Raw genomic sequence first — 57,671 nt, forward strand, 5'->3', positions numbered from 1 at the left:
CCCATCACGCATGACTTCGCGCGGTTTGCGCCCGATGACACTTTTGCCGTCAAACAGGATCTGACCGCTAGATGGTTTCAAATAGCCCGTCACCATGTTAATGAAGGTGGTTTTACCCGCACCGTTTGACCCGATCACACCAACAATTTCGCCCGCATTGATCTGTACATTGATATCCGCCGCAGCCGTCACCGCGCCAAAGTTTTTCGCCAGATCACGGGTTTCCAGAAGAGCTGTCATCAGTTGGCTCCTTTCTTGAATTTATCTGTCAGCGACCACAGGCCGTTCGGCAGGAAGATGATGATCGACAACAAGGCGATCCCCAAAATCATCTGCCATGTATAAGGCGATAGCTGGAACGCAAAGGTGCGCATCAATTCAAAGATCACAGCACCGATCAAAGGTGCCGCCACATGACCTGTCCCTGCCATCAGGGCGATAAAGACAAACTCGCCAGACGTGGTCCAATAGGCCATCTCCGGGTCAATATGCCCCACGGTCATCGCCGTGATAGACCCACCGACAGACGCCAGAACAGCCGCGATGATATATTTGATATAAATGATCTTTTGAACAGAAACGCCGAGATATTCCACACGGATTTCGTTTTCGCGGATGGCTTCCCCCGTCATTCCCATAGGGGAGCGCATATAGCGCCAGATGATCGCACCAGCAACGCACGCCAGAATGATCGCAACCCAATAGCTCAATAGGTTGGTGCCGTTAAATTCTGCTGCCCAGCCAAACAAGCTCGGTTTCGTGACGTTAAACCCGTCTGAACTGCCAAGGGCGGCACTTTTCACCAGCACCCCGTAGAGGATCATGGAAAACGCCATTGAGAACATGGCAAAAAAGATATCGCGATAGCGTGACAGCAGCAGCCCGACAATGGACGAGATCACCAGACCACAAACGATCGCCACCAACACCAGCAACAACACGTTATCTGTCTGGAAATAGTCACTGAACGCCCCGACCGCATAAGCGCCCGCGCAATAGTAAAGACCCTGCCCAAAAGACACCAGACCCGCGCGCATCAGGATCACCAGACCCAAAACGACCAGACCTTTTGCCAAGGCAACCGTGACAAGGAAGCTGAACCAGTACGGCATCACCAGACCCGCAAGGATCATGAGCGCCGCCGCAGCAACAACAAAAATTTGATTTTTAGACAGCATTTAAATTTTCCTCGCACCAGCAATGGCAAACAGACCTTGTGGACGGAACGCCAGGACAAGCCCCATCACCCCATAGATCACGAACAGTTCCCCATCAGGATAAAGGTGAACGGACAAGGCCCGCGACAAACCAACGATCAAGGCCCCGACAAACGCACCGCCGACACTGCCCAGACCACCGATCACGACAACCGCGAAGGCAAGGATAATCACTTCAATCCCGATGCCCGGCACAACCGAGATCCCGGGAGCCGTCAACGCACCGGCAAACGCCCCAAGGAAGGCACCGATCACAAACGTAATGGTGAAGATTTTTGTAACGTTTACACCCAATGCGCCCGCCATTTCTCGGTCGTGAATAACAGACTGCAGGATCTTGCCGGAGCGCGTCCGGTTGAGCGACCACCACAGGACCAGCGCCACAAGCGCGGTCACACAAATCAGCATAAAGTCATAATTCGCAAAGGACAGGCCACCGATTTTGGTGCGTCCCAACAAGGTATAGGGCTGATAGGCAAAATAAGGGTCCACCCCCCACAACAGTTTGATCGCATCTTCAAGGATCAACAAAATGCCGTAGGTGACAAGGATCATGACCACTTCGTCACGACCGTACATGAAACGCAGAAAGCCGCGTTCAATCAACAGACCGACAATAAGCCCCGCAACAAGCGCTGCGCCGACCAACAACAGATAACTGGCCCAAGGCGGGTTGCCGCCTGCAAAATAGACACCGATCAGGGATGCACCGGAATAAGCACCAATGGCATAAAAGCTGCCGTGTGCCATGTTAAGAATTTTCATCACCCCGTAAATCAGTGTCAATCCAGCCGCGATCAAAAACAACCACGAGGAATAGACAACACCGTCCACGAGAACCGCAAGAGCCAAGTTCATCGAATAACCCCAATATCATATTCTAAGTAAGTCAAAGGTGGGGTGGCCTTAAAGCGGCCACCCCGGTCTTGAACATCCGTTCAACAGATTAGTTACAAACAGCGCCTTCGAAGCCGCTTGCAATCCAGTCTGCGGCTTTCACACCGTTCGGCGGGTTCACGCAAGACGGCGCGTAACGTACAACGTCTTTCATGACAACTTCGCCATTTTCTTTGGAAACCTGACCGAAGACCATTTCCTGTACAGCTTGGTGACCATTGCCATTCGTCATCGCAATTTTACCAGCCGGGCTGTCAAATTCCAGATACTCAAACGCACCTGCAACGGCTTCGTCTGTCGGGATTTCACCCGCATTTGCGGCTGCTTTTTCTGTTGCCAGTTTCAGACCCATGATGGCCTGAACCATGTGGTATACAGGGTACGTCGGTTTTGTGCCGTAACGGGCTTCATATTCTTTCACAAACCAGTCGTTCAGCTCGCTTTTCGGTGCGAAGACACCGTTCGGACCACGGGCACCAACAATCGCGCCTTCCGGGAAGTTGTCCGCAAATTTGTAAAGCGCGCTTTCACCACACGTCAGCAAAACTTTCTGGTCTTCAAACAGACCACGGGCCGCCCCTTGCAGCAAGAAAGCTTCCATATCGCCACCCCAGAAAGAAGAATGAACAACTTCAGCCGGGTTTACCATCAGGGCAGAAACTTCTGCGCCATACTGACCCGCATAAATTTTCGGGAATTGTTTTGTAGAAACATCAACGCCTTTTTTGATTTGCTCAAGGGACGTTGTGAAATCGTTCCAGCTATCATGACCGAAAGAGTAGTTCTGGTTGATACCGGACACAGAAGCCAGGCCGCCTACTTTTTCTGCGATGTAACGGGCTGCGCCGACGTTATCCATCGTTGCTGTTGCCGCTGTACGGAACACAAATTTATAATCAGCTTCTTCAAAGACGCGCGGTGTACCGCAATCAAACAGAACAGTAACTTTCTTCATTTCTTCCGCAACACCCGGCACAGCCAAGCAATCACCTGAAGAAATGTAACCTACAACAGCGTTTACGCCTTGGCGCTCAACGAGGTTGCGATATTCAGACACCTGTTTGGTGGCCCCGCCTGCTTCGTCCACATAAACCGGATTGATCTTAACACCGTTGATCCCGACTTTGTTGTACGGTGCAGGGACTGTACCTGCGTTCAGCGCGTCAACCAAAAGGTCTGCGCCGTTTTTAGCCGGTACACCAAACGGACCAGCTGCCCCGCCGGACAAGAAAGTTACAAGACCGAGTTTATACTCGTCAGCCGCCTGAGCTGTCGCTGTCAATGCGCCAAACGCAACAGCACCATACACAGCCATTTTGGAAATTGTCTTAAGCATTCAGTTATGCCTCCAAACATCAATTGAGAAATGGAGACAGAGAGCGTTTGTCATCATCATTCTAAATTCTCCCTGTCCTTATTTTTGTGAGACACCTTTTTCGCTGGTGCCTTCACGCCTCTAAGAGCAGGGAGCGTGCCAGAATGTGAAAAACCTAATAATACACTGAATTAAAACAATAAATTAAATTTAAGCCTTTTTAGAATACTGCCCTTGATCGCCTTGCGCTCCGCTTTATCGGACAAGCCGCGCGCTTTGCGCTCATTTACGTTCCATCAAGGGCGCGTAGTCTTTCCAATGTCCCAGCAGACGTGTCGCAGGGGGAAAGCGATGATCCTTAACGGTCCGTCCAATAGAGATCACTTGCTGAATTTGATGGGTCTTCGGGTCCATATAAGAAGAAAAGCCCTTGGGGTCTTCCGGCAATTTAAAACGCAGCGTGCTGAGTGTTTGTCTAATCTGCTCGATATCGCGCGGCGGCTGTGTGTGCATATGAGCATAGGCAATCGCCAAAATCCCTGAATAGGCGCCTTGCGCCACATAGGACGGATAATGCCCGGCGCGTTTATAAAACCGTTCCACAAACCTTTTATTTTCGACCGTTAAGGGCCAGTTAACGTGATGACGCGCGGACAAGATCAAGCCCAGCGGCATTTCATTGCCCAACTCTTTCAGGACATCATAATCGCCACCAGACCCGAAGTTTGCCAGTTCCGAATGGCTCAATAAGTCCGTATCCTGCACTTGGCGCAAGAAGGTGATAAAATCATCGCCCCATTGTTCATTGACGATCAAATCCGGTTTTGCCTGTTGAAGCGAGCGGATATAGGGGCTGAAGTCCACTTCAAACAAATTGGGCCACAAGGCCGCAACCGTTGTGTAAGGGACATTCTGTTCGTTCATGGCGCGGCGAAAATCACGCCAGTTTTGATAACCGTAATCATAATCCGGCCCGATGAAGGCCACGCGCAACGGGCGTTTGTCCAAAATGGTTTTGAAACTGTCTTTAATATATTGTGCCGCCGCATCCATGGTTTGGGCGGTATTGTTGGTCATACGAAAATAGTTGCGTTGCAAAGCTGCCCCGGTCAGACGCGAAGACGCATTGTCGGTGCCGATAAAGATGACGCCCAGTTCCTCAATCACCTTTGTGACTTCCAGCGCAATGCCGGAACTGACAATCCCGCACACATATTTGACATCATCTTTATGGACAAAATCACGCACCAAGCGGATGGAGCGTGATGTTTTAAGTTTGGTATCGTCAACGAGAACGCGGATTTTAGGCGGATTGCCATAAGCCGTTTTCAAATCCTCCAACGCCAGCTCAATGCCCACAACACTATCCTGCCCAAAATCCACCCCATACCCGCTGAGGGGATAAAGACAGCCGACGTTTAGGTCCGCTTCCTCTTTACTTGCACCAAATTCCTGTCGCGCCAAGGCGGGGGCAGACCAAACAAGCGCCGCCAGTAGGATCCCAGTTAAAAAAACGTTCATGATGCCCCCTTTGGTCCGCTGGTCATTTTCAGACGTTGCATGCGACGTTTCAGCGCATGACGGCTAATGCCCAAAGCTTCGGCAGCCAGTCCTTTACGCCCGTTATGTTCCAGCAGAACTTTTTCAATCACATCGCGCTCATAGGCTTCGACGCTATCCACCAGCTCTGATCCGGTGTCAAAAGGCGCTTCACTTTGGCTGATTTCGTGCGGTAAATAGTTGAGTTGGATATCTTGCCCCGGATACAGGATCGTTAAACGCTCCATCAGGTTTTTAAGTTCGCGCACATTGCCGGGCCAGTCATAGGCGTTCAGGCGGTTGCGGATCTCCTTGGAGAGATGAACCGGCTTCTGCCCCTCCTGCTCACAATAAAAATCTATAAAATAGTCCAGCAGCAAATCCACATCGCCGGCACGATCTTTCAAGGCCGGCACCAAAATCGGCAAGACGTTCAAGCGATAGAACAAATCCCGCCTAAAGTTGCCATTTTCCACTTCTTGCAACAGGTCACGGTTGGTGGCTGCAATCACAAACACACTGGCCTGACGTTCCCGCGCAGACCCGACCGAACGAAAGGTGCCGCTTTCCAGCAAGGTCAAAAGCTTGGCTTGCAAGGCTGGCGACATCTCCCCTATCTCGTCTAAAAACAAGGTGCCGCCTTCCGCCAGTTCCACCAAGCCAATGCGCTTTTCAACCGCCCCGGTGTAAGCCCCTTTTTCTGCGCCAAACAGTTCTGCTTCCATCAAATGTTCCGGCAGGGCAGCGCAGTTGACTTCAACGAAAGACGCACCGCCATTGCGCACGCTATGCAGTCCGCGCGCAACCAAGGCCTTGCCCGTCCCGGACGGTCCGGTAATCAAGACTTTTTGCGTCCCGCTTTTGCCAATCTGTTCGATTTGCATACACAAATCCTTAATCGGTTGGCTTTGCCCGACAATGCCGTTGGTTACGGTTTCTTTCTGACGGCGAAAGACGACTTCGCGCTCCAGTTTGGACCGTTCCACATTACGGTTGATCAACAGGACCAGCTCATCCAGCTCAAACGGTTTGGTCAGATAATCAACCGCCCCCAGCTTGACCGCCTGCACCGCTGCGCGCGTATCGCCATGGGCGGAAATCATGATGACCGGAATGCCGAGATTTTCCTTTTGCAGCCGTTCCAGCACTTCCATGCCTGTGATGTCCGGCAGCTTTAAATCCAGAAAGATGATATCCGGGTTCTCTTTCTTCGCCAGAAAGATGCCTTCCTCGCCGTTATAGCCGGCGACGACTTCCATCCCCTCTGCTTTCAGGGAAAATTTGATGCTGTGAACGAGGTTGATTTCATCATCAATCACAAGAACTTTAATTTTACTCACGACGCAATTTTTCCTTCTGATTTTCCTGATAGGTCCAGCGCAAGATCGGCATACGCAAGGTGACGGTCGTGCCGACATTCGGATCACTTTTAAACGTCATGGTGCCTTGGTTGCGTTCCACCAGACTGGCGCAGATGGACAGACCCAGACCGGTGCCATAGGACTTGGTGGTAAAGAACGGTTCCAGCACCCGGACCAACGCATGTTCGGGGATGCCGCAGCCTTGATCGGTAATGTCAATCAGGCAATGTTCGCCTTCGCGCTTGGCGGTGATGTTCAGCACCCCTTTATTTTTCCCCTCCATCGCCTGAAGGCCATTGAGGACAAGGTTCAGCAACACCTGCTTTAAATGCACCGTATCACCAAACAGGGTCAGCATGTTTTCCGCATCTTCCTCGATAAACAGCTCAATGGAACTATGGTATTTTTTAGCGACCACATCCGCCAGCACCTTGGTATGTTCAAACAAGGCGCGAACAGCGATCATGCTCGGTTCCGGGTCACGCGGGCGGGCGTAGTCCAGCAAGCCCTTGATCACCGTATTGGTGCGCGAAATCTCATCGCCCATAATTTCCAGCAGCTCTTGCTTTTCCGGCTCTTTTTCCTGCTTTGCCAGCGCTTGTACAGCCGTATTCAGGGTCGTCAACGGGTTGCGTACCTCATGGGCGATCCCGGCGGCCATTTGACCGAGGCTTGCTTGGCGTTCCATCTCCAGATTGGTGCGGATAAATTTTTGCAGCTGATAACGCATACTTTCAATGGCGACACTCAGTTGATGAATTTCCCAGTTGCCATCCACTTTCAGCGGGGTGTTGATATCGCCTTGGGCCACACGCTCCACGCGCTTGACCAGTTTGCGCACCTGCTCGTTCAAGCGATAACCGATGCTATAATGCACAAACAGGATCACACAAACGGTAAACAGGGTGGTCAACAACAGCATATAGCGCACTTGCTCACTGGGCGGGGTGACCTTAGCGGACTCGTCGCGCACAAACATGTTCCAACCCGGCAACAGTTCGCTGACATTTTCCAGCATGCCGTCCGGTCGTTTCTCCATCATCAGGCCGGAGGCGTCGAAAAAGCGCCCGTCGCCCACCTGCAAATAAGCTTGACGGAACCCATGTAAACTAAAGTCATCCATAAAGCGGGTCAGCGATGAGAAGCGGATCACAAGACCAATCCCGCGCTGACTTTCCGCCTTATCAAAATAGTCCTTCATCACGATCCAGCTTGGCAGGCCAATATCGGACTGTGACGGGCCTAGAATCTCCATTCCTTCATGGGTGGTGGCACTCAAGGTCTGTTCATAGGGCGCAAGCGGGCTGTTGCTGGGGAAGGTATGGACCACCTGCCCATCATCTCCATAAAACAGGATGGCATAAATATATTTGGTATCAGACAAGACCCGCAGCAGAGCTTCCAGTTCCGGCACCAGATCAAATTTGCCGTCCAAATCATAAAAACGCGGCGAGTCAAATTGGTCTTTTAAATCCCCCAGCTCAATCTCGCGTTCTTTAAAAAAGTGCCGGACCGTATTTTCATAGGCCACGATCTGGGCAGAGTTTTGCTTGTCTGTCACCTTGTCAATCAGGCCGACAAAATAGTTATCATAAAGGGCCGACAACACCACGATCGGCAACAACGCGGCCGTCAGGGAAAAGATAATATACCGTGAGGCCACACTGCGATAGGGCGCAAACCAGCTAAATCCCCGTCCCTTGATACGCATAACTAACCCTTCACTTACTTTATTTTTCTCATCTGCTTGCGGGTCAACCATTTGCAATATCTCTGCCAGTCAATAAATCGCGCTTTTAAAGCCATACCTTCTAAATATTTTACAGGAATGAGCGATTATCGCCCATTTAGATATAAAAAAATGAGCGAAAAGCGATCTTTCACACTCAAGAACTTCTTTAAAATGTTGAAAGTCAATTAAAGACACTTAAAAGGAAACATTCTTCTCTCTCGCAAAATAAATACACCGAAGAATCGCCACACAGAAAGGGCAATTAAACTATGTTATTTCGCCGCCAACTTTTTCAGATATGATGGACCAAAATAAAGGCGCTAAAAACTCATAAAATAAGCTGATAGATATGCAAAAACTTCTCTCTCCTTTCTTTGCCTTGCTGGTGAGCCTGTGGCTCATTAATCTGGGGGGCGGCCTGCAAGGGACACTCCTTGGGATGCGGGCGGACCTAGAAGATTTCGACCTGTATGCGACCGGGCTGATCCTGTCCTCTTATTTTTTGGGGTACATGATCAGCATCTTTATTATCCCGCCATTCATTAACAGTGTCGGGCATATCCGGTCGTTTGCGGCCTTTGCTTCGCTTTCTTCCGCCGCCACCCTCTTGCACGCGGTCTTTATTGATCCGTCCGTGTGGTTTGTGTTGCGGACCATCACGGGCATGTGCTTTGGCGGCTTGATCCTTGTGGGGGAAAGCTGGCTCAATGCCTCCACCAGTAACGAAAATCGCGGTGCTGTCTTTTCGGTTTATATGGTCGTGATCCTAAGTGCCTCTGCCCTCAGTCAAATCCTTGTCAATTTGACGCCTGTCACCAGTTATGATCTGTTTATTCTGGTTTCCGTGGCCCTTTCTGTCTCTCTTGTACCTTTGACGCTGGGACGCAGAATTGCTGCCCCGGAAATCCAGTCCAATGAACGCATGTCCTATCGGGCGCTGATTACAACTCACCCGCTTGGCTGTCTTGGCATTTTAACATCCGGTTTAGTCAATGGCGTGCTTTGGACCATGATGGCGGTTTATTGTGTGCGGATCGGGTTAGATACTGCGGACACATCCGCCGTTATGTTTGCCCTGATGCTTGGTGGCATGTTGTCCCTGTGGCCTGCGGGGAAATTATCCGATGTCATTGATCGACGTAAAATCATCCTCTGCACCTCCTGCTCCACGTTGATTGTCTCTCTTATTTTCATCATTGATTTTGAAGGGAGCGCCGCCTTTATGCCTTATCTTGCTGGCGCCTTAGGTCTCTCGGCCTTTCCGCTTTATGCGCTTGCCTCCAGCCATATCAACGACTATTTAAAACAAGACGAATTTGTTCCCGCCTGCGGCAGCATGGTGCTGCTCTACGGTTTAGGGGCGTTGATTGCGCCAATTGCCTCGGCCTTTTTCATGAGTTTACTCGGCCCAAACGGCATGTTTGTCTTTATCTCTTCCATGTCCGTGCCACTCATCTCTCTGGCCGCCTACCGTATCAGCCAAAAAGAGGCCCTACCGAGCGAAGAACGCAGCGACTTCGTCTTCGACATGCCGAAGGTAACGCCAAGCGTCAGCCCGCTTGATCCACGTAACCAGGAAGCCGAAGAACTATCCGAAGAAGTCATGAGCGAAATGGATGACGAGGAAAAAGAAGCCTTGCCGCTTTAACCCCACCACACACAAAAAGCCCGCCGTTCAGAAGAAGGCGGGCTTTTTGTTACATCTCTTTTAAAGCCGGATCAGGCAGCCGCAACAGCTTGCTGTGTTTCGCCTTCCACCAGCGTTTCATGCAGCACATGGACGCTTTGAGCAAAATCCTTTTCATGCAAGACAAATTGCATATCCACATTCCGGCTAACCGCATTGCAGAACAGAATTTCAATATCGTTTTGGTGCAAGGCATCCACTGCTTTGGGGAAATAGGTTTTACAGCCCAGGTTCGCCCCGATAACAGACACGATCGACACTTTCTGTGTCTTGACCGTTGCATCCTTCGGCAACATTTTTTCAAGGGCCGCAACACAGCGTTTGACCTGCTTTAACGGCGCGCTCACATAATGTGTCACGGTGTTGGCATTCAAGCTCTTGGTCACGGTACGTACCTTGAAGCGGCGGAAAATCTCCAGAACCGGTTCTTCTGCACCAAAGGTCCCCACCATTTCCTGATTGAAAATTTCCACTTCATAGGCTTGGGAAATGCCCGTAATAATCTCCGCACGCGGGGTGTCAGGGTGGAAGTTATCGCGGATCAAAGTGCCGGGATGGCTTGGTTCAAACGTATTGGCGATCCGCAACGGGATCCCCATTTCGCGCAATCCTTTTGCCGCGCGCGGATGGATCGCTTCCATCCCCAAGTTTGACAATTGATCAGCCACGTCATAGTTGGTTTCCCCGATCACCTGCACCTGATCCGCCCCGACCATGTTCGGGTCCGCACTGCTCAGGTGGAATTCTTTATGGATGATGGCTTCCTTGGCCGCCGTCAGGGATGCGATCCGCGAAAAGGTCACTTCGCTATAACCGCGCCCATAATGCTTCATCAGCCCATCTGCTGTTTGGGCATAGCCGGTCACGATGGGAAGCTGGGTTGCAAAATCAATGCCGTCAAAAGCCATCTCAATACGTTGGTTCAGATCACAATTTTCTGTGCCCCGCCAACCGGACAGATCGACAAACACCGCGTTTACACCACGACGATTGAGCAACAGGGCGGTGTTGTACGCACTATGGACTTCACCCAGCGCGCTCAGCATCTCACGCACAGTCGCCAGATGTTCTTCCAACTGAAAATGCCCGTAAGAACACAGACGTTGCAAATCGGTCAAACAGGATCGCGTGCCTTCAATACGGTCCACAATAAACTGGTTGGCCATTTGACGATCGGCTGACTCGGCGAAAATCTCTTGGTTGATGGCGCGCATCTGGGCTGCAACATCGCTCAAGGCGTCGCCCCACGACCACTCACTTTCACTTTCTGAATAAAGTGCATAAACGCCGGGTTTCTGTGATTTTTTATGTTCCAATAAACTGTCTGTCATCCCGCCATAGGCAGAGACAACAAAAATACGATTATAAAGGTCTTTCGATGTGCGATCACCGATCAGGATATTGTCAAAAACCGTCTGGACTCTTGACATAGAGGTGCCGCCGATCTTTTCGACCGTATGTTGATTTAGGGAATGAAGTGTCATTCTGGATATCTCTTTTTTCTGTTTTAACGCACCCGGGGACGAAAATTACCGTCCCGTCTTATGATGGGGAGAACAGATTTTTATAAACGGCGTGAGGAGAAGCCGGGGCGTCAATGCACCCGATGGCTTCTTCCTCTGGCCGTATGTCAGGTCAACCGCGTGAGACCCGACCCGTGTTTACTCTTCCATCAAAGCGTAAACACCATCAGCGTCATGATCTTCCTTACCTGTCAAAGGCGGTGTAAACACACAGATCATGCGCAGATCACTCTTGGCGCGTAGGTAATGTTTTTCATGACCATTCAGGGCATACATGATGCCGTCACGGATCTGATGCGTTTCACCGTTGGTCAGGTCTTCAATCTCGCCTTCGCCGCCTACGCAGTAAACGGCTTCAAGGTGGTTTTTATACCAGATCAGGGTTTCCGTGCCGGCGTGAATGATGGTTTCATGGAAAGAAAACCCCATCCCATCACTACGCAGCAACATCCGGCGACTGGTCCATGTGCCTGTATCGGCTTTTACTTCGCGTTCTGTACCTTTAATGTCTTCGATGTCACGGACAATCATGATGCCTCCTGATAGATAATAGTGTGGTTTTGTTCTTTAAATTCGCGCACGCACTGCTTGATGATCTCCAGACCTTCCGCCAGAAGATCAGGATCAATAATCAGCGGCGGCAACAGTTTCAGAATGCTGGAATCTGCACCTGCTGTTTCGATGATCATGTTTTTACCAAAGGCGATCTCAGAGATTTTGCTGCCCATTTCCGGCACTTTAAAGTCAAGACCCCAGGCCATGCCGCGGCCGCGGACTTCAAGATCCATCTCTGGATGTTCTTCGACAATCTCGTTCAATGCTTTTTCGATGATGTCGCCATACTCACGGACCTGCTGGCCCAAACGATCATCTTCCCACAGGCTAAGGGCTTTTTCTGCCGCAACGAATGCAAGGTTGTTACCACGGAAGGTGCCTGTATGTTCGCCCGGCTGCCACTGGTCCAACTCTGGACGCATCAGCAAAATCGAGAACGGCAGACCACCGCCCAACGACTTGGACAAAGTGATCATGTCGGGACGGATACCCGCTTCTTCAAAGCTGAAGAAACGACCTGTGCGCCCGTTGCCCATCTGGATGTCATCAATAATCAACAGAATATCAAAATCACGGCACAATTTTTCCAGACTTTGCAGCCACTCGACACTGGCGACATTGATGCCGCCTTCCCCTTGGATCGTCTCAACGATCACCGCTGCCGGCAAGTCAATCCCGCTGGATTGATCGGACAGGACTTTGCGCAGATATTCAATGGTATCAAAGTCATCGCCCATATAGCCATCAAACGGCATAAAGTCGGTATTGGCACGCACGCCATAAGACTCGTCGCGATAGAAGCTGTTGCCCGTTACGGACAATGAGCCCATGGTCAGGCCATGATAGCCGTTGGTAAAAGCAATAATGTTGGAACGCTGCTTGACCAGACGCGCCAGTTTCATGGCTGTCTCAACCGCGTTTGTCCCTGTCGGGCCGGTAAACTGGATTTTATATTCCATGTTGCGCGGCTCAAGGATCGTGTTGACGAAGGTTTGCAAAAAGTCACGTTTTGCAGATGTCGCCTTATCCAGACCGTGCACGATGCGGCTGTCTTTCAAATACTCGATCAGCGCTTCAGTGATCAGCGGGTGGTTGTGACCGTAGTTAAGCGTCCCTGCGCCTGCAAAAAAATCGAGGTAGCGGTTGCCATGCTCATCAAATAACAAGGCCCCTTCTGCTTTGTCGAAAATTGCGGGGAACGAACGGACATACCCACGAACCTGAGATTCAACTTGTTCAAAAATGCGCATAACTTGTTACTCCTTATCATTCAGTGATGATGGCAACGGCGTTAAAAAAATCTTGATGAGTTTTTCTGCTTCATGGGCTTGTTCACCTGTTCCAAAATCATCTTCGGACAGATACTCTTCCACTTTCGTCAACGCCCGACGATTTTCAGCGAACTTTGTGAAAAACTTGAATGACGCCTTGTTCGATGGCGTGTAGGTGGCTTCGATTGCTTGAATGGAGACAGGGTTTTGGACCTGTAACATTTCCTGTAGCATCATCGCGGGGATGCCTCTTCCGCGATAGTTTTCATCAACCGCAATTTGCCACACGAAAAGGGTTTCCGGCTCGGTTGGTTTTCGATATCCGCCGACAAAACCGATAATTTTATCATCGTTAGATGTATCGCGGCAGATGATGCTGGAACTGGCGAAATGATCGCACAGCAGAAAATAAGCGTATTTGGAATTAACATCCAAAGGGGGACATGATTTGATCAAATCATAGACGAAACGACCATCCCGCTTCTGCGGAATTTCGAAACTAAAAATTGTTGCCTCCTGCAATCTGTTAAAGACGGGAGGAACCATAACCATCCAGCAAAGCCGAACATTAACTCATGTTAATGGCGTTAACATAGGTTAAGTACTTTTAGAAAATATTATTTAAATTCAATAAGATAAAATTCTACAAATCCGCAAGCTCTGGATGAAGCTCACCTTCAAGATGTTCTGAATCGAAAGAACACAACTTCCTAAGCCGTCTTGGGTCATGCAAAATAACATACCCATTGCGATACTCTAACAACTTATCCTTGCGCATCACCTGCAGTGTACGATTGACATGGACGATGCTCAGTCCCAGGCAGTCCGCAATAATTTCTTGCGTAATAGGCAACTCATACGCCATGCGCTCCGCCACACCGACGGCGGCCAAGCGGGAATGAATTTCTAAAAACAGATGCGCGATCCGTTCCTTGGCATTTCGTCGGCCCAGACTAACCACCCGTTCGGTCAGCATCGCCTCTTCGCGGGCGGACCCCCATGTAATGGCTGCGGCTAAACGCGGTTGTTCAATAAACAGGTTGGCAATTTCCGACCCATTGATGCGCGCGATCTGACAATCCGTCAACGCTTCGGTTTCATAATCAGAGACACCAAACAAGCAGGCACGCACACCAGATAAATCACCCGGCAACACGAAACTGGTAATCTGGCGTCGCCCATCCGACAGGATTTTGTAGCGACAGGCCCAGCCTTCCAGCAATAAAATTACGGTATCGCTGTCATCATCATGCGGGGTCAGAGATTGCCCCTTCTGCAAAAAACCACTTTCCTGACAGAAATTATTGAGAAGTTCGACCTCTGCATCTTCGAGATCTACAAGCAAGCTCAACTTACCTACCAGTGCATTCGCTTTCATAAGCGTCCTTATTTAATGATTTTCATTAGTCAGGGCGTGTTCGCGCCCCACGATCATAGTGCGTAATAAAAGATTATCCATCAAAAAGATTAACATAGATTAATATTGCTGCTAAAAACCCCAAAATTTTTTTGTATTAAAGGAAACCTCCATGTCCAGCTGTCAATTATGTGAAAGCACAAACAACGTCTCCACTCTACAAATCGCCGGTGCAGAAGACTGTAGCGTGCAAGCCTGCGCCACCTGTCAGGAACAAATCAACTCCGATCAAGCCTTGGACGTTCATCACTGGCGCTGCCTGAACGACAGCATGTGGACACCGGAAGAAGGCATTCAGATCATGGCATGGCGCCTGCTGACCCGCTTGTCCGCCCAAGGCGAAAACTGGGCGCAAGATGCCTTGGAGAGCCTTTATCTGGAAGATGACGTGCTTGCAAAAGCCCAATCTGAAGCAACGGCCTCAAGTGCAGAAGATGACCTTGCCCTGAAACATGTCGATAGCAACGGGGCTGTTCTGGAAGCTGGCGACACCGTTGTCCTGATCAAAGACCTAAACGTCAAAGGCGCAGGCTTTACAGCAAAGCGCGGCACAGCCGTGCGTAATATTTCGCTGGATCCGACAAATGAAGAACATATTGAAGGTCGCGTCAATGGACAGCAAATTGTAATCCTGACTAAATTTGTCAAAAAATCCTGACATCTTCATTATACTTTAGATTTAAAAAGAGGCTTCGGCCTCTTTTTTTATACGTATTTTCCTTGAATTGCTCTGTGCAGATTTTCATCTAATATAAACTTACATGTTTATTACTGGATGATTTTTTCATGTCTGATATCTACAAAATTCCGGGTAAAGAAAAAACCTTTTCCGTCGACGATATTATTGTCAGCAAAACTGATAAAAAAGGCATCATTACCTATGCCAACGATATTTTTCTTCAAATTGCCGACTACAAAGAACATGAAGTCATTGGCAAACCCCATAACGTCATTCGCCATTCTCACATGCCGCGATGCATCTTTAAGCTCTTATGGGACACCGTAAGTAGCGGCGAAGAACTCTTCGCCTATGTTCTCAATCGAACAAAATACGATGATTACTATTGGGTTCTTGCGCACGTCACCCCCACGTTCGATTCAAACCGCGAGATTATCGGTTACCACTCAAACCGTCGCGTTCCCAACCCGGAAGCCATCAAAATTATCGCGCCGCTATACCGCCACCTCAAACGGATGGAGGACAGCCAGGCAACGACAAAACAGGGACTGGTCGAATCTTTCAACATCCTGACCCGCCTCATGAAAGAGCAGGAAATGCGCTACGACATGTTTATGTACAAGTTGCAGCAATTAAAGAGCAGCGATGAATTACAAGTCAATATGGGAGAAATCAGCCATGACTAAGTCCTTGAAGATCTCCCAAAAACTCCCGCTTCTCATGGCTTTGATGGCCTTTATCAGTGCTGTCGCCACCGGTCTCATTTCCTACAACGTCGCCACGTCCAGCCTAACGAATGAAATGAAACATGAAATCGTTGCAATCCAAGAAGCTCGTAAAACAGCGCTCAAAACCTATCTAGAAGGGCTGGAAAGTGACCTGAACAGCATTTCCTCCAACGACATGACCATTCAGGGGTTGACCGCTTTCGAAGAAGGTTGGGACGCCTTTTCCAACCCCGAACAAGACCTGAAAGATCTCTATATAAACACCAACCCCCACCCCGTTGGCGAAAAGGAAAAACTGGATGCCGCAGAAGATGGCAGCAGCTATTCCAAAGCCCACGCACACTATCACCCCTGGCTCAGAACTTATCTACAGCACAAGGGCTTTTATGATATCTTCCTGATCAATCATGAAGGCAAACTGGTCTATTCCGTCTTCAAGGAAGATGACTTTGCAAACAATATTCTTGCCGACGAATGGAAAGATACAGGACTGGGGCGCGTCACGCGCGCAGTGTTAGATAACTTTAAAGCTGGCCAAATCGCATTTGAAAACTTTGCGACATATTCCTCCAGCGCCAATGAACCCGCGAGCTTCATTGCAAGTCCGATCTTTGATGAAGCTGGTGAAAAACATGGCGTTCTTGTCTTTCAAATCCCGATGGCAAACATCAATAAAATCCTGAACGTCAGCTCCGGCATGGGAGAAACAGGCGAGTCTTATATCGTCAACAGCCAAAAATTCATGAATAGTGACAGCCGCCTATCAGCCACACCAACAGCCTTGAAAACCAAAGTCGATACCGAAGCTGTGAACAAAGCCCTGAACGGCGAAAGCGGCTCACTTATTCAAGATAACTATAACGGTAACTCTGTTTTCGCGGCCTATGCACCGCTGGACTTCGGTGGACAACGTTGGGCCATCATTGCAGAAAAATCTACGGAAGAAGCAATTGGTGCCATGTCTTCCAAAATGGCGACCTATATCAGCCTCTCCGTCGTCGCGCTGATTATCCTCGTCAGCATTCTGGGCTTTTTCAGTGTTAAAAAAATCGTCCACGATGTGGTGCGGAGCGGGCATATCTTACAACAAGCTGCACAAGGCAACCTCAACGTCCGTGTCATGAATTTGGATCGCACCGATGAAATCGGCGATCTGCAACAAGCCATCAACAAACTTCTCGACCGTGTTGAAGCCTTTACCCGTGAAGCCGGTGCCGCCCTGAAATATGCTGCAAAAGACGAATTCTTCCGCACCATCCTGCCGGAAGGGATGGTCGGGTCTTTCGCCCGTCGGGCGGAAATCGTCAATAATGGCCTAACCGCCATGGACAACAAGACAAGTACATTTGAGAAAAATGCCGCGGCAATGGGGCATAACATTCGTTCAGTTGTCCAGACCGTCCTGTCGACAGTCACCCAGATGCAAGCCTCCGCCGAGAGCATGTCTCTCACTGCACAAAACACGTCGGTACAGTCAAACACCGTTGCAGAAGCGGCCCAGACCTCAGCGCAAAACGTTGAAAGTGTTGCTGCAGCAACCGAAGAATTCTCCGCTTCCATCAGCGAAGTGAGTACGCAGGTGAACCGTTCAGCAGAACTTAGCCAAACAGCCGTTCAACGCACACAAGTGGCGGACCAGACCATCCACACCCTGTCCCAAGCGGCAGACCGGATTAATCAGGTCGTCAGTCTGATCAATGACATCGCCGATCAAACCAACCTTCTGGCGCTCAACGCCACCATCGAAGCGGCGCGCGCGGGCGAAGCGGGCAAAGGCTTTGCCGTGGTTGCCGGGGAAGTAAAATCCCTGTCCAACCAAACCGCCAAAGCCACACAAGAAATCGTTTCGCAAATTAACGCGATGCAAAGCGCCACCAACGATGCGGTTGCTGCCATTAACGAAGTCAGCACAATTATTGTCGAAGTCGAACAAGCCGGTGCGGTCATTGCCGATGCGGTTGAGCAGCAGCGTTCAGCCGTCACCGAGATCAGCGCCAGCGTGCAAGAAGGTGTGCGCGGTGTCAGCACCGTTGCCGAAATTATCGGCGATGTGGCAGAAGGGGCGAACTCCACCTCCACTGCCTCTGACGAAATCACCGCCGCCTCCAGCGATTTGCAGGAACGCGCGGTCGGCCTCAACACCGCCCTTGATGAGTTCCTCAAGGCCGTCACCAAAGAAACCGATCTCGGTAAATTGGTCTAAACAAAAAAGCCCCCTCCCAAGCCATGGGAAGGGGGCTTTTCCTTAGGTTTCGTTGTCAGGCAATAACCTGCAAGACCTCAATCATCGTCGGCTGCATCATGTCGCGCCGGATCAGTTCGGCGACGGCTTCCTGTGTGACACGCGGTGCGCCTTCATCGGCATATTCCCAGCGCCAATGACCATGATCGTTGATCAAGCGGCCTTTGCCGGCATGATAATAGGCCATGATCTGCTGCTCGGTTTCTTCCAACTGCTGCATATCCAGACCGTAGATCTGATTATAGACCTTGATCCCCGCCTTATTGGCTTCGCGCAGCATACAACTGGCCCCGGGACTTTTGCCATCCCACAATAAAATCAGCCCATCTGCATAATTTGCCATTTCCCGATTGCGCAGTTCCCCCGCTGTCCGCCCATGGGTCAGCCAGTCTGCCGGAAAGGGGCGAACAGGCACGCCATTGGCACGCCCCCATTCTTCCCCCATCACATCAACACCGCGACAGGTGCCGGAAACGACTTCCGTAATCTCCCATCCAGCGGCGGCAATTGTATGTTCCAGCGCCTCTTTGTCTTCAATCGTGCGCGACCCTGCAATAATTGTCTTCATGATCCCCTCTTCATCTGTTTTAGGGGTTGAAAATACCACAAAACCGCACAATCTGAACAGGCAGAAATTAAACCTGTAATTTACTGGGTTAAAATCGGGTCTTCCTCACGGTGTGCGCAATCAGTCCAGCTACATAAGCGACAGTTCAGCCCCACATTGGTCATGGACTTCAAAGACGATAAATCCAGCCCGTCCGCATAGACCGTCCGGTCTGCATGCACCGCTTCGCACGCCAACATGGTTGCTTTCAATACCCGTGGCTGAGAAAAGCCTGTCTGGTCCGGGGCTTCGGCTTTTGCAATAAACAGAAATTTGTCCTTATTGGGAAAGCGGGCCAACTGACGCACAATCCGCCCCGGTGTTTGAAAAGAGCTATAGATATCCCACAACGGACAGGCATTGCCATAACGCGGGATCGGCAAGCCGGCAAGGGTGCGGCGCTTCAAGACGTGTCCCGCCGGATTGGTGTGCATCAACCCAAAGGGAATGCCTTCCGACCCGCTTTTACGCAAACTGGCCAGACGGCTGGCGGCCATTTGAAAAGTGACCGTATATTTGCGCGACAGCACATCCACATCATAGCGTTCGCGCACCGCATCGTCCAAAAACTCATCGTAGGGCATCAACAGTGCGCGCGCGAGGTAATCAATCAGTTCACTCGCTGCCCATTCCTGCGCTGCCGCACTGATCAAAATATCGGATTTTGCAATAACCGATGAAATCACATCCGACATGGACAGCTCCACCAACAAACAGGCCATTTCAAAACGACGCACCTGAGACGACGCATAGTTCGGTACATCCAGTGTGCGGGTAATCTGATTGAAGACGGACTGATGATGACTACTGCGCATCACGTCGCGGTTATCTGCCCCGATACGCACCTGCACGTCAAATTTACGCTCCAAAACCTCCTGCAACATACTTTCCGTATCGCTGCCCTGAAAGCCGATTTCAGCTAAAAAGTCAGCAGCGGCATCTTCCAGTTCCTGAAAATAGCCGTCATGGTCCATGACAAAATCATCAACATCTTCTGCCGGGGTTAAAGACCGGGTCTGGAATTTAGCGTTATCCAAAAACGTGCTGAGCCCGCCTGCGACATCCGCCAGCTTCTGGCTTTCCTCCGTCAGGATATTATGGAAACGCTGGCGGTCCCGATCACTCATTTCCTGTGTGCCGCCCAAAATCTCCGAACTGGACCGGATCGCTGTCGCGTTCGTCAGCATACGAAACACCGCATCATCAATATAAGGCGCATAATTGAGGCGATCCGACAGCGCGTTGATGGTTTGCGCCTGGTTTAAATAGGCACGATACAGCGTCTGGATCGCGCGCGCCCAACGTGGATGGCGCCCCACCAGATTCGCTGCCGTTTCGTGTGACAGCTCGATATTTTCAAACAGCGCGTCGGTCGTCAGTTCGTGAAGTTCCAGAATCAGGCGACGATCGCTCTCCCCATCCAACGCTCCGGTCTCCATCCCCAGCTCGTTTGAGATGCGTTGCAGCAATTTACCCCCGATTGATCTTTTGTTGTTCTCAATCAAGTTCAGATAAGACGCAGAAATACCCAGCTTTTCAGCCAGTTTTAATTGTGTAATCCCAAGCGATTTTCTCCGCTTTTTGATCTTTAACCCGATAGGCGCGCGGGGCATTTTCCCCTCCATTTCTCGCACATGCGTTTTTGCAATGCAGTGTCAAAAATTTACAAATTCACAAATGAACTTTATATAAAATTGACAAAAAAAATATTCAAAGTCAATGACTTATTGAAACGTAACAAAATGACGTTTATCACTATTACAAAATTAAAATATTACCGATACAGGTAGATTTCACCAGAGATTGGCAATCTATAAGAAAGGCTTCATAGAGGTCATTACCCAAATCATAATGGTGCTGCACATTTTCGTGACTGCGCTCAACGGAATTGACGGTCAGCCAATGCCCGATAGAGCTGGAGGCCGCATCAAACGCTTTAAAAAAGGCGGTTTCTTCCAGCAATTCTTCGTTGGTGAGCAACAAGCCCATAAAGCGACCAAGATCACCTTGGTCCAACGTCCAGCCGCCTTCCATGAAAATCTCACCGATATTCATGCTCGGTTTATAGAACAGGCGGCGCAGCGCATTGCGGCTGTGAAAACGCATAATAAACTTCTCACCTTCGCCGTTGCCTGCGGGCATCGCGGGAAGGTCGAGAAAGCAAAGATCAACATTACCGACAAAAAAGAACTTACTGATGATACGTCCACAGACAGCAAACGCAATTTTATCCATGACCGTGTGACCTGTCGCCGCACCTTGGGACGGTAGGTTATGGTTATCTTTCATTTAAATTTTTTAGCGATCCGCAACGCAGACAGCTCCCCTACTGTTTATTTATTCGCTTTAATCAAAGCACCAATAACCAGTACACACTCGCTTCCCGCAACAACGCCCAGAGATACGTCTCTTTATTTTAATTCTTTTGTATAGGTCACAGAAATATCAGAAAAACAAAAACAGGTCAAAGAAGAAGGCAAAACAATTTTAAATTAAATACTCAGACAACAAAAAGCCCGCCTCCAAACCAGAGACGGGCTTTTTGTCACTTAAAAACGATCAGTTCGTTAGCCGATGATCGCATTCAATGTCGCACTTGGGCGCATTGCGGCAACGCGTTTTGCCTGATCCTGATGGTAGTAACCACCCAGATCAACCGGCGCGCCTTGGCAATCGATCAGCTCTTTACGGATCTGATCTTCTTTTTCTGCCAGCTCTTTTGCAATCGGTGCGAAGTAGGCCTTCAGCTCCGCATCGTCGTCCTGTGCAGCCAATGCTTCTGCCCAATACAGCGCGATGCAGAAGTGTGACCCACGGTTGTCGTGCTCACCCACTTTACGGCTTGGGGACTCGTTTTTGTCCAGAAGTTTCGCTGTCGCTTGATCCAGTGTCTTCCCAAGGATCGCCGCTTTCGGGTTGTTCTTGACCGTTGCGAGGTGCTCAAGGGAGGCACCCAACGCGCAGAACTCGCCCAGGCTATCCCAACGCAGGTGGTTTTCTTCAACCAATTGCTGAACATGCTTCGGTGCAGAACCGCCAGCGCCTGTTTCAAACAGACCGCCACCGTTCATCAACGGCACGATAGACAACATCTTCGCAGATGTACCCACTTCAAGGATCGGGAACAGGTCTGTGTTGTAGTCACGCAGCACGTTACCTGTCACAGAGATACAATCTTCGCCACGCGCAATCATCTCACAAGACAAACGACACGCATCAGCCGGTGCCATGATCTTGATATCCAGACCGGATGTATCGTGGTTCGGCAGATAAGCATTCACTTTCTTGATCAGTTCTGCATCGTGTGCACGGTTTTCGTCCAGCCAGAAGACAGCTGTAGACCCAGATGCACGCGCACGAGACACAGCCAGTTTCACCCAATCCTGAATCGGTGCGTCTTTCGCCATACACGCACGCCAGATGTCACCTGCTTCCACATCGTGGGAGATCAGGACATTGCCGTCCGCATCAACGATACGGATCACACCGTCAGCCGGTGCGGTGAATGTTTGCGGGTGAGAGCCGTATTCTTCCGCTTTTTGCGCCATCAAACCAACGTTCGGCACGGACCCCATTGTTGCTGGGTTGAATTCACCATTTTCTTTACAGAAGTTGATGACCGCATCGTAAACGCCCGCGTAAGAGCTATCCGGGATCACACATTTTGTGTCAGCCGCTTTGCCATCCGGTCCCCAGCCGATACCACCCGCTTTGATCACAGCAGGCATAGACGCATCGATGATCACGTCAGACGGAACGTGCAGGTTGGTGATGCCCTTGTCGGAGTTCACCATATACAAGTCAGGCTGTGCTGCCAGACACGCTTCGATGTCTGCTTCGATCTCGGCCTTTTTGTCAGCCGGCAGTTTTTCGATTTTAGAAACAACATCGCCAAAGCCGTTGTTCACATCCACGCCCAGCTCCGCAAATGTCGCCGCGTGCTTTTCAAACACGTCTTTGAAGAAGACTTCAACGCAGTGACCAAAGATCACCGGGTCAGACACCTTCATCATGGTCGCTTTCATGTGGAGCGAGAACAGGATGCCTTGCTCTTTTGTCTCTGCAATTTGTTCTGCCAAGAATGTGCGCAGCGCTTTAACGGACATGAAGGTCCCGTCCAGCACTTCACCCGCTTGCAACGGCAGGCTTTCTTTCAAGGTTTGAACCGCGCCGTCTTTGCCGACGAATTCGATTTTACCCGTTGTGGCTTTATCCAGTGTGATGGATTTTTCGTTAGACGCGAAATCATTCACGCCCATTGTCGCAACGTGGGTTTTGCTGTCTTTTGTCCATTTGCCCATGCGGTGCGGGTTTTTCTTCGCGAATTCTTTAACCGCAAACGGGGCGCGACGATCGGAGTTGCCTTCACGCAGAACCGGGTTTACCGCAGACCCTTTAACCGTGTCGTATTTTGCACGCGCCGCTTTTTCTTCGTCTGTTTGCGGGTTTTCAACATAATCAGGAATGTCGAACCCATGAGACTGCAATTCCTTGATCGCCGCAACCAATTGCGGGACAGACGCAGAAACGTTCGGAAGTTTAATGACGTTTGCATCCGGCGTCTTTACCAGATCGCCCAGCTCTGCCAAATCGTCAGAATGCAGATCAAACAAAGCAAGGATACGGGCGGCAACGGAAATATCTTTTGTGCCAACCTCGATGCCCGCCGCTTTGGTGTATTTCTGGATAATCGGCAGGAAAGACCCGCTTGCCAGTTCCGGCGCTTCATCAACGATTGTATAAATGATGTCAGTCATTTGTTTCAAAACTCCCAAAAGCCTCGATTAACCCGAGGCAACTACATAATTTGCTGGCCTATTTGTAATCGGTGCACCGCACACTCGCAACTGACTTTGCTATTTTTTTCGGTATTACCAATAACATAGCGAATTTCTAGCTTATAAAACATGCGTCTAGGGTCAGGATCAGACTTTATATAAATGTTCAAGGGGGCCGTCGTAAGGGTAATTTCCTGTCGCCCAAAGGCTGAAAAGCGATCTGTCGATTCTCTCGCGTCGTCGTCTTGACATTCCCTCTCGCGCCCCAATTTATTTGTATTACCACTAGACCAATTTAAGGTGACTTTCCTTTTGCCACAACCCTTTGTAAAACATAGAAAAACTGCCGCCTTGGTCATACCAATACTTTACTTGCCAAGGTATTTTTTCAGGCGTATCGTTTGGGCAATTACATAAAAAGCTTCGCTGCTGCATTTCCCCTTTTTTCGGAGAACACATATGAGCAAAATCAAGGTCAAAAACCCCATCGTTGAACTCGATGGCGACGAAATGACCCGCATCATCTGGCAATTCATCAAAGACAAGCTGATCCTGCCCTATTGCGACGTTGATTTAAAATATTACGACCTCGGTATGGAAAACCGCGACGCAACCGACGACCAAGTCACCATTGATGCGGCAAACGCCATCAAGGAACACCGCGTCGGCGTTAAATGCGCGACCATCACACCGGACGAACAACGGGTTGAAGAATTCGGCCTCAAAAAAATGTGGAAGTCACCGAACGGGACGCTGCGTAACATCATCGGTGGTACGGTTTTCCGTCAGCCGATCATCTGTAAAAACGTACCGCGCCTTGTGCCGGGTTGGACCCAGCCCATCGTGATCGGGCGTCACGCTTTTGGCGATCAGTATAAAGCCACCGACATGAAAGTGCCGGGTCCGGGCAAACTGACCATGACGTTTGAGCCTGCCGATGGCGGCGATCCCATTACCCACACGGTCTATGAATTTGAAAGCGCCGGCGTTGCCATGTCCATGTATAACGTGGATGAAAGCATCCGTGGCTTTGCCCGCGCCTGTCTGAACTATGGTCTGGAACTGGGTTGGCCCGTCTTCCTATCCACCAAAAACACCATCCTGAAAGCTTATGACGGTCGCTTTAAAGATATCTTTGAAGAGATTTTCGAAGCTGAATTTAAAGAGAAGTTTGAAAAAGCCGGCATCGTTTATCAGCACCGTCTGATCGATGATATGGTTGCCTGTGCCATGAAATGGTCCGGCGGTTTTGTCTGGGCCTGTAAAAACTACGATGGCGATGTGCAGTCCGATACGGTTGCTCAAGGCTTCGGCTCCCTTGGTCTCATGACATCTGTTCTGATGACACCGGATGGGCAAACCGTTGAGGCAGAGGCCGCACACGGCACCGTCACCCGTCACTACCGTATGCATCAGGAAGGTAAAGAAACCTCCACCAACCCGATCGCCTCCATCTTTGCCTGGACCCGCGCGTTGAAATTCCGTGGTCAGTTTGACGAAACCCCTGCCGTGGAACGTTTCGCAGAGGATCTGGAACGCGTCTGTATTGAAACGGTGGAAAGCGGTCACATGACTAAAGATTTGGCGCTGCTGGTCGGGCCGGAACAAACATGGTGCACCACGCATCAGTTCCTCGATCACATTGACGCCAACCTAAAAGACCTCATGGCCCGCCGTCCGAGCTAAGGTTTTAAGGACAATCGCACATGAAAAAGCCCGGCTGTACTCAGTCGGGCTTTTTTGTGGGCTTTAAGCACCCGCACGCTCTTTTTTTACAATGGGGCAATCGCTGGTGCTCAGGCACCCACAATCAATGCAGCCTGATAGATCATCGCGCAACAGGCTCAACAACGCTATCCGTTGATCCAATGCCTCTTGCCAATTTTTTGACACCCGCGACCAGTCTGCCAGACTCACGGACTTATCGAAGGGAACATCCACTAACGCTTGTGCAATCTCGCCCAACGGGATGCCTGCTTTCTGCGCGATTTGAATAATCGTAATCCGCCGCACCGTGCTACGCGGGTAAACACGATAATTTGCCCGATTACGCTTTGGCTGAATGAGACCTTTTCGCTCATAAAAATGCAAAGCAGATACACTCAACCCGGTCAAATCCGCCACATCGCCAACCGTCAATTCCGTCTTCACCATTTTCTCCATTTTTCGCTTGCCCTCAACTTAAGTTAAGGCTTTAGAACCATAGCTCCAACACGTATGGAGATGTAAATGAAAATTTTTATTCTAGGTGGTACAGGTACCATCGGTACGGGCCTTATCCGCGAACTCGTCACTAGAGGTTATGCCGTCACGGGCCTAAGCCGTTCAAAAACTGCGGACCAAAAGCTCATCCAAGAAGGTGTCCAGCCTTTACGCGGTGATCTCGGCGCACCTGAAGGCTGGGCTGACCATGCCGTCAGCTTCGATGCCGTCATTCACGTCGCAGACACGTTTGATGACACGATGGCTGAGATTGACGAGCACCTGACCACCACTCTCATCAGCGCTGCGTCTCAAAGGCAAAGCCCCCTTCGCCTCCTCTACACCGGGGGATGCTGGCTCTATGGGGCAACGGGTGATCAAGTCGCGACCGAAGAAAGTCCGTTCGTCCCCCTATCCGCCTTCAACTGGATGATTGCGGGACAGCGCAAGCTCTTATCCTCGCCTCATTTGTCCTGTGTCGTCCTGCATCCCGCCATGGTTTATGATGAAAACGGGGGTGTGTTTGAAAAATTCCTCAACAACGCCCGCCAAGGTAACGATTTTGAGGTCTGGGGTAGCGATCAAACCAGATGGCCCTTGGTGGAACGATCCGACCTCGCGCGGGCTTATGCTGAGCTACTGGACCACCCAGAACTTAGCGGACATTTTAACGTCACGTCCCAAGACGGCGTGAAAGTCGGCGACATCATCAGCGCCATTGCCCAACGGTATGGCCTGCCCAAAAAGATGAAAATCCGTTCTGTAGAAGACTTGGTGGAAGAATATGGATCATGGGCCGAAGGACCAACCATCGATCAACAGATGTCTTCACAAAAACTACAATCCCTCACCCAATGGTGGCCCCGCTATACAGACTTTCGCACCTCGCCCCTTTTTAACCGCCCGATATAAGCGACGTAAAATTGGCCTTACACCCCTTTGCTCACAGCTTTCACAATCGCGCGTAACCATTTCCTAGCGGGGTCATGATGAAAGCGTTCGTGCCAGATTTGGGAGATGCTAAAGCGTGGGCCACGTAATTCCGCGGGCAGTTCCTGCACATGAATTCCTTGCTGTGGGAACGTGGCCGCCAGCTTGCGCGGCATGGAGATCAGCAAGTCCGTTTGGGAAATAACCGACGGGATCGCCAGAAAATGCGGCAGGCGCAACACTGTCTTGCGCGTCCGTCCCAATTCTTGCAGGCGACGATCAATCGCGCCTGTTCCCCGTCCCGTGATACTCAGCATGGCATGGCGGGCTTTGCAAAATTCATCCAACGACAGCGCTTGCCCCACAAGTTGATGATCTTTGGACATCACACACACAAAATCATCTTCAAACAGCTTTTGATGAAAGGCACCCGCCATGTCCGGTCCGTCATCAATCACCCCGATCCCCAGATCAATCTCTCCGGCCCTTAAGGACTGGACGGCAGCCATGGACATATTCACCAAATCCACCTGAATGTTTGGCGCCTGTTGATAAAGGCGCGCCAACACCTTTGGCATCATCACTTGTGTAAAATAATCCGCCCCCATGATCCGAAATTGTGCCTGCGATGTCGCCGGGTCAAACGCATTTGGGGCCAAGACACTGCGCACCCGTTCCAACGCGTCTTGCAAAGGGACACGCAAGCCTTCCGCCCTTGGCGTTAAGACCATCCCGCGCCCAGCTCGCACCAGCAACGGGTCTTTTAACATATGGCGCAAACGCTCCAGCGCCCGGCTCATGGCAGGCTGGCTCAGGCTCACAGATTCTGCTGCGCGGGTCACGCTGCTTTCATTCAGCAACGCTTCCAAGGCGACCAGCAAATTAAGGTCGAGGTTTTTAATATTCACTTCATGCATATATTTTATATAAATCATGCATTAGATTGATGCAATCGTTCCGCCTATTCTCCTTTGCAGATAACACACACAGTTTTTTGAAAAGGAGTTCCCCCATGTTTGTTGTTACAGGTGTCACCGGCAATACAGGTTCTGTCGTCGCCCAAACCTTGCTTGATGCAGGTAAAAAAGTCCGCGTTCTTGTGCGCAACACAGAAAAAGGCCAGCCGTGGCAGGACAAAGGCGCTGAAGTCGTCGTCGCCGATCTGTTTGACCAAGCCGCCCTGACAGACGCCCTAAACGGAGCAGAGGCCGCCTATCTGATGTTGCCGCCGGACGTCACCCACACCGACTTCCTGCAAAGCCGCTTTGACATTGCCGACAATCTTGTCACAGCCGCACAAGAGGCCGGTCTGGCCCATGTCGTCTATCTGTCCTCCGTCGGTGCCCATCACGCCCCCACCCAAACCACAGGGCCGATCCGCACCCTCGCCTATCTGGAAGAACGCCTTAACGCAACAGAGTTAAAAACAACAGCCCTGCGTCCCGGCTATTTTCTGGAAAACTGGGGTGCTGTCCTTCATCCGATTATCCATGATCACATCCTGCCGAGCTTCCTGTCTCCCCTCGATAAAAAAATCGACATGGTCGCGACACAGGACATTGGTGAAAAAGCCGCCGCCCTTTTACTCACCCCACCCGCCGGACAAAAAAATGTGATCGAACTAAAAGGCGCTGCCCAATATAGTGCCGCAGACGTGGCCCAAGCCTTTTCCAAAGCCTTGAAAGCGGACATCACCCCCATCTCCGTTCCCCGAGAGGCCCAAGTCCAAGCCCTGATCGATGCGGGCATTTCCACGAATGTCGCCGATCTGTTGGTTGAAATGTATGAAAATATCAACAACGATTTTATTCATTTCACCCAAGATGAAGCGGCACGTGGGCAGGTGACACTGGACGCCATGGTCGAGAAGTTATTAGCGTAACCTTCAGCAGGCGTTGCTGTAAGTTGGCAACGCCTGCCTCGCTTGCTTTTTTAAATGAGTTTCCACGTCCTAGCACTTGCTTTCCACCGCGTTAAAGAGTATGAAAGCGCCAACAAGAGAACTTTCTTCACAAAAGAGTCAGATTCACCTTGACGAAAAGCAACCTTTTCCTTAAAAGGCGGGTCTCTCTTGAGGGCGGGACTATGTCTGGCCCCACCTTCAGTGTTTATGAGATTAAGGATTTGTATTATGGCACGTCGCTGCTCACTTACTGGTAAAGGCGTTCAAACTGGCAACAATGTTAGCCACGCTAAAAACCGCACTCGTCGTCGTTTCTTGCCGAACCTGCAAGACGTTTCTTTGGTAAGCGACGCGTTGGGCGTATCTGTTGGCTTGCGCGTCAGCACTGCCGCACTTCGCACCATCGAACATAAAGGTGGTCTGGATGCGTATTTGCTCGACACACCGGCAGAAAAACTGCCGCGTGAAGCACGTCGTTTGAAAAGCCGCGTTAAAAAAGCTCAAGCTAAAAAAGCTGCTTAATTAGCACTTTAAAGCGTACAGTTTTGTAAAAAGCCTGCCCTTCTTCAAGGGCGGGCTTTTTTATTTGAGCAAAATCCGCAGCAACAAAGTCCGTTGAAACAGGCTAAAGTTATCATCGGACAAGACGCTAAGAATCAGACGGCCTTGAGTATCCTCATGCGCTGCGATTCCTTCAAAATTATCAACGGGCGTTGGCGATGAAAACTCTGCCAGAACGGCACCGCGCGTCACCGAATCTGCGCTGACATTTAGGTATGACAAACGCGCTTTCACGTCGAGCAAAGGCTTATAATAGCGCTCCAGCAACACAAAATTATCCGTTTGTGGCAAGCGCACCACGCCAGTCGGTCTAAACCCATCCTTTAAGGGAAGATCGAATCGCTTCGACTGTCCGTCCTTTACCAACCAGACTGCGGTAAAGGGATGAGACACCTGCCCTTCCACCACCAGCAAAAGCGTCCCGTCACGCAGAATCTCTAGGGCCTCGATCCCATGATTAGGGACCAACGCCTGTTCCTCTTTTCCAAAGCTCAGGATATCTTCACGGACAGAACCATCACGCGCGTACCGCACAACCCGGTGATTGCGCTCAAAAGAGATGTAGAGACTGCCATCCGGGGCCAGTGCCAGACTTTCAGAATCTTTGCGTCTCTTGCCTTTTAAGAGCTTACCGTTCCCTCCTCTAAGCGGGATCAACCGCGCCCGATCAAACCTCTCCCCTTCAAAGGTGAACAGCACGCCGCGATCACTGACAGACAGATAGCCGTCGGGCGTTTTAACCAATCCAGACAAGCCGCCAAACCGCGAATCAGTTGAACTCAATTGTTCAACGGATAACAGCTTTACATATTCAGTTTGAAAAGGCGCGAACGCGACAGGCTCGCGATAAATTTTCACCTCATCCCCACCGGCCCGCGCAGTCACTGCGCACAATAGGACGACAGCCATCGTCCAGAAAAACCGGTGGGTCATGATTTCGTCCTATCTTCTGAGGTGCAGGCTATCCAGATTTGCGTCAAACATATCCGCCAGATTTTGCAGGATGGTCCCGCCCAAGTCTTCCGGATCACTCAAGGTCACGGCATTGCGATAATAACGCGTCACATCATGCCCAATACCGATGGCGGTCAATTGCACAGGGGTGCGGGTTTCCATCCATTCGATCACCTCGCGCAGGTGCGCTTCCAGATAACTGGACGGATTGGTGGAGAGCGTAGAATCGTCAACCGGCGCCCCATCAGAGATCACCATCAGAATTTTGCGATCTTCCGGTCGACACATCAGGCGCTTATAAGCCCACAATAAAGATTCTCCGTCGATATTTTCCTTCAACAGACCTTCTTTGAGCATCAGCCCCATATTGTTTTTCGCCCGACGCCACGGATCATCCGCTGATTTATAAACCACATGGCGCAGATCGTTCAGCCGGCCCGGATTAGGCAATTTGCCTTCACTCATCCATTTTTCACGAGACTTGCCGCCCTTCCACGCTTTTGTGGTAAAGCCGAGCACTTCCACCTTAACACCGCACCGTTCCAGTGTACGTGCCAGAATGTCAGCACTAATCGCCGCAACCGTGATGGGTCGCCCGCGCATGGAACCGGAATTATCGATCAGTAACGAGACAACCGTGTCACGGAATTCGGTTTCCTTCTCCCACTTATAAGACAGGGAATGGGTCGGGTTGGCAACAATACGGGCAAGACGGGCTGCATCCAGCAAGCCTTCTTCCAGATCAAAGTCCCAAGACCGCTGCTGTTGGGCCATTAAGCGACGTTGCAGGCGGTTGGCGATGCGGGCCACAACCCCTTGCAGGTTGGCAAGCTGCATATCCAGCTGACGACGCAGACGTTCCAACTCTTCCTCATCAGCAAGGTCTGCGGCTGCGATTTCCTCGTCAAACTCGGTGGTATAGGCTTTATAATCAATCTGGATGGCATCATTGGGATCGAGCCAATTGGGGCGGCGACTTGGGCCTGCGGGGCTATCTTCGCCCGCGCCCGCTTCCATTTCCTGCTCGTCGCCGTCCTCACCTTCACCTTCAGATGGGGCGGTGTCATCTTTTTCGGACGGGGGCATGTCCATATCATCGTCCATTTCCCCGCCACCGCCGACGCTTTCCAGATCCTGCTCAGACGGGCTTTCATCCCCGTCCGTTTCTTCGGTTTGCTGGTTTTGCTCGTCTTCTTCTTCCTGACCACTCGGCGGGTCCATCAGCTCCATCTCTTCGAGGAAGCGATAAACCGCTTCCCCATAGGCTTTCTGGTCCTCCGCCTTACTTACAAGGTCGTTCAGAGCGGTTTCGCCATGTTCTTCCACGAACGGGCGCCACAGGTCTGCGGCTTTTTTGGCAACCGGCGGCAAGTCCCCACCGGACAAACGTTCGCGCACCAGCAGGGCAAGCCCATGGGCAACCGGCACGTCATCACGGCTCAAGGCCTTACCCCAGCCATTTTCCTGACAACGGTTATCCAGCAGGGTATTGAGGTTTTGGGCTACGCCCTTCATGCGGCGCGAGCCGAGGCTCTCTACCCTTGCCTGCTCGACCAGTTCAAACACATCACGTGCGCTTGGATCAGATGGCATTTTGGCACGGTGTAAAGCCGCATCATGAAAACGCAGACGCAAGGAGGCTGCATCGGCGGTCCCGCGCAGCTTTTCCAAATCCCCTTGCGAGATACTCCCTCGCGAGGGCATCGGCAGACGCACAGACCCGCGATTAACGGTTGCTGCGCCCGGTGAATAGTTCACGACCAGCTCCGGCTCCCCGGAAAAGGAACGCACGGTCGCCGTCGTCACCCGTTTTAACAGATCGCGAATTTCTTCCTGCATTAGCTCAACGCCACACGCGCTGCACTCAACGGCAGATCCACATCAAAACAACGCTGATAGAATTCAGCAACCACCGGACGTTCCATCTCGTCACATTTGTTGAGGAAGGTCACGCGGAACGCATAGGCCAGATCATTGCCAAAGATTTGCGCATTCTCCGCCCATGTAATGACGGTACGCGGCGACATGACCGTAGACAGATCCCCGTTGATGAAGCTCTGGCGGGTCAGGTCTGCCAATTCAACCATCGCAGCCACATTTTTGCGGCCTTCTTCTGTATTCCAATCCGGCATTTTTGCCAGAACGATCTCGACTTCCTGATCATGTTCCAGATAGTTCAAGGTCTGCACCATGGACCAACGGTCCATCTGGCCCTGGTTGATCTGTTGCGTGCCGTGATACAGGCCTGTTGTGTCCCCCAGACCAATGGTGTTGGCCGTCGCAAACATACGGAAGTGCGGGTGCGGACGGATCACGCGGTTTTGGTCCAGCAGGGTCAACTTGCCTTCCACTTCCAAGATACGCTGGATGACAAACATCACATCTGGGCGACCGGCATCATATTCATCAAACACCAGCGCACACGGATGTTGCAGCGCCCACGGAATAATCCCTTCGCGGAATTCTGTCACCTGTTTGCCGTCTTTCAGGACAATCGCATCCTTACCGACCAAATCGATCCGGCTGATATGGCTATCAAGGTTGATACGCACGCACGGCCAGTTCAGGCGGGCGGCGACCTGTTCAATATGAGAAGATTTACCTGTGCCGTGATAGCCCTGAATCATCACGCGGCGATTATGGGCGAAGCCTGCAAGAATGGCCAATGTGGTTTCTTTATCAAAGCGATAGGTTTCATCCAGATCCGGCACATATTCATTGCGAATGGAGAAAGCGGGCACCTGCATATCCACATCAATGCCGAAGGTTGAGTTGACGTCAACCATTGTGTCCGGGCCATCCAATGGGAAGGCTTGCACGCCTGAAAATTCGTTCATAATCTCTTCTTCCGATTTTAGTCGATGATTGTATTTTTGAGTAATGTATAGGCTTGGCTAATAATTTTAAAGCGTTCTTCTGCGTCTTTGTCACCGCCATTGGCATCGGGGTGATATTTTTTGACCAACACTTTATATCTTGCCTTTAATTCTGTCTGAGTAAGGGGTGGCTTAAGGTCCAATAAGGCGAAGGCTTTACGTTCTTCCCAATCAAATTGGGCCATATCATCTTCCGGCTCACCCTTAAAGCTGCCATCTTCCTTGAAGAACCCAAAATCATCTTTAAAACCGCCACCATTTGCGCCTGCTGTTTGCTTAAAGGTACCAAAATTCCAACTTGGGCGGTCCCATGTATAATCTTTACGCATATCGCGTTCGATATCAGCCGTGCTCATGCCTTCGTAATAATTCCAGCGCTTATTATATTCGCGCACATGATCAAGGCAAAAATAATGATATTCACGCAGGCTATCGCGTGACTTGGGGGCCTTAAACTCCCCCAGATCTTCACAATCGGGCCATGCACACCGCGGTGCATCCGGATCGACTTCTTCTATCGTTTCTTCCCAGAAACGGCTGTTGAAACGAAGATCACTCTTTGTAGACACAAAAAAACTCACTCAAGAAGGAAAGGCACCCACAAAAAATATGGGACGATCACTTCTTATAGCAAGTCAAACGTGGTCGAAAAAGGGGCAAAAAACCGGCGGGACCAATGCCCGCCGTTTTTTATACCGACTTTATTGCTTTTCGTCCGCCAAAGCACGCGCCAGACTAGAGATCGCCTCTTGGTACTTTTCGTTGCGGATCATGGAGAAATGACGTGACAGTTCCAACCCCATACGCTCACGCGGGTTGGTTTCACGTTGTGTTTCACCGCCAATACCGTCAAAAAAGAATTCGACAGGGGTGTTTAACATCCGGGCAATTTCAAACAGGCGACCAGCAGAAACGCGGTTCACGCCTTGCTCGTACTTGTGTGCCTGTTGATAGGTCACACCGATACCATGGGCGAGTTCCTGTTGAGTAAGACCCAACATAATACGGCGTTCGCGAATTTTCTCGCCGACAAATTTATCGACATCATCCGCTTTTTTCTTATTTACAGTTTGCGACATAGGTAGTAGCTCCAACTTCCAGTAACGACTTTTTCAAGCCATCCGATCCCTCTTTTTATTTTTATGAGATACTCCCTAAGTATAGTATTGTACTAAACTAATCAAGTACTACCTTAAACATTCTCTAAGTTGAATACAACTTAGCAACCCAACTTCTATATAATTCAACCTGTTAGCACAGAAAGGTTTTTTCTATGTCCGTCGCTGAAGTCATGAAAAAAAAGATCAACGAAGAACTTTCCCCAGAAAAACTGGTCCTTGAGGACGAATCTTACATGCATGCCGGACATGCTGGCGCTAACCCACAAGGTGAAAGTCACTTCAATTTACTTATCGTTTCAGATAAATTCGAGGGTGTTTCCAGGGTGCAAAGGCAACGTATGGTTTACGACATTCTGGCAGATGAACTCAAAGATCGGGTCCATGCGCTTTCCTTGCGTACCCTTACCCTAAAGGAGTATAAATCAGCATAACATACTATTGTACGCAGCGTTTTTGTGGATTGACTTTTTGTATACACCCGACTAATGGTAGAAAATCTTTTCAAGTCCTAATCACATAAAATAAGAACAGAAAAGAAAAACCGAGATCACCGTTAGAGAATTCGTGTATGTCAGACTCTTTAATCAGCCGCAATGTTGTCATTGGGGAACAGCGCACCAGTTTCAGACTGGAACCGGAAATGTGGTCTGCTTTGGAACATATTTGCGAGTGCGAAGCCGTCAGCATCCATACCCTATGTACTTGGATTAATGACTTCAAACCGCGTTCAAACCGCACATCAGCCATTCGGGCTTTTATTGTTTGTTATCTGCGTGCAATCGCTGAAAATAACCCGTTTCATCTGGGGCATACAGATGAATGTCTGTGCGCGGAACATGGGATGAGCCAGAAGCTCTGCCATATTCTTCGCATCGGTTAAGGAAAGCCTGAATCAGGAAACCGGTTCAGGCTTTTTATAATATTCAGGCCAGCGTTCTTTAATCAACGGGCCACTGCTATCCATGACATGACAGCCGTCAATCATCGACGGCTTATCTCGCTCGTCTTCCGGCTGGGCCTCACGGCGCTGTTTCAAGATCGGATATAAGGTCTGATAAGTTGCCGTCGCAATCGGTGCCAACATCTCGACCAGATGGGTACAGCCTTTTGTACCGCCCAATTTTTCACGTACACGACGATTCCAACCCGGGCCAATCAACATGCCTTCCAGAACTTTAAACGCTGGCGTGATGGTACAGCACAGGTTAAACGGGCTATCATCAATCACCGCTTCGACCGCACGCACGATCATCTCTTCATCGACCGTCAGGCGCAGGCGCATATTGTGAATCGGCTCGCCTGCTTTAATTTCGCCGCGGTCCTGATTGGGAAAGGAATAGGTCTTGGTATCAACCAGATGCCCTTCAATGTCAAACAGACCATCTTCACGTTCATATCCGGTGAACGTAACAGCGCGGGTATGCACATGCTTGCGGGCGGCAGGGGTCGATAAGGGCATCAGCAGCACTCTTTATACAAATGGCAACAAGCAAATGACTGCCCGTTGACAGGCAGTCATTTTGTTTTGACCCCGAACAAATAATCTTATGAGAAGGACGCGTCAAGCCCCAACGCCATAGCCTTCCCCACCGTGAACATAGTTTTCCACGGCAACCAGCTCCTCTTCCAAGGCGGTCTGCACCACACGATACAGGTCACGTACCGACACCATCCCGCACGCTTTCCCATCATCCGTCAAAATCGGCAGATGACGATAGCCCTTTTCAATCATCATATTGAGGGCCGTTGCCGCAACACAGTCACCCGTGACCGTATCCGGGTCTTTCGTCATAATGTCGCTCACCTTGGTCTGTGCGGCATCAAGGCCGCCGCCAACGACTTTGCGCATGATGTCGCGCTCCGTCACAATCCCGACAACCTTGCTATCTTCGACAACGATCAACGCCCCGATATTTTCCTCGGTCATCAAAACCGCCGCTTCAGAAACGGTTTTATCCGGTGTACAGGTCGTACACCGGCACTCACTAATCACATGAGGGACTAACTTTTTCTGCATACTCTTCTCCCGTGCTGTTCCACACATCATATGAGGCAAAAACTTCCATGCCTTATAAGTTGTTATGAATTTTCACGTTTCAAATCTATTTTGCAAAAAAGCCCCCTTTATTTACTTTCTCCGTCCTCATGGGGCGGGAAAATGCGAATAGATGTGATCTGGTTGCGTTTACGATCCATAATCTCGAAACGGAAGCCATAAAACTGGAAAATCTGCCCGATATCGGGGATACGCCTTGCTTCATGCAACAACAACCCGGCGATGGTCGAGGCTTCTTCATCCGGCAGGCGCCAGTCAAATTCGCGGTTCAGATCACGCAAGGTCACAATACCGTCAACAACATACGACCCATCGTGCTGGGATTTTACCCCTTCGACCTTATCGTCATGTTCATCTTCGATATCGCCCACAATTTCTTCCAGAATATCTTCCAGCGTCACAATCCCCATGACACTGCCATATTCGTCCACAACGACAGCAAAATGTTCGCGGCGCGCACGAAACGCTTCCAACTGCCCCATCAAAGATGTTGCTTCCGGGATAAACCACGCTTCGCTGGCAAGGGAAACCACATCCAGCCCTTCCAGCTCGCCTTTTTGGCTCCGGATGGCACGCAGCAAGGCTTTGGCATGGATGACCCCGATAATGTTGTCCGGGTCATCCCGATACAGGGGCAAGCGGGTAAAAGGACTATCCAGCACCTGCTCCACAATCTCTTCCGCTGGCAGGTTCACATCGATCATCACCACCCCTTTACGGTGGGTCATAATCTCACTGACTTCCACCTCTGCCAGATCAAGGATACTGTGCAGCATGGTGCGTTCCTGACTGACACCTTCATCGCCTTGGCCATCATGCAAATTGATAGCGCCGCGCAGTTCTTCCGCAGACTGCCCTTCATCTTGAGACGCGCCTGCGCCAAAAATTTTCAGGGTCGTTGCGACGATAAACTGGGTCGTCATGGTAATAGGGGCCAACACAAACACCAGAATCTTCATAGCTGGTGCAATGGACAGGGCCAACCGGTTGGCATTCTGAATCGCGAAAGTTTTCGGCAGAATTTCTGCGAAAATCAGCACAACAACGGTCATCACCAAAGTCGCATAGACAACGCCGGTTTCACCGAAATAGGTGATCATCACACTGGTCGCAAGTGACGACGCAAGGATGTTAACAAGGTTGTTCCCCAACAGGATTGCGCCGATCAGACGTTCCTTTGAATCCATCAAACGATTGACGATCCCGGCGCGTTTATCGCCGTCGTTTTGTTCCAACTGATGCATGAGCGCGCGCGAAGACGCCGTCAGCGCCGTTTCCGACCCAGAAAAAAAGGCCGAAAACAGGATCAATATGAAAATTGCTGCAATAATCCATTCCATCTCAATTTACCTTCCCGATCAACGTCTGGAGCGATCAAGCAAATCATCCAGATAGGTTTTCAAATCCGTATCTGCCACATTTCTGTCCAGATACGCCTCCCCAATGGCACGGACTAAAACAAAAGTAACCTTGCCGTCTTTGACCTTTTTGTCTTTCATCATATGCTTCATCAACAACTCAGCCGTCCAGTCCTGACACGGCAATCCCCGCAGGTCCACCGGCATCTCCAGCGCTGTCAAATGCGCTTTTAAACGATCCGCGTCGGCTGTCGGGCAAATCCCTTGCCGGGCACAAAACTCATGAGCCATCACCATACCGATCGACACCGCTTCGCCATGTAACAAGTCGCCGTCATAGCCACATTCTTTTTCCAGCGCATGACCAAATGTATGACCCAAGTTTAACAGGGCACGCACCCCGCCTTCTTTTTCATCCTGCGCGACCACATCGGCTTTTGCCGCACAGCTTTTTAAAATCGCCTCGCGGCGCAAGTCCTGATCACCAGCGACCAAGTCCGCGCCTTTTTCTTCCAACCAAGTGAAGAAGGCGTCATCCCCGATCAGGCCATATTTAACAACCTCGGCATAGCCCGCCAGTAATTCCCGTTTTGGCAGGCTATTCAGTGTTTCCGTATCAATCAGCACCAGACGCGGCTGATGGAAGGCCCCGATCAGGTTTTTCCCCGCTTTGGCATTGATGCCGGTCTTACCGCCAACAGAACTGTCAACTTGCGACAGCAACGTTGTCGGCACCTGAATGAAATCGATCCCACGCAACAGACTGGCTGCTGCAAAGCCTGTAATATCACCAATCACACCGCCGCCAAGGGCGATCAGGGTCGTGCCCCGTTCAATCCCGAAGGCCAGGATATCTTCCAGCAACTGTCCAAAGTTCGCGATGCTTTTGGTCGCTTCCCCAGCCTTCAACGTTACCGCATGGCAAGTCACGCCCTCGGCTTCCAACACCGACTGCAGGGGCTGGAGGTAAATCGGGGCGACATTTTCATCGGTAACGATGACCACCTGATTGTTGTTTAGCAACGGTTTGATGTGCTTGCCCGCTTCAGCCAATAAACCGGCTCCAGCCAAGATGTCATAGCTGCGCTCACCGAGGTCAACATGAAGGGTGTTTTGTTCAAGTGTCATTTATATACTCAGTCCTTTAGGGCTTTGATCACACGTCTAACGGTCGCATCCAGCGGCTCGTCACGGGTTTCCACAATGATATCGGCTTGGGCGTAGACGGGATATCGTTCATCCACCAGTTTGCGCAAGGTCTTTGCCGGGTCCCCCTGATTTAAAAGGGGGCGATGTTTGCGCCCGCTTGTGCGTTTAATCAAAACGTCCACATTCGCTTTTAGCCACAGGCTTGTGCCGGTTTCTTCAATCAGGCCGCGGGTTTCTGCATTCATAAAGGCCCCGCCGCCTGTCGCCAGGATGCACGGCTCACCTTCCAGCAGACGTTTGATCACCCGGCGCTCCCCGTCCCGAAAGGCGGATTCTCCGTATAATTCAAAGATATCAGCCACGCAACAGCCCGCTGCCTCTTCAATCTCGCGGTCCGCATCAACAAAGGGGATATCAAATTTCTGGGCGACCTGCCGGCCAATGCAGGTTTTCCCCGCCCCCATCAAGCCGACAAGCACAAGGGATTGTCCTTTGGGGAGGCGGAGTTTCAGTTTGGTTTTTTTCACTTTTTATCGTTTCGAACAGAATCTTGTTAATAAAATTTATCCTACTTTAATTAAGAATTCAGATTTTCGTAAGTATAATCTGTCGCAATCGTTGAAAGTCTGGCGCCACGCCGCTAGACTACCGCCCGTCTCTTCCAATAAATAGAAGTCGAAACATTTGCCATGAAGGCTCTTTCAAAATTTTTATTAGTTCTTATCCTTCTCGTGCTAGCTGGTGCTGGCGTTTTTCTCGCGACCTGGGATATTCCGGCCCCGACCGCACCGGTCGAGAAAACCATTCCTGACGACCGTTTCCCACGGTAAGCGCATGGGTATGTCGTTTAAAACAATGCTCTGTGCATCGGTTGTCGCCTGCCTCCCCACATTGGTGCTGGCACAAGACAACGCCCCGCGTGATCTCTCGCCGCGTAACCTGACGGTCCCCACCGAAGACCGCGTTGTGCCAAGTGTCACGCCAGTTCCGGTCAAAACCATTTCCGGCGGGATTAACGTCCAGACGCTGGGCGATGTCAGCGCAGAGGCCACAGGTGTTTTAAGCGGCAGCCATGCCTTTCCCAGTGATATGTGGTCCGGTATCAGCCGTCCGTTTGCAGAACGTCTGATCGCGCGTTTACCCGCACGCCCCTCAGCACCTTACTTGCGCATCCTGCAACGCCGCTTGCTGTTAAGTACCGCAACGCCTCCCAAAGGGCCAGCGGGACCAAAGTCCTTGCTCAGCCTGCGCGCGGAAAAGCTCGCCCAGATGGGCCAGTTGGAAGATGTGCTTTCCCTCATCGATTCGGCACCGCAAAATGACCAGACCGATGATCTCAAGATGCTGGAAGCCCGCGTGCTCTTGCTGGCGGGTCAAACTTCCAAAGCCTGTGCCCTTGCTGCCCAGAATATCCAGAATGGGGACAATCCGTTCTGGGTGAAGACGCTGGCCTTCTGCCGTATGCTCGCTAAACAAGGCGATCAGGCGATGCTGTCCCTGTCTTTACTGAAAGAAATGGGCGACAAAGATCCGGTTTATTATAGCCTGATGGATGCGCTACACACTGGCGACAAAGCAAAGGTTGATGACCTGCCTGCGCCAAAAGCGCTCGACATTGCGTTGATTGCGGCGACAAAAGCAACTTTATCCGATCAGGTTCGCCAGATCGAAGACCCTAACTTCCTGCGTTTTCTCACTCAATCCGGCGATGTGGAAGCCACGCAAAAAACCCTCGCCCTCAATCTGGCCAGCACGGATTTCTTAGCAGAGGTTTATAAAAAACAATCCTTTAGCAAGGACGAGCTCGGCAACCCGATCGCCAGTGCGGAAAACATGCCCCCGTTTAAGGCACAAGCCTTGCTGTATCAGGTTACAACAACCGAAGGACAATTGGCGGTTATTCAAGCTGAAACCATTAACATGGCGCTTGACTTGGCGCGTCCGGACAATCAGTTCAACAGCATTTCACGCCTGTATCAGCCTCTCCTCAGCAAAATGAACCGCAGCATTGATATGCTCTGGTTTGCCCCGACCGCCATTCGCGCTCTGCTGGCGACAGGGGACTGGGAAACGGCAAAAGAATGGTACCTGATGCTGCGCAACGCCGCCTTTACAGACAACGACGCCGCCCAAAACTGGAACGCGGTGCGTCCGCTGGCGGTGCTTGCCGGATTTGACGTCTCCAACGATGCGGTTTCTCAAACCCTGAAAAGCTGGTGGCAGGCACAACCGGAACAACCGGAAAGCTATCTGCTTGGCGCCAAAGTCTTTGCCCTTGTGGACGGTATGGGCCTGCCTGTCCCCGATATGCTCTGGGTCAGCCTCATCAACGGGCCAACCCTGCCAGATGCCATCACGCCAAAACCGGGATTGGCGATTAAAATGAAAGAAGCCGCAGACGAAGGTCAGTTGGGGGAAACAGTATTGATGTTTTTAAACGCCATCAACCATCACAAAGCCAGCGACCTTGACCCCACCTTCCTCAGCGATAGCTTAAAAGCCTTACGCGCCGTCGGACTGGAACGCGATGCGCGGGCCGTTGCGGTTGAAACGGCCTTGCAGGCAGGTCTTTAGGGAAAGGAGAGGGCATCATGGCAAAAAAGCCGACCTCTCCTTCCCGATCCTCTCGCCACATCACCTCGTTTTTGCAAATGATGACGGTGGAGAGAGGCGCGGCCCCCAACACGATTGAAAACTATCGCCGCGATCTGGAAAACCTCGAAGATTATCTCACACGCAAACAGTCACGACTGGAAACAGCGAATTCCGAGCACCTGCGCGGCTATATCAAAAGCCTGCTGGATGGCGGATATGCGCCGCGTACCAGCGCGCGCCGTCTCTCCGCCCTTAAACAATTCTTCAAATTTCTGTATGGGGAACGTATCCGCACTGATGACCCGGCAGCCAGTCTGGACAGTCCCAAGCTGGGGCGCAGCCTCCCCAAATACCTAACGGAAGAAGAAATTACCCGCCTGCTGGAAGAAGCAAAAACAGACAGCGGCCCGAAAGACCTCCGCCTGAGTGCCATGCTGGAAATTCTCTACGCCTGCGGCCTGCGGGTTTCCGAACTGATTACCCTGCCTCAATCCGCCTTCACCCGCCAATCCGGCATGTTGATTGTCACCGGTAAGGGGAACAAAGAACGCATGGTGCCGTTGACCAAAACCGCGATTGAGGCCGTCAACACCTACCAGCCCCAGCGCCACACCTTCTTAAAGAAGGGGCAGGAAAGCCCTTGGCTTTTCCCCTCCAAACGTTCCCGCGAAGGGCATGTCAACCGTCATACCTTTGATAGCGAACTCCGCGCCCTCGCCCTCAAGGCCGGGATCACCAAAAAAGTCTCTGCTCATGTGATCCGGCATTCCTTTGCCAGTCATTTGCTGGATCACGACATTGATCTGCGCACCCTGCAACAGATGCTGGGACATGCCGATATCTCAACAACAACCATCTATACCCATATGATCGGGGATCGGGAAAAGCAACTTGTGTTGAACAAACATCCCCTCGCGGCTTTGTTTAACCCCGAAGACGATAAGTAGTTACGTTTGCAACCAATATTTTACTCTTAAAGCCAGAAAAGACTTGTGCAGGGCAATCTCGCAATGCACAATCCCTTGAGATTCGAAGGTCAGCATAAGACCTCACCTTAAAAAATATATTGGAAACAGCATATTATGACGAAACCAGCCAAGAAGTTTTTTGAACCGCTCGCCATCGGCGCGCCTCAACCCTACCGTGAAGTTCCGGTCAAACTGGAACGTATGATCCACTTTTTCCCGCCGCACATGGAAAAGATGCGTGCCAAAGTGCCAGACATGGTCAAACAGGTTGATGTGATCCTCGGTAACCTTGAAGATGCCATTCCGGCAGATTGCAAGGAAGAGGCCCGCGCCGGTTTCATCGAAGTTGCGAAATCTGTTGATTTTGGCAACACCTCTTTGTGGACGCGCGTTAATTGCCTCAACTCCCCTTGGTTTTTGGACGATGTGCAAGAGATCGTTGCCGCAGCCGGTGACAAGCTGGACGTTTTGATGCTGCCGAAGGTAGAAGGCCCTTGGGACATTCACTATGTAGATCAATTGCTGGCCCAACTCGAAGCCAAACACGGCGTCAAAAAGCCGATCATGATCCACGCAATTCTGGAAACCGCCCTTGGGGTGGAGCAAATCTCCGAAATCGCAGCCGCCAGCCCGCGTATGCACGGCATGAGCCTCGGCCCGGCTGACCTTGCTGCCTCACGTGGCATGAAGACCACCCGCGTTGGCGGCGGTCACCCGTTCTACGGCGTCTTGGCAGATGCGAAGGAAGAAGGCGCACCACGTACACACTTCCAGCAAGACCTGTGGCACTTCACGGTTGCCAAGATGGTTGATGCCTGCCAAAGCAATGGTATCAAGGCGTTTTACGGCCCGTTCGGTGATTTCTCCGACGATGCGGCGTGTGAAGCACAGTTCCGCAATGCCTTCCTGCTTGGGTGTGTTGGCGCATGGTCTTTGCACCCGAAACAGATCGACATCGCCAAAAAAGTCTTCTCCCCGGATGTGGACGAAGCCAAATTTGCCATCCGTATCCTTGAAGCGATGCCTGATGGGACGGGTGCGGTGATGATTGACGGCAAGATGCAGGACGATGCAACTTGGAAGCAAGCAAAGGTGATTGTTGACCTTGCAAAACAGGTCGCTGAAAAAGACCCTGAACTGGCACAGGCCTACGGCCTCTAAGCCGCAGAAACGCTCTAGTTTAGAAAGGCTCAAAGCTGTAAGGCTTTGGGCCTTTTTTGTGCAGTCTACGGTTGATATCCATAAAAATAGTGTGTAAATTCACCTCAGCTAAATGAGTGTATGTTTGGCTGGCTATTCACAGGATTTTCAAATGGCATTATACGAGAGACACATGAGCGCTCTAAAAAGTATCAAATCCCAGCTTCGCATTATTCCCGAATATATGGAACTGCTGCTGCCGTTCGCACACTCGGCGCACATTCGACGCCATCGTGCGAAAATCATCGCCAGCCGTGTTGGTTTGCTCTCGCTTTTATTTGCCATCATGATCCCTTTGTGGATCGTGGTTGACTTTTTTGCCTTTTCCTGGCCGACCTGGGCGATCCTTGCCATGCTGCGCACGGTATCGGCGATTGTCTTTTTCGGGCTCTACCTGATGCATCAAAACTGTAAGACACTCAACCATGCCTACCTTCTTCTGGGGGGCATGATGGCGATTCCGCCTGTGTTCTACCTGATTTCACAGCCCTTCCTCATCAATATCGAAACAGATGCCCTCGGCACCGCCGTGATCGGCGCCTATGCCCTGCTGCCCTTTATTGTTGTCGCAGGCCTGAGCGTCTTTCCGCTGACGGCATTGGAAGTTTTGCTCACAGGCTTGGCCGTTACCGTCGTTGTGATTTTGGGCGCTGCGCAACAACGTGATATCGATCTACAGGAATTCATTAATAGCACATGGCTGATGGTCGTGGTGCTTGGGGTCTCGATCTTTTCAGGGATGAGCCAGCTTCATTATATGATCTCCCTGATTAATCAAGCCTCCAAAGATTTGCTGACAGGGGCCTTTACCCGTCGTTCGGGGGAAGAATATCTTGATCTGCAGTTCCGCATCGCGTCTCGCACAGATGCGCCTATGAGCTTGTTGTTTATGGATGTGGACAAGTTTAAATCCGTGAATGATGAATTTGGTCACGAACAAGGCGACATCGTCTTGAAACAAGTGGCCAAAGGTTTACAAAAATGCCTGCGCCGCAGTGACCAACTCATCCGTTGGGGCGGGGAAGAATTTGTTATCCTGCTGCCCAACACCGATGTCGACAACATCCTTCCCATCCTGAAACGTCTGTCCGATTTGACACTGGGCAAACGTCCTGACGGTAAACCCGTTACAATCAGCATTGGCGCTTCCGAGCTTCAAACAGATGGTTGCGAAGATTGGATTGAGATGGTGGAAAAGGCCGATCATCGCATGTATGAAGCCAAAAAATCAGGGCGCAACAAGAGTGTTGGGCCAAATCCTGAGTTGAACTTAAACAACATTATCGCCGCATAAGTTAATAAAATCTAATTGCACACATAAAATTTTGTGTTTAACATCAGCGAATAATGATGAAAGATCAGGTTCGCTGATGATTAACAAACGTCCTACTCTGCATTCACACCTCACGCAACTTGTCTGCATGCTGGTTGTAAATATGTTCGTGGCTAGTTTTCCTGCCACGGCATCAGAGATCGTGCGTGTCAGTGTAACCCACTTCCCCCCTTTTTATGACGTCCACGAAAACGGCGAAGTGCACGGATTGGGCATTGATGTGATCAATGCCCTCAATACCATCCAGAGCGACTATCTCTTCCAGCCCGTCCCGGCAAGCCCTTTGCGCCGCCACGCCATGTTTCACGAAGGCCGGTTTGATATGTCCTTTTTTGACCATGTCGTCTGGGGCTGGGACCGCGAGAAAGTCGAGTCAACTCCCGTCTATCTAACAGGCGGCGAAGTTTTTATCACTCTCAAAGATCCCTCAAAAAATCAGAGCTACTTCACTGACATTGAGAAACGGTCCATTGCGGCAATCCGCGGATATCACTATCGTTTCACCAACTTTGAGACCGACCCCAAAGCCTTGCACAAACGCTTTAACATTACCCTCACCAACTCGCCAGATCACATCATCAAGTTGGTTGAAGAAAAGCGTGTGGACATTGGAATCGTCACCGAAACCTATCTGTTAAAATATTTTCAAAAGCACTTCACCGCACGGGCCAAGTTTCTAACCTCCAACAGTTATGATCAGCGCTACAATTTTACAACGATCGTGCGCAAGGGCTTTACCCCGTCTGCGCAAAAAATGAATGACCTGATGAAACAGGTCAGGACAGATCCGCGCTTTAAATGGATAAAAGATACATACGGTTTAGATTGGTAAACCGCTGTTAAACGCCCCCTAATTATAATTTGCGGGGTACAGCAATACCTGTTATGTATAGGCAAAAGGCAGTTATTGCACTGCACAATCCATTTATATTCCGAGGTTTTCCTTTATGTTTCAGCTTGTCTCCAAGGCATCTGCGAACGCACGTATCGATATTTTATCCGGTTTGACCGTTGCACTCGCCCTTGTCCCTGAAGCCGTGGCCTTTGCCTTCGTTGCCGGCGTTCATCCGTTGGTTGGTCTTTACGCCGCCTTTATGGTTGGTTTAATCACAGCCTGTCTGGGCGGTCGCCCCGGTATGATCAGTGGCGCAACAGGTGCCTTGGCTGTGGTCATGGTGTCCTTGGTTGCCCAGCATGGTGTTGAATATCTGTTTGCCACCGTCGTTTTGATGGGGATCATACAGGTTGTCGCAGGCGCTTTACATTTAGGTAAATTTATTCGCCTCGTCCCCTACCCTGTTATGCTGGGGTTCGTAAATGGCCTTGCGATCGTGATCTTCCTTGCCCAGTTGGGTCAGTTCAAGATCGAAGACACCACGGGGAACCTGCAATGGATGACGGGTGAGCCGCTGTATCTCATGCTGGGCCTTGTGGCCCTGACTATGGCGATCATCAAATATTTGCCCAAATTTACCTCCATCATCCCTGCCCCGCTGGCAGCGATTGTTGTGATCTCTGTTGCGGTCATTTACCTTGGTCTTGATACCCGCACTGTTGGCGATATGGCCAACATCGCAGGTGGTCTGCCGGAATTCCACATCCCAGCGGTTCCGCTAACGTTGGAAACCTTATGGATCATCCTCCCCTACGCCGTCATTTTGGCTGCGATCGGCCTCATTGAATCCCTCTTGACCCTGACACTGGTTGCAGAACTCACAGAGACTCATGGCCGCGCGTCTAAAGAATGTATGGCACAAGGTACGGCCAACGTGGTCACCGGTTTCTTTGGTGGCATGGGCGGCTGTGCGATGATCGGTCAATCCATGATCAACGTGAACTCCGGCGGTCGTGGGCGTCTGTCCGGTATTTCTGCGGCCTTGTTCCTGCTGTCCTTCATCATGTTTGCCTCGCCCTTGATTGAACAAATCCCGCTTGCTGCACTGGTCGGCGTCATGTTCATGGTGGTTGTCGGCACATTTGAATGGAGTTCATTTCGCATTCTGCACAAGATCCCGCGCACCGATGCCTTTGTCCTTATTCTGGTCTCCGGCGTGACCGTCATCAGCGATCTTGCCATCGCTGTTGTCGTGGGTGTCATTGTCTCCGCCCTTGCCTTTGCCTGGAAAGCGGCTAAACGCATTGATGTAACGACCAAAACGCTGCCAAACGGATCAAAGGTCTATCACCTGCATGGCCCGCTGTTCTTTGGGTCCATCGCAAGCTTCAAAGAACTGTTCGATCCCAAAAATGACCCGGATGATGTGGTGATCGACTTTGCCGACTCGCGTGTTTGGGACCATTCCGGTCTGGAGGCCATTGACAGCATGGCTGAACGCTACATCAAAGCCGGTAAAGAACTGCACCTGCGCCATCTCAGTGCAGACTGCACCAAGCTTCTGGAAAAATCCGGAAGTCTGGTCGAAATCAACGTTATCGAAGATCCAAACTATGGTCTTGTCATGGATTATCCTGAAGACATTATGGATCAGAAAGACAAGGCGGGCGCGCCCAAGGCGACCTCTTAGGCCGCAACCGCTTTCGAAAAAAGCTTGCAATTAAAAGGCCGCTGGCGCAAAAAGACGCTGGCGGCTTTTTAGCAACCGTTGATAAAAACAAAACCAGCTGATTTACATTGGGGTTTTCATGAATACCTATCTCGATTTCGAAAAACCGATTGCCGAACTTGAAGGCAAAATCAAAGAATTGCGTCACGTCAGCGCATCCGGTGAGGAAATCAATATTGCAGATGAAATCGGTCGCTTACAAAATAAAGTCGAGCGCCTGCTGCAAAATACTTATAGCAAACTGACCCCTTGGCAAAAAACTTTGGTCGCGCGCCACCCAGAGCGCCCGCACACCAAAGACTATATCGAAAACCTGATCGAAGACTTCACCCCGCTTGCCGGTGATCGTCTGTACGCTGAAGATTGCGCGGTTATGGGGGGCCTGGGTCGTTTTGAGGGTCACAGCGTTGTTGTGATCGGTCATGAAAAAGGCAACACCACCACCTCACGTGTCAAACACAACTTCGGCATGGCCCGCCCTGAAGGCTATCGTAAAGCCCAGCGCCTGATGGATATGGCGGAACGATTCCACCTGCCGATCGTCACTTTTATTGACACCATGGGTGCCTTCCCCGGTGCCGATGCGGAAGAACGCGGTCAGTCTGAAGCCATCGCGCGTTCCATCGAAAAATGTTTGAACGTCAAAGTCCCGTTCACCTCCATCGTGATTGGTGAAGGTGGCTCCGGTGGTGCGATTGCCATTGCCTGTGCCAATGACATCTACATGCTGGAACATTCCGTATATTCCGTTATTTCCCCGGAAGGCTGTGCCTCTATCCTGTGGCGCTCCAACGATTATACGGAATCTGCCGCGGATGCGCTTAACATCACCGCGCAAGACCTGCACCGTTTGGGCGTCATCGATAACGTGATTGCAGAACCACTAGGCGGCGCACACCGTAACCACGAACAGACCTTCCAGTCTGTGCGCAAGGTTCTGGATCAATCCATTCGCGAACAACTCACCCACGATGGCGGTGTCTTGAAAGCCCGTCGTCGCGAAAAGTTCCTCGCCATGGGCCGTGTTGGCGCTGCATAAATCAACAGCACCTCACACATGATAAAAGTTTAGTCGGCGCAGCCTTAAAGGTCTGCGCCGATTGCTTTTGAAATATGATCAAAGCCATCGCGCTTTAAATGCTCACAAAGCCCGCGATTGATCTCGCCCACCAGTTCCAGCCCGCCATAAACAAGGGCGGAATATAACTGCACCAATGTTGCCCCCGCACGGATTTTGGCATAGGCCTGATCCGCATTAGAAATACCACCGACGCCGATCAACGGGATTTTACCGTCAATCTGTTTCGCAATCTCACGCAGCACTTGGGTTGAGGGCTCAAACAACGGCTGGCCGCTTAAGCCGCCGCCTTCGCCTTTATGGGCACTTTGCAGGCTGGCAGGGCGCTCAATCGTCGTGTTGGAAACGATCATGCCATCAATGCCGGTTTCCAGCGCGACAGCAACGATATCGGCTTTATCCTCATCTGTCAGGTCCGGTGCAACTTTCAACAACAGTGGTGCTTTACCTTTGGCCACCACCGCATCACGGGTTGCCAGCACCTCGCGCAAAAGCGCAGCCAGTTGGTCTTTACTTTGCAACGCCCGCAAACCCGGTGTGTTGGGCGAGGAGACGTTGACCACCAGATAATCACTGATCGGGGCGAACGTTTTCGTACCCGCGACATAATCAGCGACCGCATCTTCCTGCGTTTTGTTTTTACCCAAATTGGCCCCGACGATCCCCCGGCGCGGGCGGGCTTTCAGGCGCGCTTCGACAGCGTCCATCCCTTCGTTGTTAAAGCCCATGCGGTTGATCACCGCGCCATCTTCACTTAACCGAAACAGGCGAGGTTGCGGATTCCCCGGTTGTGCCTTGGGGGTGACGGAGCCCACTTCAGTAAAACCGAAGCCTTGATCAAGGATCGCGTCCGGGACTTCGCCATTTTTATCGAATCCGGCTGCCAACCCAACGGGGTTTACAAAGGTCATTCCCCACAGGTCTTGGGACAGCATAGGGTCAACCAGCGCGTCCTTTTTGGGCATCAGGCCGGATTTTAAGGCCGTGATCGCCAGACCATGTGCTTTTTCCGGTGACATCAAGCGCAGGAAAGGTCCTGCCAACGTGTAAAGCCCCATGCGTAATCCCCTTATTAAACAGTCGCAGTCAAATGGTGGCGCAACATATCACCTAGGCTGCCATTTGTCGGCACGTTTTTGTGCTTCGGCACGATCAAATTCACTCATCACCGCATCCAGCTCTAAAAGGGCTTTTTGGGGATCGAATCTTGCTTCTTCCCCAAGCACCAGTTCAGGGTCACGGTTAGCGAGTAGAAACCACTTATAGGCCTCGATAAAATCCGGTTTTCTCTCCCAGCCATCGCGCTGGGAAACGCCTAGAAAATATTGCCCGCGCGCATCCCCGCCCTCTGCTGCTTTGCGAAACCACATCATCGCATTCGGCAGGTTATTTTCCACCCCGCGTCCGTTCAGATACAATTGCCCCAGCTTATATTGGGCACCGGCATGGTTGCCTCTGGTCGCGGCAACCCGATACCATTTCTGCGCGGTTAAATAATCCACCCGGTCGCGGTCATAATACCGACCCAACTGATACTGCGCCTCAGGATCACCGGCTTTTGCCTGTTCAGACCAGAGGGCAACCAACTGGCTTTTGGACAACTGGATTTGCCCGACGCGGGCTTCTTCTTCCCAGCCCTTGCCGACCACATAGCCAATCGCGGTGACAACCGCCAGCGCCACCGCAACACAATAGAGAATGATTTTCATAAGCCGCCTTTTCATGAATTTTCATCAATTTAGCAACTTGTCCATCTTTTCGTCATAAAAAAGTGTCGAATCAGTCAACAGGTATGAAAGCGCGTTTGCAATGGCGCGCCTGAAAAGCTATGTTATCGCAACTTTTTTGAATTAAATTAGGATTTAAGCCGTGGCTAAAGAAGAAGATCCGAGCGTAAGCAATCTGTTTCAGGAAATTGACGACGAGCTGCGTCAAGACAAAGCAACCCTGCTTTGGAAAAAATACGGCTCCACACTTATTGGTGCCATCATCGCCGTTATCATTGGTGTAGGTGCCTATGAAGGGTGGAAATCCTATGACCTGAGCACCCGTACAGAACTGGGTGACAAATATGCTCAGGCGCTCGAGCTTGCCCGTCAGGACCAATTCGATGGCGCTGCCAAAGAGTTTCAGGCACTGGCTGGGGAAACTGACGGCGGCTACAAAACCCTTGCATTGATGCAGGAAGCAAGCTTGCTGGTACAACAAGGTAAAAACGCCGACGCCGCCCAAGCCTATTTTAAAATTGCTGAAAATGGGGAAGTTAATCAAGACTTCCGCGACCTTGCGCTTGTTTTGGGCGCTTTGAATGGTCTGGACAGCATGGAAGCCAACGAGATCATCAATCGCTTGAAACCGCTGATCGGCGGGGCAAACGCGTGGCGTCACAGCGCCAATGAAATTACAGCTTATGCCCATGCCAAAGCTGGCGACACAGCAAAAGCGGCTGAAATCATGAAGTCCCTGAGCGAAGATGCGAGCGTGCCGGCAGGTGTGCGTCAACGCGCGCGTGAATATGCCCAAGCCTATGCGGGCTAATCTAAGTCAGTAACAAACGAACGAAGAGATCATGAATAACATGGAGACCCCAAAGATGTTGCGACGTTTATGTATGGTCGGAGTGGCTGTAGCTTCCTTAAGTGCCTGCGACACATGGCTTGGTGAAAAAGATGCACCGCCCCTTCCCGGTGAGCGTATCTCCGTGTTATTGCATGAGCGTTCTTTAACGCCTGCACCGGAAGTGGCCGACACCAAAATCCTGTTGCCACCGCCCTCGCCCAACAGCGAGTGGCCGCAGACAGGCGGCTTTGCAAATCACGCGATGCACCATATCGAAGTGGGCGAAAATCTCTCCAAACTCTGGTCCACCAGTGTTGGTGATGGATCCGGCGATAGCGAACGGATCGTTGCGCAACCCATCGTGGCTGACGGTAAAATCTTTACCATCGATTCTGAAAACCTCGTTTCCGCCTTTAACGCCGACACAGGAAAACGCCTGTGGGAACTGGAACTCACACCGGAAGGTGAAGACGACGGTCACATCAGCGGCGGGCTAGCCTATGAAAACGGCCGTTTGTTTGTGGCAACCGGTTTTGCCCTGTTGTTTGGTATTGATGCCAATACAGGTCAAACCATCTGGGTCTCCAAAACCGATGCACCGATGCGCGCTGCCCCGACGGCACGCGGCAACCGCGTTTTTGCCATTACACTCAACAACGAACTCGTTGCCTATGACGGTCGTAATGGCGACAAGCTCTGGGACTACAAAGGTATTTCCGAAACAGCAAGCATCCTTGGCGGGGCCAGCCCTGCCGTGGATAGTGGCGTTGTCGTTGCCGCCTTTTCTTCCGGTGATGTGGTCGCCCTTAAAGTTGAAAACGGCAACCAGGTCTGGGCCGACAACCTGACAGGGGCGCGCCGCACCGATGCCGTGTCTGCCCTGACCGCCATTCGGGGGCGTCCGATCATTGATCGCGGGCGTGTTTATGCAATTTCCAACTCCGGATCGTTTGTTTCGATTGACTTGACGACCGGACAGCGGTATTGGTCCCAAGAATTATCCAGTCAGGAAACCCCGTGGATTGCGGGCGACTATCTGTTTATCGTCACACCGGACGCTGAATTGGTCTGTGTGAACCGTAACGATGGTCGCATCCATTGGGTGACAGCTCTGCCGCGTTATGAAGATCCCGAAGAACGCAAAGGCAACCTGACTTGGAGCACTCCGATTTTGGTGTCAGATCGTCTAATTGTTGCGGGCAGCAACGAACAGGCCTATTCCGTCAACCCCTATAACGGGGAGATTATGGGCCTTGTCGAAATGCCGGACCGCATCATTGTGCCGCCGCTGGCTGCCAACCGGACGCTGTACTTCCTTTCGGATGATGCGGATTTAGTCGCATACCGTTAAGCACTGTCGTTAGACAGGGTATACTGTAACAGGATATAAAAGTTATGCCGTTTACTGTGGCAATCGTGGGCCGCCCCAATGTGGGGAAATCCACACTCTTTAACCGTTTGGTCGGCAAAAAGCTGGCAATTGTGGACGACACCCCTGGTGTCACCCGTGATCGCCGCGAAGGTCAAGGCCGGATTGCGGACCTTGAATTCAAGGTAATTGACACCGCAGGTCTCGAAGAAGCCTTCGACGACTCCCTTGAAGCACGCATGCGTGAACAGACCGAACTGGCGCTTGAAGAAGCCGACGTTGCCCTGTTTATGATTGATGCGCGCGCAGGCGTGACACCACTGGATAGCCACTTTGCAGATTGGCTGCGCGAACAGGACTTGCCTGTCGTGTTGCTCGCCAACAAATGCGAAGGCAAAGCCGGTGAAAACGGGCTCTATGAATCTTATGGCCTTGGCCTTGGGGATCCGCATCCGTTTTCGGCAGAACATGGCGAAGGTATGGTCAACATCTATGAAGGGCTACAACCCCTTTATGATAAATGGATGGAAGACAACGCCCAGCTTGTGGAAGAAGAAAAGCTTCTGTCCCAAGTGATCACGCGCACTATCATCGACGAGGACGGCAACGAGGTTGAAGAACAGGATTTCTCTAACCTGCCCTTACAAGTCGCGATTGTTGGGCGTCCAAACGTTGGCAAGTCCACACTGATCAACCGCCTTTTGGGTAAAGAACGTCTGCTGACGGGACCAGAAGCGGGCATCACGCGCGATTCCATCGCCCTTGACTATGAAGTTGATGGGCGTCGCATCAAGCTGATCGACACTGCTGGTATGCGTCGCCGTACCAAGGTGAACGAAAAAGTCGAAACCCTTTCAGCGGCGGACTCCCGCCGGGCGGTGAAGTTTGCGCAAATCGTCTGTTTGGTCCTTGATTCCAACGTCATGTTGGAAAAGCAGGACCTGGTCATCGCAAAAGAAACCATCGACGAAGGCCGGGCGCTTGTGATCATTGCCAATAAATGGGACGATGTTCAGGACCGCCAAGACGCCCTGCAAAAACTGGCCGACCGTATGGAAAAATCCATGTCACAAGTGCGTGGTATTCCGGTTGTGACCCTATCGGCAAAAACGGGCCGTGGCACAGACAAACTGTTCCCGGTAATCTTTGACATTTATGAAAAGTGGAACGCCCGCATCCCGACCGGTCAACTCAACCGTTGGCTGGAACAGATGACAGAGATGCACCCGCCGCCCTTGGCCCAAGGTCGTCGTCTGCGCCTGCGTTACATGACACAAGCGAAAACACGTCCACCAACCTTTGTCATTTTTGCCAATAAACCGGGGGAGCTGCCAGACTCTTATCTGCGCTATCTCGCCAACGGGATCCGCGAAGATTTCGGCATTGATGGTGTGCCCTTGCGCGTTATGTTGCGAAAAGGGGATAACCCTTACGAAAACAAAAAGAAAAAGCGCTAAACCGACTGATAAAAAAACGCCCCAACCAATTTGGTGGGGCGTTTTTTTTACCTATTTATTCAGCTCTTGGATCGCTTGGTCGATCCCGTCAAGGGTCAGCCCATACATGCGCCCGCCCATCAATTGCTCCATCATCTGGATCGACATGGTGTGACGCCACCAGTCTTTGCGCACCGGATTGATCCAGACCGCATGCGGATAGACATCCAGTACGCGCTGCATCCAGGTGGCACCGGACTCTTCGTTCCAATGTTCCACCGACCCGCCGGGATAACTGATCTCATACGGGCTCATGGACGCATCTCCGACAAAGATCACTTTATAGTCGCTGGGATAGGTGTGCAGCACATCCCAGACCGAAATCGTTTCATTGTAGCGCCGCTGGTTATCCTTCCACACCCCTTCATAGATACAGTTGTGGAAGTAGAAATATTCCAGATGCTTAAACTCGGTCCGACAGGCAGAAAACATCTCTTCACAGACCTTGATATGGTCATCCATAGACCCGCCCACATCAAAGAACAACAGGACTTTAACCGCGTTATGACGCTCCGCGACCATCTTGATATCCAGAAAGCCCTTATGGGCTGTCGATTTAATGGTGTCATCCATATCAAGCAGGGTCTGCGCCCCCGAACGGGCAAATTTACGCAAGCGGCGCAGGGCCACCTTGATGTTACGGGTCCCTAACTCGACATTATCATCCAGATTTTTAAACTCGCGCTTGTCCCAGACTTTTACCGCACGGCGATGACGCGATTCATGTTGGCCGATCCGCACCCCTTCCGGGTTATAGCCATAGGCGCCAAACGGCGACGTGCCAGCGGTGCCGATCCATTTATTGCCGCCTTGGTGACGTTCTTTCTGTTCTTCCAGACGTTTTTTCAACGTCTCCATCAGTTTGTCCCAACCGCCAAGGCTTTCAATCTGCGCCTTTTCTTCCTCGCTTAAGAGCTTTTCTGCCAATTTGCGCAGCCATTCTTCGGGGATATCATGGGCTTCGCCTTCCGGCGCTTCCAGCCCTTTAAAGACATGTCCAAACACCCGATCAAACTTATCGAGATGGCGTTCATCCTTAATCAAGGCAGAACGCGCGAGATAATAAAAATCGGTCAGGGAATATTCCGCCACGCCCTTATCCATTGCTTCCATCAGCAACAGATATTCTTTCAGCGATACCGGAACCTTAGCTTCTTTCAATTCAAAAAACAGATTGAGGAACATTAGTCCATATCCTCCTCACCGCCTTTTTCCATCCGGATCGGCAACACCCCTTTAAAGTGGAGGTCACGTTGCGGATACGGGAAGGCGACGCCATGTTCGTGAAATTTATCCCAGATTTTCAACAGGACTTCACTGCGGATGCTGCCCAACCCATTTTCAGGATCACTCACCCAGAAACGCAGCTCGATATTGACCGAACTATCCGCAAATTCGCGCAACAAACACCGCGGGGCCGGTGTTTTCACGATCCGGGGCAGCTCATCCGCCACTTCTTCGCACAGACGCATGGCAAGCTTAACATCTGCCGAATAGTCAATCCCGACAAGCGCACGTTGGCGCACGTTGGTATCACTAAACGACCAGTTTTCCACCCGCTGGGTAATCAGTTCCTCGTTCGGGATCAGATGTTCCGTCCCATCGCGGGTTATCACCGAGACATAGCGCCCACTGAGTTTGTCAATCCGCCCATAGGTATTCCCCAAGGCAATCACATCCCCCGGCTTGACCGATCGGTCCATCAACAGGATCACCCCGCTGACAAGGTTGGAGGCAACCTTCTGCAAACCAAAGCCGAGGCCGATACCAATAGCACCGGAGAACACCGCCAAGGCCGTCAGATCGATGCCCATGGTATCCAGCGCGATCAACACCCCAACGATAATCAGGCCAAAGCGCAGAAACTTTTTCAGGAGAACTTTGGCCGATGGTGTCAGGTTATGCAGCCCGTCAATTTTGCGCCGTGCACCCGCTTCCAACATGGTAAACAGCCAAAACAGGACCGCAACCGCAACCGCACCCTTAAAGACCCCCAGCATGGAAAATGTCATTTTCCCAAAGCTGAAAGACAAGCTATCTAAAAAGGCCGTCGTCTCATCCAGCAGACCGACAATGTTGAGGGCTGCCACAGTCCACGCCATCACACTGACCACCCGCGACCAGCCGTCATCCTTAATAAAGGTGGAGGCAAAACGGATGACAATCCAGGCAAAGAGCAAGCTGACCGCAAGATTCAACAGCTGAACATTTCCCCCCATCGATCGAAGGAGATAGAGCGAAAACAGCACAAATGTCGCCACAAACATCGGAAAGACCAATGGGGCCAGCATATGTTTGATGGAACGTTCATACTTATGGGCATGTTCTGGCAGATGAAACTGGGCAATGACACGGATCATACGGGACTTGAGAATACGCCCCACGACAAAAATCCCGATCACGATCAGGGCCTGTTGTAGATTATCTATCACAAGCACATGTTCCCACACCCACACATGCAGGAAATTAATCAGGGCCAAGGCCTCGTCGCGATAGGCAAAATCTTTCAACAGTTCCTGAAACACGATTTATGCTCCGTTTCTGCGGGCCATAAAGGCCAGACGCTCAAACAGATGGATATCCTGTTCGTTTTTCAACAACGCCCCATGCAACGGTGGGATGGATTTTTTAACGTCCGTGCTGCGCAAGGCTTCGGCGGGGATATCTTCCACCATCAACAGTTTGATCCAGTCCAGAAGCTCCGATGTAGACGGTTTCTTTTTCAAACCCGGCACATCGCGCAAATCATAAAAAGCATTGAGTGCTTCACTCACCAGTCGCTTTTGCAAGCCGGGGTAATGCACCTCGACGATCTCCGCCATGGTTTCCTTATCGGGGAAGCTGATGTAATGGAAGAAACAGCGACGCAGGAACGCATCCGGCAGTTCTTTTTCATTGTTGGACGTAATCACGATGATCGGGCGATTGCGCGCCTTGATCGTCTCTTTGGTTTCATAGACGTGAAACTGCATGCGATCCAGTTCCAGCAACAAATCGTTGGGGAATTCGATATCCGCTTTGTCAATTTCGTCAATCAACAGGACGGGACGGACGTCACTATCAAACGCTTCCCAGACTTTACCGCGCACAATATAGTTTGCGATATCATGAACCCGCTCATCCCCCAATTGAGAATCGCGAAGACGTGAAACCGCGTCATATTCATAAAGCCCCTGTTGGGCCTTTGTGGTGGATTTGACGTGCCATTCAATCAAAGGCGCATTTAACGCCTTGGAAATTTCGTGTGCCAACACCGTTTTTCCGGTGCCGGGCTCGCCCTTTACCAGCAAAGGGCGTTCCAGATTGATGGCTGCATTTACCGCGACACGCAGGTCGTCGGTTGCGACATAGTTGTCAGTACCTTTAAAACTCATAGAAACAAAACTCAATTGATTGAACGATTTGCAACAAAGGTAAGTCGCAAATCGTTCCTAATCAAGTTATTCCGCAGCCTTGAGCACAACTCACTCTGCGGCGACGGGTACAGCGCGGGGCGATTTCCAGCAGACTTCATTGCCTTCTTGCGGATCCATCGGGATAAACTGCGACAAGACCAGCGAGACAAAGGCCAGACCGGCACCGGTCAAAAACACCGCAGATGGTGAGATAATCCAAAGCACCCCATAAGCCGCAGGCAAAACCACCGCCGCGATATGGTTGATGGTAAAGGACACACCTGCCGTCGGGGCCATGTCTTTCGGGTCCGCAATTTTCTGGAAATAAGTTTTCATCGCGATCGCCATGGAGAAAAACAGGTGATCCAGAATATAAAGACCAACCGCAATCCATGGGTTATCCACAAAAGCGTAGGCGGCAAAAACGAGGATCAATCCGATATATTCCAGCGTCAG

54 protein-coding genes (2 of these 54 cut by a window edge) are annotated in these 57,671 nt (G+C 51.0%); 20 read left to right on the forward strand and 34 right to left on the reverse strand.

The annotated features are described in order from the left end of the window. The 7 genes from Q397_RS0108395 to Q397_RS0108425 form a co-directional block, all read right to left on the reverse strand. Nucleotides 1-240: the 5' portion of an ABC transporter ATP-binding protein gene (locus tag Q397_RS0108395; protein ID WP_028879042.1), read on the reverse strand. It extends 543 nt beyond the left edge of the window; the window shows 240 of its 783 coding nt (coding positions 1-240); it begins with the start codon at nucleotides 238-240; its stop codon lies off the left edge, out of view. Continuing rightward, nucleotides 240-1,178 (reverse strand): branched-chain amino acid ABC transporter permease, encoded by a 939-nt coding sequence (locus tag Q397_RS0108400; RefSeq protein ID WP_028879043.1) that lies wholly within the window; start codon nucleotides 1,176-1,178, stop codon nucleotides 240-242. Before Q397_RS0108400 ends, Q397_RS0108395 begins: the two co-directional genes overlap by 1 nt. Next, nucleotides 1,179-2,075, reverse strand: coding sequence for a branched-chain amino acid ABC transporter permease (locus Q397_RS0108405; protein WP_028879044.1), 897 nt, complete (start codon nucleotides 2,073-2,075; stop codon nucleotides 1,179-1,181). 88 nt (nucleotides 2,076-2,163) lie between these two features. After that, a complete protein-coding gene (locus tag Q397_RS0108410; protein WP_028879045.1) occupies nucleotides 2,164-3,450 on the reverse strand; it encodes an ABC transporter substrate-binding protein in 1,287 nt (428 codons plus the stop codon). Between the two features lie 261 nt (nucleotides 3,451-3,711). After that, a complete protein-coding gene (locus tag Q397_RS0108415) occupies nucleotides 3,712-4,950 on the reverse strand; it encodes an ABC transporter substrate-binding protein (RefSeq protein WP_028879046.1) in 1,239 nt (412 codons plus the stop codon). After that, on the reverse strand, nucleotides 4,947-6,308 hold the full coding sequence (locus Q397_RS0108420) for a sigma-54-dependent transcriptional regulator (RefSeq protein ID WP_028879047.1): 1,362 nt from the start codon (nucleotides 6,306-6,308) through the stop codon (nucleotides 4,947-4,949). Before Q397_RS0108420 ends, Q397_RS0108415 begins: the two co-directional genes overlap by 4 nt. Beyond that, nucleotides 6,301-8,091, reverse strand: a complete 1,791-nt coding sequence (locus tag Q397_RS0108425; RefSeq protein WP_028879048.1) for a sensor histidine kinase — start codon at nucleotides 8,089-8,091, stop codon at nucleotides 6,301-6,303. The genes Q397_RS0108420 and Q397_RS0108425 overlap by 8 nt, the downstream gene beginning before the upstream one ends. Before the next feature lie 319 nt (nucleotides 8,092-8,410). Here Q397_RS0108425 and Q397_RS0108430 point away from each other — a divergent pair, with 319 nt between their 5' ends. After that, a complete protein-coding gene (locus Q397_RS0108430) occupies nucleotides 8,411-9,709 on the forward strand; it encodes an MFS transporter (protein ID WP_028879049.1) in 1,299 nt (432 codons plus the stop codon). Between the two features lie 71 nt (nucleotides 9,710-9,780). Here the strand turns inward: Q397_RS0108430 and Q397_RS0108435 are convergent, their stop codons facing one another. From Q397_RS0108435 to Q397_RS21660, 5 genes are all read right to left on the reverse strand, one after another. Beyond that, nucleotides 9,781-11,232: an aspartate kinase gene (locus Q397_RS0108435; RefSeq protein ID WP_028879050.1), complete on the reverse strand. Its 1,452-nt coding sequence runs from the start codon at nucleotides 11,230-11,232 to the stop codon at nucleotides 9,781-9,783. Between the two features lie 177 nt (nucleotides 11,233-11,409). Continuing rightward, nucleotides 11,410-11,802 carry an ectoine synthase gene (locus Q397_RS0108440; RefSeq protein WP_028879051.1) on the reverse strand — a complete coding sequence of 131 codons (393 nt, stop codon included), beginning with the start codon at nucleotides 11,800-11,802 and terminating at the stop codon, nucleotides 11,410-11,412. Then, the gene (ectB, locus tag Q397_RS0108445) at nucleotides 11,799-13,076 is read right to left on the reverse strand and encodes a diaminobutyrate--2-oxoglutarate transaminase (RefSeq protein WP_028879052.1); all 1,278 of its coding nucleotides are present in this window, start codon (nucleotides 13,074-13,076) and stop codon (nucleotides 11,799-11,801) included. Before ectB ends, Q397_RS0108440 begins: the two co-directional genes overlap by 4 nt. A gap of 6 nt (nucleotides 13,077-13,082) precedes the next feature. After that, the gene (ectA, locus tag Q397_RS21655) at nucleotides 13,083-13,649 is read right to left on the reverse strand and encodes a diaminobutyrate acetyltransferase (RefSeq protein WP_084148990.1); all 567 of its coding nucleotides are present in this window, start codon (nucleotides 13,647-13,649) and stop codon (nucleotides 13,083-13,085) included. Between the two features lie 91 nt (nucleotides 13,650-13,740). Beyond that, a complete protein-coding gene (locus Q397_RS21660) occupies nucleotides 13,741-14,475 on the reverse strand; it encodes a Crp/Fnr family transcriptional regulator (RefSeq protein ID WP_051609839.1) in 735 nt (244 codons plus the stop codon). Between the two features lie 151 nt (nucleotides 14,476-14,626). Here Q397_RS21660 and Q397_RS0108460 point away from each other — a divergent pair, with 151 nt between their 5' ends. The 3 genes from Q397_RS0108460 to Q397_RS24015 all read left to right on the forward strand — a co-directional run bounded on the left by Q397_RS0108460 (nucleotide 14,627) and on the right by Q397_RS24015 (nucleotide 18,124). Next, nucleotides 14,627-15,172, forward strand: a complete 546-nt coding sequence (locus Q397_RS0108460) for an alkylphosphonate utilization protein (RefSeq protein WP_028879053.1) — start codon at nucleotides 14,627-14,629, stop codon at nucleotides 15,170-15,172. Nucleotides 15,173-15,300: 128 nt separating this feature from the next. Next, nucleotides 15,301-15,879 carry a PAS domain-containing protein gene (locus Q397_RS21665; RefSeq protein WP_051609840.1) on the forward strand — a complete coding sequence of 193 codons (579 nt, stop codon included), beginning with the start codon at nucleotides 15,301-15,303 and terminating at the stop codon, nucleotides 15,877-15,879. After that, nucleotides 15,872-18,124 carry a methyl-accepting chemotaxis protein gene (locus Q397_RS24015; protein ID WP_051609841.1) on the forward strand — a complete coding sequence of 751 codons (2,253 nt, stop codon included), beginning with the start codon at nucleotides 15,872-15,874 and terminating at the stop codon, nucleotides 18,122-18,124. The genes Q397_RS21665 and Q397_RS24015 overlap by 8 nt, the downstream gene beginning before the upstream one ends. A gap of 55 nt (nucleotides 18,125-18,179) precedes the next feature. Here Q397_RS24015 and Q397_RS24020 read toward each other — a convergent pair whose 3' ends face one another. The 4 genes from Q397_RS24020 to Q397_RS0108490 form a co-directional block, all read right to left on the reverse strand. Next, nucleotides 18,180-18,731, reverse strand: coding sequence for a DUF2493 domain-containing protein (locus Q397_RS24020; RefSeq protein WP_051609842.1), 552 nt, complete (start codon nucleotides 18,729-18,731; stop codon nucleotides 18,180-18,182). 80 nt (nucleotides 18,732-18,811) lie between these two features. Beyond that, complete coding sequence (locus tag Q397_RS0108480; RefSeq protein ID WP_028879055.1) at nucleotides 18,812-20,383, reverse strand: helix-turn-helix domain-containing protein; 1,572 nt, start codon at nucleotides 20,381-20,383, stop codon at nucleotides 18,812-18,814. Nucleotides 20,384-20,528: 145 nt separating this feature from the next. Next, nucleotides 20,529-21,059 (reverse strand): hypothetical protein, encoded by a 531-nt coding sequence (locus Q397_RS0108485; RefSeq protein ID WP_028879056.1) that lies wholly within the window; start codon nucleotides 21,057-21,059, stop codon nucleotides 20,529-20,531. 278 nt (nucleotides 21,060-21,337) lie between these two features. Then, nucleotides 21,338-23,527 (reverse strand): NADP-dependent isocitrate dehydrogenase, encoded by a 2,190-nt coding sequence (locus Q397_RS0108490; protein ID WP_028879057.1) that lies wholly within the window; start codon nucleotides 23,525-23,527, stop codon nucleotides 21,338-21,340. 480 nt (nucleotides 23,528-24,007) lie between these two features. Here Q397_RS0108490 and Q397_RS0108500 point away from each other — a divergent pair, with 480 nt between their 5' ends. Beyond that, nucleotides 24,008-25,234 carry an NADP-dependent isocitrate dehydrogenase gene (locus Q397_RS0108500; protein WP_028879059.1) on the forward strand — a complete coding sequence of 409 codons (1,227 nt, stop codon included), beginning with the start codon at nucleotides 24,008-24,010 and terminating at the stop codon, nucleotides 25,232-25,234. A gap of 63 nt (nucleotides 25,235-25,297) precedes the next feature. Here Q397_RS0108500 and soxR read toward each other — a convergent pair whose 3' ends face one another. Beyond that, entirely contained in the window at nucleotides 25,298-25,711 is a 414-nt protein-coding gene (gene soxR / locus Q397_RS0108505; protein ID WP_028879060.1) for a redox-sensitive transcriptional activator SoxR, read from the reverse strand. A 66-nt stretch (nucleotides 25,712-25,777) separates the two neighbouring features. Between soxR and Q397_RS0108510 the strand changes: the two genes are divergently transcribed. Beyond that, nucleotides 25,778-26,662: an NAD-dependent epimerase/dehydratase family protein gene (locus Q397_RS0108510; RefSeq protein ID WP_028879061.1), complete on the forward strand. Its 885-nt coding sequence runs from the start codon at nucleotides 25,778-25,780 to the stop codon at nucleotides 26,660-26,662. 17 nt (nucleotides 26,663-26,679) lie between these two features. On the opposite strand, the gene Q397_RS21675 is transcribed toward Q397_RS0108510, so the two are convergent. Beyond that, entirely contained in the window at nucleotides 26,680-27,615 is a 936-nt protein-coding gene (locus Q397_RS21675) for a LysR family transcriptional regulator (protein ID WP_038013190.1), read from the reverse strand. Between the two features lie 77 nt (nucleotides 27,616-27,692). On the opposite strand from Q397_RS21675, the gene Q397_RS0108520 reads away from it, so the two are divergent. Both Q397_RS0108520 and rpmB read left to right on the forward strand, forming a co-directional pair. After that, a complete protein-coding gene (locus tag Q397_RS0108520; RefSeq protein WP_028879062.1) occupies nucleotides 27,693-28,562 on the forward strand; it encodes an NmrA family NAD(P)-binding protein in 870 nt (289 codons plus the stop codon). Between the two features lie 249 nt (nucleotides 28,563-28,811). After that, entirely contained in the window at nucleotides 28,812-29,105 is a 294-nt protein-coding gene (gene rpmB / locus Q397_RS0108525) for a 50S ribosomal protein L28 (RefSeq protein ID WP_028879063.1), read from the forward strand. Nucleotides 29,106-29,165: 60 nt separating this feature from the next. Here the strand turns inward: rpmB and Q397_RS0108530 are convergent, their stop codons facing one another. The 5 genes from Q397_RS0108530 to Q397_RS0108550 all read right to left on the reverse strand — a co-directional run bounded on the left by Q397_RS0108530 (nucleotide 29,166) and on the right by Q397_RS0108550 (nucleotide 34,053). Further along, complete coding sequence (locus Q397_RS0108530; protein ID WP_028879064.1) at nucleotides 29,166-30,077, reverse strand: esterase-like activity of phytase family protein; 912 nt, start codon at nucleotides 30,075-30,077, stop codon at nucleotides 29,166-29,168. 9 nt (nucleotides 30,078-30,086) lie between these two features. Beyond that, complete coding sequence (locus Q397_RS0108535) at nucleotides 30,087-31,937, reverse strand: cobaltochelatase CobT-related protein (protein WP_028879065.1); 1,851 nt, start codon at nucleotides 31,935-31,937, stop codon at nucleotides 30,087-30,089. Further along, nucleotides 31,937-32,935, reverse strand: coding sequence for a cobaltochelatase subunit CobS (gene cobS, locus Q397_RS0108540; RefSeq protein WP_038013192.1), 999 nt, complete (start codon nucleotides 32,933-32,935; stop codon nucleotides 31,937-31,939). The genes Q397_RS0108535 and cobS overlap by 1 nt, the downstream gene beginning before the upstream one ends. A 17-nt stretch (nucleotides 32,936-32,952) precedes the next feature. Next, nucleotides 32,953-33,543 carry a J domain-containing protein gene (locus Q397_RS21680; protein WP_051609857.1) on the reverse strand — a complete coding sequence of 197 codons (591 nt, stop codon included), beginning with the start codon at nucleotides 33,541-33,543 and terminating at the stop codon, nucleotides 32,953-32,955. 132 nt (nucleotides 33,544-33,675) lie between these two features. After that, entirely contained in the window at nucleotides 33,676-34,053 is a 378-nt protein-coding gene (locus Q397_RS0108550; protein WP_028879067.1) for a helix-turn-helix domain-containing protein, read from the reverse strand. 194 nt (nucleotides 34,054-34,247) lie between these two features. Here Q397_RS0108550 and Q397_RS0108555 point away from each other — a divergent pair, with 194 nt between their 5' ends. Together Q397_RS0108555 and Q397_RS21685 are read left to right on the forward strand one after the other, a co-directional pair. After that, the gene (locus Q397_RS0108555) at nucleotides 34,248-34,526 is read left to right on the forward strand and encodes a BolA family protein (RefSeq protein ID WP_028879068.1); all 279 of its coding nucleotides are present in this window, start codon (nucleotides 34,248-34,250) and stop codon (nucleotides 34,524-34,526) included. A gap of 137 nt (nucleotides 34,527-34,663) precedes the next feature. After that, nucleotides 34,664-34,975: a ribbon-helix-helix domain-containing protein gene (locus Q397_RS21685; RefSeq protein ID WP_051609843.1), complete on the forward strand. Its 312-nt coding sequence runs from the start codon at nucleotides 34,664-34,666 to the stop codon at nucleotides 34,973-34,975. Nucleotides 34,976-34,987: 12 nt separating this feature from the next. Here Q397_RS21685 and Q397_RS0108565 read toward each other — a convergent pair whose 3' ends face one another. From Q397_RS0108565 to Q397_RS0108585, 5 genes are all read right to left on the reverse strand, one after another. Next, on the reverse strand, nucleotides 34,988-35,554 hold the full coding sequence (locus tag Q397_RS0108565) for a DUF2889 domain-containing protein (RefSeq protein ID WP_028879069.1): 567 nt from the start codon (nucleotides 35,552-35,554) through the stop codon (nucleotides 34,988-34,990). Between the two features lie 102 nt (nucleotides 35,555-35,656). After that, a complete protein-coding gene (locus Q397_RS0108570) occupies nucleotides 35,657-36,112 on the reverse strand; it encodes a CBS domain-containing protein (protein WP_028879070.1) in 456 nt (151 codons plus the stop codon). A gap of 107 nt (nucleotides 36,113-36,219) precedes the next feature. Then, complete coding sequence (locus tag Q397_RS0108575; protein WP_028879071.1) at nucleotides 36,220-37,491, reverse strand: HlyC/CorC family transporter; 1,272 nt, start codon at nucleotides 37,489-37,491, stop codon at nucleotides 36,220-36,222. A gap of 18 nt (nucleotides 37,492-37,509) precedes the next feature. Beyond that, nucleotides 37,510-38,637, reverse strand: coding sequence for a 3-dehydroquinate synthase (gene aroB, locus Q397_RS0108580; protein WP_028879072.1), 1,128 nt, complete (start codon nucleotides 38,635-38,637; stop codon nucleotides 37,510-37,512). 8 nt (nucleotides 38,638-38,645) lie between these two features. Then, complete coding sequence (locus Q397_RS0108585) at nucleotides 38,646-39,185, reverse strand: shikimate kinase (RefSeq protein WP_051609844.1); 540 nt, start codon at nucleotides 39,183-39,185, stop codon at nucleotides 38,646-38,648. Nucleotides 39,186-39,498: 313 nt separating this feature from the next. Between Q397_RS0108585 and Q397_RS0108590 the strand changes: the two genes are divergently transcribed. The 7 genes from Q397_RS0108590 to Q397_RS0108620 all read left to right on the forward strand — a co-directional run bounded on the left by Q397_RS0108590 (nucleotide 39,499) and on the right by Q397_RS0108620 (nucleotide 48,357). Then, complete coding sequence (locus Q397_RS0108590; protein WP_156950661.1) at nucleotides 39,499-41,232, forward strand: hypothetical protein; 1,734 nt, start codon at nucleotides 39,499-39,501, stop codon at nucleotides 41,230-41,232. 17 nt (nucleotides 41,233-41,249) lie between these two features. After that, nucleotides 41,250-42,200: a site-specific tyrosine recombinase XerD gene (locus Q397_RS0108595; protein WP_028879075.1), complete on the forward strand. Its 951-nt coding sequence runs from the start codon at nucleotides 41,250-41,252 to the stop codon at nucleotides 42,198-42,200. A 135-nt stretch (nucleotides 42,201-42,335) separates the two neighbouring features. Beyond that, nucleotides 42,336-43,382 carry an HpcH/HpaI aldolase/citrate lyase family protein gene (locus tag Q397_RS0108600; protein ID WP_038013195.1) on the forward strand — a complete coding sequence of 349 codons (1,047 nt, stop codon included), beginning with the start codon at nucleotides 42,336-42,338 and terminating at the stop codon, nucleotides 43,380-43,382. 172 nt (nucleotides 43,383-43,554) lie between these two features. Beyond that, a complete protein-coding gene (locus Q397_RS21690; protein ID WP_051609845.1) occupies nucleotides 43,555-44,715 on the forward strand; it encodes a GGDEF domain-containing protein in 1,161 nt (386 codons plus the stop codon). Nucleotides 44,716-44,863: 148 nt separating this feature from the next. Next, nucleotides 44,864-45,586, forward strand: coding sequence for a substrate-binding periplasmic protein (locus Q397_RS0108610; protein WP_169737982.1), 723 nt, complete (start codon nucleotides 44,864-44,866; stop codon nucleotides 45,584-45,586). A gap of 115 nt (nucleotides 45,587-45,701) precedes the next feature. After that, nucleotides 45,702-47,279 (forward strand): SulP family inorganic anion transporter, encoded by a 1,578-nt coding sequence (locus Q397_RS21695; protein ID WP_038013198.1) that lies wholly within the window; start codon nucleotides 45,702-45,704, stop codon nucleotides 47,277-47,279. Nucleotides 47,280-47,397: 118 nt separating this feature from the next. Then, complete coding sequence (locus Q397_RS0108620; RefSeq protein WP_028879078.1) at nucleotides 47,398-48,357, forward strand: acetyl-CoA carboxylase carboxyltransferase subunit alpha; 960 nt, start codon at nucleotides 47,398-47,400, stop codon at nucleotides 48,355-48,357. Nucleotides 48,358-48,401: 44 nt separating this feature from the next. Here Q397_RS0108620 and Q397_RS0108625 read toward each other — a convergent pair whose 3' ends face one another. Both Q397_RS0108625 and Q397_RS21700 read right to left on the reverse strand, forming a co-directional pair. Continuing rightward, nucleotides 48,402-49,454, reverse strand: a complete 1,053-nt coding sequence (locus Q397_RS0108625) for a quinone-dependent dihydroorotate dehydrogenase (RefSeq protein ID WP_028879079.1) — start codon at nucleotides 49,452-49,454, stop codon at nucleotides 48,402-48,404. A gap of 48 nt (nucleotides 49,455-49,502) precedes the next feature. Next, nucleotides 49,503-50,105 carry a tetratricopeptide repeat protein gene (locus tag Q397_RS21700; protein WP_051609846.1) on the reverse strand — a complete coding sequence of 201 codons (603 nt, stop codon included), beginning with the start codon at nucleotides 50,103-50,105 and terminating at the stop codon, nucleotides 49,503-49,505. 160 nt (nucleotides 50,106-50,265) lie between these two features. On the opposite strand from Q397_RS21700, the gene Q397_RS0108635 reads away from it, so the two are divergent. From Q397_RS0108635 to der, 3 genes are read left to right on the forward strand one after another with little or no spacing between them, the layout of a single operon-like run. Then, nucleotides 50,266-50,934: a tetratricopeptide repeat protein gene (locus Q397_RS0108635; RefSeq protein ID WP_028879080.1), complete on the forward strand. Its 669-nt coding sequence runs from the start codon at nucleotides 50,266-50,268 to the stop codon at nucleotides 50,932-50,934. A gap of 55 nt (nucleotides 50,935-50,989) precedes the next feature. Beyond that, on the forward strand, nucleotides 50,990-52,306 hold the full coding sequence (locus tag Q397_RS0108640) for a PQQ-binding-like beta-propeller repeat protein (RefSeq protein ID WP_169737983.1): 1,317 nt from the start codon (nucleotides 50,990-50,992) through the stop codon (nucleotides 52,304-52,306). Between the two features lie 44 nt (nucleotides 52,307-52,350). Continuing rightward, the gene (gene der, locus Q397_RS0108645) at nucleotides 52,351-53,781 is read left to right on the forward strand and encodes a ribosome biogenesis GTPase Der (RefSeq protein ID WP_028879082.1); all 1,431 of its coding nucleotides are present in this window, start codon (nucleotides 52,351-52,353) and stop codon (nucleotides 53,779-53,781) included. A gap of 51 nt (nucleotides 53,782-53,832) precedes the next feature. On the opposite strand, the gene Q397_RS0108650 is transcribed toward der, so the two are convergent. The 4 genes from Q397_RS0108650 to Q397_RS0108665 form a co-directional block, all read right to left on the reverse strand. Next, nucleotides 53,833-55,005 carry a vWA domain-containing protein gene (locus Q397_RS0108650; RefSeq protein WP_028879083.1) on the reverse strand — a complete coding sequence of 391 codons (1,173 nt, stop codon included), beginning with the start codon at nucleotides 55,003-55,005 and terminating at the stop codon, nucleotides 53,833-53,835. Next, nucleotides 55,005-56,345 carry a mechanosensitive ion channel family protein gene (locus Q397_RS21705; protein WP_051609847.1) on the reverse strand — a complete coding sequence of 447 codons (1,341 nt, stop codon included), beginning with the start codon at nucleotides 56,343-56,345 and terminating at the stop codon, nucleotides 55,005-55,007. Before Q397_RS21705 ends, Q397_RS0108650 begins: the two co-directional genes overlap by 1 nt. 3 nt (nucleotides 56,346-56,348) lie before the next feature. Next, a complete protein-coding gene (locus Q397_RS0108660) occupies nucleotides 56,349-57,194 on the reverse strand; it encodes an AAA family ATPase (RefSeq protein WP_028879084.1) in 846 nt (281 codons plus the stop codon). Nucleotides 57,195-57,284: 90 nt separating this feature from the next. After that, on the reverse strand, nucleotides 57,285-57,671 hold the final stretch of the coding sequence (locus Q397_RS0108665; RefSeq protein ID WP_028879085.1) for an MFS transporter. The gene runs 813 nt beyond the window's last position; only the last 387 of its 1,200 coding nucleotides appear in the window; the start codon falls outside the window, past its right edge; it ends in the stop codon at nucleotides 57,285-57,287.

The sequence above is a fragment of the Terasakiella pusilla DSM 6293 genome, from assembly GCF_000688235.1.
GTDB lineage: Bacteria > Pseudomonadota > Alphaproteobacteria > Rhodospirillales > Terasakiellaceae > Terasakiella > Terasakiella pusilla.

Coding starts and splice junctions, on each gene's coding strand:
- Q397_RS0108400 (WP_028879043.1), bottom strand. CDS start 1,178: ATGCTGTCTAAAAATCAAATTTTTGTTGTTGCTGCGGCGGCGCTCATG.
- Q397_RS0108405 (WP_028879044.1), bottom strand. CDS start 2,075: ATGAACTTGGCTCTTGCGGTTCTCGTGGACGGTGTTGTCTATTCCTCG.
- Q397_RS0108410 (WP_028879045.1), bottom strand. CDS start 3,450: ATGCTTAAGACAATTTCCAAAATGGCTGTGTATGGTGCTGTTGCGTTT.
- Q397_RS0108415 (WP_028879046.1), bottom strand. CDS start 4,950: ATGAACGTTTTTTTAACTGGGATCCTACTGGCGGCGCTTGTTTGGTCT.
- Q397_RS0108425 (WP_028879048.1), bottom strand. CDS start 8,091: ATGGTTGACCCGCAAGCAGATGAGAAAAATAAAGTAAGTGAAGGGTTA.
- Q397_RS0108430 (WP_028879049.1), top strand. CDS start 8,411: ATGCAAAAACTTCTCTCTCCTTTCTTTGCCTTGCTGGTGAGCCTGTGG.
- Q397_RS0108435 (WP_028879050.1), bottom strand. CDS start 11,232: ATGACACTTCATTCCCTAAATCAACATACGGTCGAAAAGATCGGCGGC.
- Q397_RS0108440 (WP_028879051.1), bottom strand. CDS start 11,802: ATGATTGTCCGTGACATCGAAGACATTAAAGGTACAGAACGCGAAGTA.
- ectB (WP_028879052.1), bottom strand. CDS start 13,076: ATGCGCATTTTTGAACAAGTTGAATCTCAGGTTCGTGGGTATGTCCGT.
- ectA (WP_084148990.1), bottom strand. CDS start 13,649: ATGGTTATGGTTCCTCCCGTCTTTAACAGATTGCAGGAGGCAACAATT.
- Q397_RS21660 (WP_051609839.1), bottom strand. CDS start 14,475: ATGAAAGCGAATGCACTGGTAGGTAAGTTGAGCTTGCTTGTAGATCTC.
- Q397_RS0108460 (WP_028879053.1), top strand. CDS start 14,627: ATGTCCAGCTGTCAATTATGTGAAAGCACAAACAACGTCTCCACTCTA.
- Q397_RS21665 (WP_051609840.1), top strand. CDS start 15,301: ATGTCTGATATCTACAAAATTCCGGGTAAAGAAAAAACCTTTTCCGTC.
- Q397_RS24015 (WP_051609841.1), top strand. CDS start 15,872: ATGACTAAGTCCTTGAAGATCTCCCAAAAACTCCCGCTTCTCATGGCT.
- Q397_RS24020 (WP_051609842.1), bottom strand. CDS start 18,731: ATGAAGACAATTATTGCAGGGTCGCGCACGATTGAAGACAAAGAGGCG.
- Q397_RS0108480 (WP_028879055.1), bottom strand. CDS start 20,383: ATGCCCCGCGCGCCTATCGGGTTAAAGATCAAAAAGCGGAGAAAATCG.
- Q397_RS0108485 (WP_028879056.1), bottom strand. CDS start 21,059: ATGAAAGATAACCATAACCTACCGTCCCAAGGTGCGGCGACAGGTCAC.
- Q397_RS0108490 (WP_028879057.1), bottom strand. CDS start 23,527: ATGACTGACATCATTTATACAATCGTTGATGAAGCGCCGGAACTGGCA.
- Q397_RS0108500 (WP_028879059.1), top strand. CDS start 24,008: ATGAGCAAAATCAAGGTCAAAAACCCCATCGTTGAACTCGATGGCGAC.
- soxR (WP_028879060.1), bottom strand. CDS start 25,711: ATGGAGAAAATGGTGAAGACGGAATTGACGGTTGGCGATGTGGCGGAT.
- Q397_RS0108510 (WP_028879061.1), top strand. CDS start 25,778: ATGAAAATTTTTATTCTAGGTGGTACAGGTACCATCGGTACGGGCCTT.
- Q397_RS21675 (WP_038013190.1), bottom strand. CDS start 27,615: ATGATTTATATAAAATATATGCATGAAGTGAATATTAAAAACCTCGAC.
- Q397_RS0108520 (WP_028879062.1), top strand. CDS start 27,693: ATGTTTGTTGTTACAGGTGTCACCGGCAATACAGGTTCTGTCGTCGCC.
- rpmB (WP_028879063.1), top strand. CDS start 28,812: ATGGCACGTCGCTGCTCACTTACTGGTAAAGGCGTTCAAACTGGCAAC.
- Q397_RS0108530 (WP_028879064.1), bottom strand. CDS start 30,077: ATGACCCACCGGTTTTTCTGGACGATGGCTGTCGTCCTATTGTGCGCA.
- Q397_RS0108535 (WP_028879065.1), bottom strand. CDS start 31,937: ATGCAGGAAGAAATTCGCGATCTGTTAAAACGGGTGACGACGGCGACC.
- cobS (WP_038013192.1), bottom strand. CDS start 32,935: ATGAACGAATTTTCAGGCGTGCAAGCCTTCCCATTGGATGGCCCGGAC.
- Q397_RS0108550 (WP_028879067.1), bottom strand. CDS start 34,053: ATGTCGCAAACTGTAAATAAGAAAAAAGCGGATGATGTCGATAAATTT.
- Q397_RS0108555 (WP_028879068.1), top strand. CDS start 34,248: ATGTCCGTCGCTGAAGTCATGAAAAAAAAGATCAACGAAGAACTTTCC.
- Q397_RS21685 (WP_051609843.1), top strand. CDS start 34,664: ATGTCAGACTCTTTAATCAGCCGCAATGTTGTCATTGGGGAACAGCGC.
- Q397_RS0108565 (WP_028879069.1), bottom strand. CDS start 35,554: ATGCCCTTATCGACCCCTGCCGCCCGCAAGCATGTGCATACCCGCGCT.
- Q397_RS0108570 (WP_028879070.1), bottom strand. CDS start 36,112: ATGCAGAAAAAGTTAGTCCCTCATGTGATTAGTGAGTGCCGGTGTACG.
- Q397_RS0108575 (WP_028879071.1), bottom strand. CDS start 37,491: ATGGAATGGATTATTGCAGCAATTTTCATATTGATCCTGTTTTCGGCC.
- aroB (WP_028879072.1), bottom strand. CDS start 38,637: ATGACACTTGAACAAAACACCCTTCATGTTGACCTCGGTGAGCGCAGC.
- Q397_RS0108590 (WP_156950661.1), top strand. CDS start 39,499: ATGTCGTTTAAAACAATGCTCTGTGCATCGGTTGTCGCCTGCCTCCCC.
- Q397_RS0108595 (WP_028879075.1), top strand. CDS start 41,250: ATGGCAAAAAAGCCGACCTCTCCTTCCCGATCCTCTCGCCACATCACC.
- Q397_RS0108600 (WP_038013195.1), top strand. CDS start 42,336: ATGACGAAACCAGCCAAGAAGTTTTTTGAACCGCTCGCCATCGGCGCG.
- Q397_RS21690 (WP_051609845.1), top strand. CDS start 43,555: ATGAGCGCTCTAAAAAGTATCAAATCCCAGCTTCGCATTATTCCCGAA.
- Q397_RS21695 (WP_038013198.1), top strand. CDS start 45,702: ATGTTTCAGCTTGTCTCCAAGGCATCTGCGAACGCACGTATCGATATT.
- Q397_RS0108620 (WP_028879078.1), top strand. CDS start 47,398: ATGAATACCTATCTCGATTTCGAAAAACCGATTGCCGAACTTGAAGGC.
- Q397_RS0108625 (WP_028879079.1), bottom strand. CDS start 49,454: ATGGGGCTTTACACGTTGGCAGGACCTTTCCTGCGCTTGATGTCACCG.
- Q397_RS21700 (WP_051609846.1), bottom strand. CDS start 50,105: ATGAAAATCATTCTCTATTGTGTTGCGGTGGCGCTGGCGGTTGTCACC.
- Q397_RS0108640 (WP_169737983.1), top strand. CDS start 50,990: ATGTTGCGACGTTTATGTATGGTCGGAGTGGCTGTAGCTTCCTTAAGT.
- der (WP_028879082.1), top strand. CDS start 52,351: ATGCCGTTTACTGTGGCAATCGTGGGCCGCCCCAATGTGGGGAAATCC.
- Q397_RS0108650 (WP_028879083.1), bottom strand. CDS start 55,005: ATGTTCCTCAATCTGTTTTTTGAATTGAAAGAAGCTAAGGTTCCGGTA.
- Q397_RS0108660 (WP_028879084.1), bottom strand. CDS start 57,194: ATGAGTTTTAAAGGTACTGACAACTATGTCGCAACCGACGACCTGCGT.